Source organism: Microcoleus sp. T3_D1, from assembly GCF_036700405.1.
In the GTDB taxonomy this organism is placed as follows: domain Bacteria; phylum Cyanobacteriota; class Cyanobacteriia; order Cyanobacteriales; family Microcoleaceae; genus Microcoleus.
The window spans coordinates 1-52,404 of sequence record NZ_JAUBOV010000030.1; the positions used below are offsets into that span (position 1 = coordinate 1).

Annotated in this window: 38 protein-coding genes and 1 pseudogene; 22 read left to right on the plus strand and 17 right to left on the minus strand. The window is 46.0% G+C overall.

Features of this window, described 5'->3' with window-relative positions; genetic code table 11:
- The 3 genes and pseudogenes from QT992_RS15290 to QT992_RS15300 all read left to right on the plus strand — a co-directional run.
- On the plus strand, positions 1 to 983 hold a 983-nt coding region (locus tag QT992_RS15290; protein ID WP_333342828.1), incomplete at its 5' end, for a GAF domain-containing sensor histidine kinase.
- Between the two features lie 170 nt (positions 984 to 1,153).
- Complete coding sequence (locus tag QT992_RS15295) at positions 1,154 to 2,695, plus strand: ATP-binding protein (RefSeq protein WP_333342827.1); 1,542 nt, start codon at positions 1,154 to 1,156, stop codon at positions 2,693 to 2,695.
- Positions 2,696 to 3,188: 493 nt separating this feature from the next.
- Positions 3,189 to 3,431, plus strand: a pseudogene (locus QT992_RS15300) (hypothetical protein); the annotation flags it as partial.
- A 10-nt stretch (positions 3,432 to 3,441) separates the two neighbouring features.
- Here the strand turns inward: QT992_RS15300 and QT992_RS15305 are convergent.
- Complete coding sequence (locus tag QT992_RS15305; protein ID WP_333342826.1) at positions 3,442 to 4,134, minus strand: hypothetical protein; 693 nt, start codon at positions 4,132 to 4,134, stop codon at positions 3,442 to 3,444.
- A 28-nt stretch (positions 4,135 to 4,162) separates the two neighbouring features.
- The gene (locus tag QT992_RS15310; RefSeq protein ID WP_333342825.1) at positions 4,163 to 5,551 is read right to left on the minus strand and encodes a GAF domain-containing sensor histidine kinase; all 1,389 of its coding nucleotides are present in this window, start codon (positions 5,549 to 5,551) and stop codon (positions 4,163 to 4,165) included.
- 124 nt (positions 5,552 to 5,675) lie between these two features.
- Between QT992_RS15310 and QT992_RS15315 the strand changes: the two genes are divergently transcribed.
- A complete protein-coding gene (locus tag QT992_RS15315) occupies positions 5,676 to 5,843 on the plus strand; it encodes a hypothetical protein (RefSeq protein ID WP_333319970.1) in 168 nt (55 codons plus the stop codon).
- Between the two features lie 106 nt (positions 5,844 to 5,949).
- On the plus strand, positions 5,950 to 6,273 hold the full coding sequence (locus QT992_RS15320) for a DUF3155 domain-containing protein (RefSeq protein ID WP_006635576.1): 324 nt from the start codon (positions 5,950 to 5,952) through the stop codon (positions 6,271 to 6,273).
- 363 nt (positions 6,274 to 6,636) lie between these two features.
- Here the strand turns inward: QT992_RS15320 and QT992_RS15325 are convergent, their stop codons facing one another.
- Complete coding sequence (locus tag QT992_RS15325) at positions 6,637 to 7,170, minus strand: cofactor assembly of complex C subunit B (protein WP_333319968.1); 534 nt, start codon at positions 7,168 to 7,170, stop codon at positions 6,637 to 6,639.
- A 320-nt stretch (positions 7,171 to 7,490) separates the two neighbouring features.
- Positions 7,491 to 7,883, minus strand: coding sequence for a PadR family transcriptional regulator (locus QT992_RS15330; RefSeq protein WP_333139606.1), 393 nt, complete (start codon positions 7,881 to 7,883; stop codon positions 7,491 to 7,493).
- 230 nt (positions 7,884 to 8,113) lie between these two features.
- On the opposite strand from QT992_RS15330, the gene QT992_RS15335 reads away from it, so the two are divergent.
- The gene (locus QT992_RS15335; protein WP_333319966.1) at positions 8,114 to 8,248 is read left to right on the plus strand and encodes a hypothetical protein; all 135 of its coding nucleotides are present in this window, start codon (positions 8,114 to 8,116) and stop codon (positions 8,246 to 8,248) included.
- Here the strand turns inward: QT992_RS15335 and QT992_RS15340 are convergent.
- Complete coding sequence (locus QT992_RS15340) at positions 8,228 to 8,431, minus strand: DUF751 family protein (RefSeq protein WP_190657763.1); 204 nt, start codon at positions 8,429 to 8,431, stop codon at positions 8,228 to 8,230. The genes QT992_RS15335 and QT992_RS15340 overlap by 21 nt on opposite strands.
- A gap of 17 nt (positions 8,432 to 8,448) precedes the next feature.
- Here QT992_RS15340 and QT992_RS15345 point away from each other — a divergent pair, with 17 nt between their 5' ends.
- Both QT992_RS15345 and QT992_RS15350 read left to right on the plus strand, forming a co-directional pair.
- Positions 8,449 to 8,619 (plus strand): hypothetical protein, encoded by a 171-nt coding sequence (locus QT992_RS15345; RefSeq protein WP_333342823.1) that lies wholly within the window; start codon positions 8,449 to 8,451, stop codon positions 8,617 to 8,619.
- Between the two features lie 98 nt (positions 8,620 to 8,717).
- Positions 8,718 to 9,593, plus strand: coding sequence for a DNA adenine methylase (locus tag QT992_RS15350; RefSeq protein ID WP_333342822.1), 876 nt, complete (start codon positions 8,718 to 8,720; stop codon positions 9,591 to 9,593).
- Positions 9,594 to 9,946: 353 nt separating this feature from the next.
- Here the strand turns inward: QT992_RS15350 and QT992_RS15355 are convergent, their stop codons facing one another.
- Together QT992_RS15355 and QT992_RS15360 are read right to left on the minus strand one after the other, a co-directional pair.
- A complete protein-coding gene (locus QT992_RS15355; RefSeq protein ID WP_333139600.1) occupies positions 9,947 to 10,429 on the minus strand; it encodes a PD-(D/E)XK nuclease superfamily protein in 483 nt (160 codons plus the stop codon).
- A gap of 27 nt (positions 10,430 to 10,456) precedes the next feature.
- Positions 10,457 to 11,392 (minus strand): metallophosphoesterase, encoded by a 936-nt coding sequence (locus QT992_RS15360; RefSeq protein WP_333342835.1) that lies wholly within the window; start codon positions 11,390 to 11,392, stop codon positions 10,457 to 10,459.
- 103 nt (positions 11,393 to 11,495) lie between these two features.
- Here QT992_RS15360 and QT992_RS15365 point away from each other — a divergent pair, with 103 nt between their 5' ends.
- From QT992_RS15365 to QT992_RS15375, 3 genes are all read left to right on the plus strand, one after another.
- Positions 11,496 to 12,527: a hypothetical protein gene (locus QT992_RS15365; RefSeq protein WP_333342834.1), complete on the plus strand. Its 1,032-nt coding sequence runs from the start codon at positions 11,496 to 11,498 to the stop codon at positions 12,525 to 12,527.
- A 182-nt stretch (positions 12,528 to 12,709) separates the two neighbouring features.
- Positions 12,710 to 12,853: a hypothetical protein gene (locus QT992_RS15370; RefSeq protein WP_333342833.1), complete on the plus strand. Its 144-nt coding sequence runs from the start codon at positions 12,710 to 12,712 to the stop codon at positions 12,851 to 12,853.
- A 755-nt stretch (positions 12,854 to 13,608) separates the two neighbouring features.
- Positions 13,609 to 19,206 carry a DNA/RNA non-specific endonuclease gene (locus tag QT992_RS15375; RefSeq protein WP_333342832.1) on the plus strand — a complete coding sequence of 1,866 codons (5,598 nt, stop codon included), beginning with the start codon at positions 13,609 to 13,611 and terminating at the stop codon, positions 19,204 to 19,206.
- A gap of 149 nt (positions 19,207 to 19,355) precedes the next feature.
- Here the strand turns inward: QT992_RS15375 and QT992_RS15380 are convergent, their stop codons facing one another.
- Entirely contained in the window at positions 19,356 to 20,288 is a 933-nt protein-coding gene (locus QT992_RS15380) for a pentapeptide repeat-containing protein (RefSeq protein WP_333377280.1), read from the minus strand.
- 371 nt (positions 20,289 to 20,659) lie between these two features.
- On the opposite strand from QT992_RS15380, the gene QT992_RS15385 reads away from it, so the two are divergent.
- A complete protein-coding gene (locus QT992_RS15385; protein WP_333206658.1) occupies positions 20,660 to 21,160 on the plus strand; it encodes a pentapeptide repeat-containing protein in 501 nt (166 codons plus the stop codon).
- A 459-nt stretch (positions 21,161 to 21,619) separates the two neighbouring features.
- On the opposite strand, the gene mrdA is transcribed toward QT992_RS15385, so the two are convergent.
- Positions 21,620 to 23,434 carry a penicillin-binding protein 2 gene (gene mrdA, locus QT992_RS15390; RefSeq protein ID WP_333337267.1) on the minus strand — a complete coding sequence of 605 codons (1,815 nt, stop codon included), beginning with the start codon at positions 23,432 to 23,434 and terminating at the stop codon, positions 21,620 to 21,622.
- Positions 23,435 to 23,658: 224 nt separating this feature from the next.
- On the opposite strand from mrdA, the gene QT992_RS15395 reads away from it, so the two are divergent.
- On the plus strand, positions 23,659 to 24,018 hold the full coding sequence (locus QT992_RS15395) for a phage holin family protein (RefSeq protein ID WP_333295443.1): 360 nt from the start codon (positions 23,659 to 23,661) through the stop codon (positions 24,016 to 24,018).
- Between the two features lie 480 nt (positions 24,019 to 24,498).
- On the opposite strand, the gene QT992_RS15400 is transcribed toward QT992_RS15395, so the two are convergent.
- Together QT992_RS15400 and QT992_RS15405 are read right to left on the minus strand one after the other, a co-directional pair.
- On the minus strand, positions 24,499 to 25,176 hold the full coding sequence (locus QT992_RS15400) for an N-acetylmannosamine-6-phosphate 2-epimerase (protein ID WP_333319952.1): 678 nt from the start codon (positions 25,174 to 25,176) through the stop codon (positions 24,499 to 24,501).
- A gap of 285 nt (positions 25,177 to 25,461) precedes the next feature.
- Positions 25,462 to 28,011, minus strand: a complete 2,550-nt coding sequence (locus tag QT992_RS15405) for an ATP-binding protein (RefSeq protein ID WP_333337269.1) — start codon at positions 28,009 to 28,011, stop codon at positions 25,462 to 25,464.
- Positions 28,012 to 28,642: 631 nt separating this feature from the next.
- Here QT992_RS15405 and QT992_RS15410 point away from each other — a divergent pair.
- The 4 genes from QT992_RS15410 to QT992_RS15425 all read left to right on the plus strand — a co-directional run bounded on the left by QT992_RS15410 (position 28,643) and on the right by QT992_RS15425 (position 36,464).
- Positions 28,643 to 29,929, plus strand: coding sequence for a chemotaxis protein (locus QT992_RS15410; RefSeq protein WP_333337271.1), 1,287 nt, complete (start codon positions 28,643 to 28,645; stop codon positions 29,927 to 29,929).
- Positions 29,930 to 30,131: 202 nt separating this feature from the next.
- Entirely contained in the window at positions 30,132 to 32,054 is a 1,923-nt protein-coding gene (locus QT992_RS15415) for a response regulator (protein WP_333337273.1), read from the plus strand.
- 269 nt (positions 32,055 to 32,323) lie between these two features.
- On the plus strand, positions 32,324 to 35,794 hold the full coding sequence (locus QT992_RS15420) for a PAS domain S-box protein (protein WP_333337275.1): 3,471 nt from the start codon (positions 32,324 to 32,326) through the stop codon (positions 35,792 to 35,794).
- Between the two features lie 283 nt (positions 35,795 to 36,077).
- Positions 36,078 to 36,464, plus strand: coding sequence for a response regulator (locus QT992_RS15425; protein ID WP_333337277.1), 387 nt, complete (start codon positions 36,078 to 36,080; stop codon positions 36,462 to 36,464).
- Positions 36,465 to 37,301: 837 nt separating this feature from the next.
- On the opposite strand, the gene QT992_RS15430 is transcribed toward QT992_RS15425, so the two are convergent.
- A complete protein-coding gene (locus QT992_RS15430) occupies positions 37,302 to 37,445 on the minus strand; it encodes a hypothetical protein (RefSeq protein ID WP_333337279.1) in 144 nt (47 codons plus the stop codon).
- A gap of 233 nt (positions 37,446 to 37,678) precedes the next feature.
- On the opposite strand from QT992_RS15430, the gene QT992_RS15435 reads away from it, so the two are divergent.
- Together QT992_RS15435 and QT992_RS15440 are read left to right on the plus strand one after the other, a co-directional pair.
- On the plus strand, positions 37,679 to 37,987 hold the full coding sequence (locus QT992_RS15435; protein ID WP_333322664.1) for a DUF1830 domain-containing protein: 309 nt from the start codon (positions 37,679 to 37,681) through the stop codon (positions 37,985 to 37,987).
- Between the two features lie 5 nt (positions 37,988 to 37,992).
- Positions 37,993 to 38,412 carry a late competence development ComFB family protein gene (locus tag QT992_RS15440; RefSeq protein WP_333322662.1) on the plus strand — a complete coding sequence of 140 codons (420 nt, stop codon included), beginning with the start codon at positions 37,993 to 37,995 and terminating at the stop codon, positions 38,410 to 38,412.
- A 399-nt stretch (positions 38,413 to 38,811) separates the two neighbouring features.
- On the opposite strand, the gene QT992_RS15445 is transcribed toward QT992_RS15440, so the two are convergent.
- On the minus strand, positions 38,812 to 39,165 hold the full coding sequence (locus QT992_RS15445) for a DUF6464 family protein (RefSeq protein WP_333204468.1): 354 nt from the start codon (positions 39,163 to 39,165) through the stop codon (positions 38,812 to 38,814).
- A 426-nt stretch (positions 39,166 to 39,591) separates the two neighbouring features.
- Positions 39,592 to 40,326, minus strand: coding sequence for a sucrose-phosphate phosphatase (locus QT992_RS15450; protein WP_333337282.1), 735 nt, complete (start codon positions 40,324 to 40,326; stop codon positions 39,592 to 39,594).
- A 171-nt stretch (positions 40,327 to 40,497) separates the two neighbouring features.
- On the opposite strand from QT992_RS15450, the gene QT992_RS15455 reads away from it, so the two are divergent.
- On the plus strand, positions 40,498 to 42,819 hold the full coding sequence (locus QT992_RS15455) for an iron uptake porin (protein ID WP_333337283.1): 2,322 nt from the start codon (positions 40,498 to 40,500) through the stop codon (positions 42,817 to 42,819).
- A 407-nt stretch (positions 42,820 to 43,226) separates the two neighbouring features.
- Here the strand turns inward: QT992_RS15455 and QT992_RS15460 are convergent, their stop codons facing one another.
- A complete protein-coding gene (locus tag QT992_RS15460; protein ID WP_333337285.1) occupies positions 43,227 to 46,568 on the minus strand; it encodes a PAS domain S-box protein in 3,342 nt (1,113 codons plus the stop codon).
- A gap of 408 nt (positions 46,569 to 46,976) precedes the next feature.
- The gene (locus QT992_RS15465) at positions 46,977 to 47,672 is read right to left on the minus strand and encodes an HAD family hydrolase (protein WP_333377282.1); all 696 of its coding nucleotides are present in this window, start codon (positions 47,670 to 47,672) and stop codon (positions 46,977 to 46,979) included.
- 13 nt (positions 47,673 to 47,685) lie between these two features.
- Here QT992_RS15465 and QT992_RS15470 point away from each other — a divergent pair, with 13 nt between their 5' ends.
- Positions 47,686 to 48,480, plus strand: a complete 795-nt coding sequence (locus QT992_RS15470; RefSeq protein WP_333315869.1) for a Uma2 family endonuclease — start codon at positions 47,686 to 47,688, stop codon at positions 48,478 to 48,480.
- 211 nt (positions 48,481 to 48,691) lie between these two features.
- Positions 48,692 to 50,500: an aspartate kinase gene (locus QT992_RS15475; protein WP_333337289.1), complete on the plus strand. Its 1,809-nt coding sequence runs from the start codon at positions 48,692 to 48,694 to the stop codon at positions 50,498 to 50,500.
- A 579-nt stretch (positions 50,501 to 51,079) separates the two neighbouring features.
- Here the strand turns inward: QT992_RS15475 and QT992_RS15480 are convergent.
- A partial coding sequence (locus QT992_RS15480; RefSeq protein WP_333377284.1) for a calcium-binding protein occupies positions 51,080 to 52,404 on the minus strand: 1,325 nt, incomplete at its 5' end.

Here is a 52,404-nt window from a genome sequence, read left to right on the forward strand (position 1 = left end):
AGCTGACAGGCATTCTTTATTTGGAAAATAACCTGACTGAAGGGGCTTTTACTACCGATCGCCTAGAATTGTTAAAACTGTTATCTGCCCAAATTGCTATTTCCATTGAGAATGCTCAACTTTACAAAAATTTACAGGAGTTTAATCAAAACTTAGAGCAATTAGTGAGCGATCGGACTCAACAATTATCGAACACCCTAGAGGCTTTAAAAGCCACCCAAACTCAGCTAGTCGAATCTGAAAAAATGGCATCTCTGGGAGGATTAGTTGCTGGTGTTGCCCATGAAATTAATACACCCATCGGAGTGGGTGTCACTGTTGCTTCAGCTTTGGCAGAAAATACCACAGAATTTGCATCTCTTTATAAAAGTGGCAAAATGAAGCGATCGGATTTAGAAGAATTTGTCGATATTGCTAGTCAAAGCAGTAAGGCCCTGCTAATTAACCTAGAGCGCGCGGCAGCCTTGATTCAAAGCTTTAAGCAAGTAGCAGTCGATCGCTCTAGCGAAGAACGACGTACTTTCCAGATCAGACCTTATCTTGATGAAATTTTATTACAATTAAAACCAAAGTTGAAAAATAGCCAACATTCGCTTAAAATTAAGGGAGATAGCAAAATTGCTATAGATTCTTATCCAGGAGCCTTGTCCCAAGTTGTGACCAACTTGCTAATCAATTCTCTGATTCATGCCTACGAACCAGGGATTTCTGGGGAACTAATCTTTGATTGGGAGCAAGAAGGTAATCGGCTAAGGTTTGAATACGCCGATGAAGGTAAAGGTATTCCCCCAGAAAACTTAAGTAAAATTTTTGAGCCATTCTTTACCACTAAGCGTGGTCAAGGTGGCAGTGGGTTAGGGTTACATATTGTCTACAATTTAGTCACCCAAAAACTAAAAGGTGAAATTGAATGTCTAAGTGAGGTGGGAAGAGGAACCAAGTTTATTATTAAATTACCGATGCAAATTGATTCCCCAATGTAGAGTTACAATTCCGATTTCCTGGCCAAGATAACTAAGTAAGTCCACCTCATTAAAAGTAAAATAAGGATGACTGAAAAGGTTGCTGTCTAACTCTTCTCCCTTCTGCCTTTTGCTTAACAGGTTTTCTAACTTCAAACCGACACATTAGTAAAAAATAAAGGTGTACAGCAATGAAAAGTGATTTTGACGATTTCTTAACTCCACCATCTCCAGAAACAGTATACTTTGCCGAAGTAATCGACTCGGATGACGAGATATTGTTTGCCGATGAAACCACCGAAGAAAAACTGAGTGAAAGCTGGAAAATTTTAGTTGTAGATGATGAGGCTCAAGTTCACACCGCTACCGAAATTTCACTAAGGAAGTTTGTCTTTGAAAATAAATCTTTAACCTTCATTAATGCTTACTCCGCTCGTGAAGCTAAACAGCTAATCCAAGAAAATCCTGATGTTGCCATCATCTTACTTGATGTAATTATGGAAACAGATGATGCTGGCTTAAACTTTGTTAAATATGTCCGAGAAGTTTTAGGCAATCATTTAGTGCGAATTATTTTACGCACGGGTCAACCCGGACAAGTACCTGAAAAAAGCATTATTATCAATTACGATATTAATGACTATAAAACTAAAACTGAATTAACGACATCAAAGCTATACACTACGATTCTAACAGCTTTGAGAAGTTTTTCTCTGAGTCAGAGTTTGCAGGCTGAAATAGAGCGACGCGAACAAGTAGAGAAAGCACTCCGTCTCAGTGAAGAAAAAGAGCACCAAAAATCTGTTGCCTTAGATCATTTTGTCCAAGAACTCCAAGAAACACAACTCCAGCTAGTTCAAAGTGAAAAAATGTCTAGTCTCGGTCAATTAGTTGCAGGTGTCGCTCATGAAATCAACAATCCGGTTAACTTTATTTACGGCAATCTGTCCCACGCCAACGACTATATTAAAGAACTCATTAATATGGTGAATCTTTACCAAAGGTATTACCCGCAACCCGAAGCAGAAATTATCCATGAAATAGAAGATGGAGAGTTGCCATTTATCATAGATGATTTACCAAAATTGCTTTCTTCCATGCAGTTAGGGATCGAACGCATTCGCAATATTGTTCACTCTTTACGCAATTTTTCTCGGTTGGATGAAACTGAAATTAAATCAGTAGATATCCACGAAGGCATTAATAGCACTTTGATGATCTTACAACACCGACTAAAGGCTAAGTCCGATCGCCCTGCTATTAATGTGATCAAAGACTATGGTGCATTGCCGCTGGTGAACTGTTATGCCGGTCAGCTCAATCAGGTGTTTATGAACCTTTTAGCGAATGCTATAGATGCTTTAGAAGAGCGGCTAAGTAGAGAAAGAGAAGATGGTGCAGTTTTTCACCCCCAAATTTTGATTCGGACTGAAATGGTACCAGGCAATTCGCATGACAACATTAGCTCGGATTCCCGCATCCTGATAACAATTGCTGATAATGGTTTGGGCATGACAGAAACAGTTCGTGCTAAACTTTTCACTCCCTTTTTTACTACTAAACCCATAGGAAAAGGTACAGGCATGGGATTGTCAATCAGCCGAAAAATTCTAATAGAAAAGCACTGTGGTCAATTGGAGTGTATTTCTCAGCCACAGCAGGGCACGCAGTTTATTATTGAGCTGCCGACTATCTGTAGATGCACTAAGAGCGCCGCCGTAGCGACTGCCTAGAAAACTCATCCGGCTGAATTGATCGTATACCGTTTTTCAGTTCCATGAGAATAGGGTAATTCCTAATTGGTAATTGCTCATTAATCGGAATTATGACAGAATTTTTCCCCGCAGCAAGTCCCCCCCCTTCTGGGGTCGGGATAGGCGCTGCCGCTTTAGCCACATTCTTCTAACTTAGAGCAGATTACAGGTTTATGAAGTAACCCCGTGATGGCTCCATCCCCGTAGGGGAATGCCATTGCCGCGCCTAAAGCTGCACTTCATAAAGCTGGGATACGCTGTAATTGTATTGGTTTTCAATATATTTTTTAACAATCTGTTCGCAGACGTTACCAACTGTGTCGTAAAAATACAGCATATTCCATATACAGCGTATTCCAGGTTTATGAAGTGCACCCTAGAAACCGGGTTTCTTTAGAGTTCTCGCATCATTACTGATTCTGTTGCTCGAAACCCGGTTTATCCCGATCTACATCTACATGGAATATGCTGTATCACAAGAGTTGAGGGCGAAAATACAAGGTTAAGACATTATTTAGCTCGTGTGAAACCAAAAAATATTTGTTATTCTCACTCAGGCAACTTGTTGCTAAGACATTCCCTTCGATTTTTAATTCACTATCTAAAATCTGCCGCTCTTTCAATTCGATATCAAAATCAAAGAAATTATTTGGCTTTTATGCGATCGCCGGCGTTGCTTAGTGATACCCTAATTGAGCAACGGCTTTTTTTGTAATATCATCTGCTCAAGGTTCTTCCCTCAGATGCAAATGTCGCCCTATTTCTTGATGACATACGTGCCAAAAATACAGTGTTAAATTCAGAAGGGCTAATAATTTAGTGCCATCTTCTAACATCGCGTGTACTCCTAGACTTTGAGACTCCAAACGATCCTCAAAGCGCGAGATAGCAAACAAGAGGAATGCTGCGACTAATGGCAGGTAAGGAGTGGTTTTGATGTATCGCCAAAACTTAACTCCGTAAAGGAAAACAGCACTACCATAACATAAATTAATTAATTTGCTAGATATTCCCAATCGAGAAAGAATCAAAGTCATCCGAAACCTGTCATCCAGGAAAAAGACTCCGAGTAGTAAAGCACTAAAAAATAAGAAGATCGCCGATCGACTCCGCGGCTCTTTTTGGCGCAACACTCCGAAAGTAAATGCACAAATTGCGACGGGGATGCACCAGAGGACTTCGGAAACTCCGGTGAGAATGCCTTCGTAAGGGAACCAGAAATTAAAAGGATCGCTAAACAGGCGTTCAACTCCGTCTCCCTGGTTGTAGAGTTTGGCGTATACGCTCAGCGCGCCCAAAATCAGAACAGTCAGAATGTTAAAAGCAGCTAAAAACGGTACACCCAAAAAGTTCTTTTTGAAAACTTTTAAAGAATTTGAAAACTTGGAATTTTTATCAAATAAAGGTAGAGGCTTCATAAAAAATGTCTCTAAGCAATAGAGTTCGTTACTTATTCACGGGTAGCCAAACCACAAAGGTAGTGCCGCGATCGGTTGGATAGAAATGAGTTTCCGCCGATGGCAGCCATTCAGGATTGACGGGGGAAAATACTTCTATTTCTCCTTGCATTTGGCGGACTAAATCGCGGGCGATCGCCAAACCCAATCCTGTGCCGGGAATTTCTGTCTGCGCTTTTTCTCCCCGGTAGTGCCGCTCAAATAAATGGTCTAAATCCTGGGGGGGAATGCCGGAACCTGTGTCGCTGACGGCAACTGCTATGGCTGGCAATTGGCTGTATCCTGCCCGATCGCCATCCGCTGCTTTGTACCTGACTTTAATATAAATTTGGCGGCCGGCAGGGGTATATTTCAAAGCATTGTCAATTAAATTGCTCAAAACTTCGCGCAAAGCTCGATCGTTCGCTGAGACTGGTGGCAAATCCGCCTCGATGTCGGCTACCAATTTCAGATTCCTTTCAGATGCGATCGCCTCGGCGGAAATTAACAGCGGTTTTAAGACTTCTGCCACAAAACAACAGGATTCCTGCAAATTGGCCGCAGGTGACAGCGACAGAGGAGAATGCCGGATTGATTCGACATTGGACATTGCTTTTTCTGAAGTGCCCGATCGCAGTTTTAGATGTGCTTCGCCGGTGTCAACAGTTCGATCGAACTGGCCCAGCAACTCTTGCAGCCGATCGCTCTCTCGCACAATACTAAAAGCCACATTGCGGTTTTTGTCTTCCGGTACCAGCCGCCGCGCTAACAGCTTGCCAAAAGTTCGCAACGCTGTCAGCGGACTTTTGAACTGATGCAGCAAATTGTGCATCGTGTCGTAAACCTGAGCCTGGATTTGCCGACTCGTACCCAATTCCTGCTGCATCCACTGCGATCGCTGGTCTAAAATGCAGGCTAAGGCTAAGGTGCGAGCAATTTGTTGTATCTGAGCCTCCTCTCGCTCGTTCCAAGGCCTGTCTTGCCGACCGCTGACTAGGAGTCCCATTACAGCTCCCTCGTGTATCAGAGGCGTCACAATTTGCATCCGCTGCTGCCACAAATTCTCCGGGCCTTGGCACTGATGGGAACTGCGCTCCTTACCCGGAAGTCGATCGGGTGCGATCGCCCCTACCGTTGATTCTTCCCCAGGCCCAACAGGCGGCGCCAGCAGTCGCGGTACCGGTTTCACTGTCGAGCTTTCGGAAGATTGCAACCTCAACCCCTGATTTTCTTCCGATTCGGCTGAGGTTTCTGGGTAAACCGCGATCGGCACCAACTTTGCTTCGCTGCCTTCTACGAGCTCTTGTGTCAGGTATACCGCGCTGAATTTCGCTCCCAAACTAACGGCGATGGCTACCTGCGAGCGGCAAAGTTTGACAAATTCTGAACTGGCTGGCATTAACATGAGCGCCACATCATTAAGATATCTAACGGAATTCTAAGTAAATTACAAATGATCGGCCACCGATTACTGATGAGAGACTTCTAGATTTCAGGTTTCTTCCCTTTGATAGAAGACAGCTATGTTGAAGGCATGGGGCTTTCATGAACCCAAATTGCCCCGCATCGCCGTCGGCGCAGCTTCCACCGATCCCCAAGCTTGGCTTTTGGCGGAACTTGCGGCCGACCATACCACAACCGCTACACTTTTGTCGATCGGCACGAATGTTAAGATTATGTCGATATATTAAAAACAGTTGATTTTTAGAGCTAGAACGGATATACTGGCCTCGGATTTGGTAGCTATCATTACAACCTGTCTGCTCATACTGTCTGCTCACAGAGGAGGTAAAGAAATTGGCCAGGAGACGCAAACGCAAGAGTCGCCGCCGACAAGAAGGACGCAGAATTTTAGAGTGTGTGCCTCAATATAGCATCGAGAGCGGCGAAGATAAACCCGTAACAGCGGCTCGCAAGTTCATCCATGCAGAAGGCATTGCTCCCCCAGCTTTGCTGTTAGTCAAGCGTAACGAGCATACCACTGACAGATACTTCTGGGCTGAAAAAGGTTTATTTGGAGCCCAATACGTAGAAGAGAACCATTTCTTGTTTCCCAGCTTAAAGGTGATGTTGGAAGCTACCACAGAAAAAATTCCTGTGGTGTCAGCCAGCCGCGCATAGCTCAAAAGGTTTAGCTCAAAACAGTGACAGCAATGTTTTTCTAACTCTTTTAACAAAAGCGCGAGATTTCTCATTGTCTGGAGAGTGCCAACTGAAATTTATGCGAAAAGTCCTTAGAAATTAGGGTATAAGGAGCCATCGCAACAGGCTCGATCGCACCCCAAGGGCGATCGCCACAATTGGCACTTTCACGATAATGGTTTTTTTTTGACTGTTTTGTCGATCAATTTGTCGATCGAACAAGTGGATCAAAAAAACAGCCACGGGTTTATCAACGAGAGAGCCGCTCTTGAGTTATCGGTTTGTCAGCTAGAAGTCTAACTACGGCATCTAGCATATCAAAAAACGTTCCGCGTCAAACTTTTAATCGATCGGTTTCAAATCTAAAGCTTTTTGCATGGCTGCTAGTTCATCGCGGTGAGCTCTGACAGTAACAAAGCTCTTGGTTGGGCTTCCCGACTCAGCAACTGATTCGAGTTTGAGCGAGACTTGCTCAGAGCGTCCAGCTTTTTTCCAGTAAAATACCCCCGCCAGCGGGGACAGCAGTACCAAAGCTAGGAAAATTTGACCCTGCTGAGGAACTAGCATTCCCAAAACCAGTCCCAAGCACAGAGCGCCGCCTGCACTCAGCAGAGTTAGAAAAATAGCTAGAAACCAACTCGGCCGCACAAAACCCTCAAACGTGACTTTATAGTTGGGGGCATCGACGGCTGCAACTCGGTAAGCTCTCTGGGCAAAATACTGTTGTAGCTCGGTTAACAGTGACTCTTGGGCGCTCTCGGAAGCCAGCTTGACTTGTTCGATTCGATCTTTGACTGAAGCCTTGATGAAGAAAAACAAGCCAACAGCCAGCAGTAGCGTTAGCACAAAGGTAGAAGGAAGAACAGCAGTATCCATCGGTAGAAGTTTGTGTAATTTAAATGATCTACTATTACTTTACAGAACTTTACATACGAAAGCGATCGAGGACTTACGCAGACACTTTGTTATCAAAATTCGCAGAAAGCTTCTTCTGCAAGGCGTTTTGCTCTCCATCACCCAATTCCCCTATCTCCCCATCATCCCTAATTCTCAAGTGACCGTGCGTAAGTCCTGACGTTGTGTAGCTGCTTTAATCGGTGTGCGGCGGGCGATCGAGCAAAGCGAAGGCAATCAGGCAAATCGCTTTGCAAGTAGCGCCAGCATCTCCAGGGTTTAGGCATCCGATTCCAACTCGGCTAACCCGTCTGACCAGTTTCTAAGGCGCGGGAACGACGCTCGGACGCGCCGTTTCCCTGACCAATGTACTCATGCCAGAGACGAGCGAGGTCTTGAGCTTGGTGCCGCCACTCAGGGAGGATTTGATACATCCGGCGGGGGCGGCCGCGTCCTTCTACTTTTTTCCAGTAACCGGTGATTACGGCTTCATCTTCGAGGAATTTCAGAGCGCTGTAGAGAACGGTATCAGAAAGTCGGTAGATGGGGAATTCCCTCTCTAGTTGGCCAATTAGTTCTGTACCGTAGGAATCTCCGCGCAATAACACGGAAAGAATGTAACACACAGCTAATTCCTTGTTTAGATAAACAGGAGGGGGGTCTTGAAAAAATTGATAGATATGTTCAAACTTCATCTGTCTTGTCCGCTGGAAACTCTCGTGATACCGTCAGGTTAACGGGAGAGGAAAGCGGGGCGGGGTGTGCCGCTTCCTAATGATTAAGTGGGACACCGGGGAAACAGAGGTGCAGTATTTCCCCAGTGAATGTTGATAGCCCCAAACGCTTGTCCTGCACTTCGGTAATGTTTGCCTGCGGCTTGGTTGAGCAGCGCGGGCGTAACTAGCGCAATTTTTTTCCTCTTCCAATGTATCGCAGCGACTATTGTCAAGTGTGCGATCGCCTGCAAGAGTTGGCAGTTACTTTGGGAGTTAGTGTTTTAACTGAATTTGCCGTTGATGTTTGCGTTCAAGCGCAGGCTTTAAACCGAACTCAGGCCTAACATAGCCCGCAGTGTAAAAGTTAGAAAGACAAAAGTCGCTACAATCGAACTAATCAGGGCGATCGCAGTTGCCGGTCGATCGAGCAGGGGTTTGAGTCGCTCGAACAGGAAAAAGAAAATTCCCAGGCATATCGTAATGAAAAAGCGGGGGTAGCGAGAGACGTTATTAATAAAATCTTGCATGAGCTTGGTGGGGTAAAGTGTTACAGCACAATCTTTGGCTGGTAACACTTGTGAGCGAGTTAGACAATTTTGGCACAGCCGGAGCTAAATCTGCCGATCGGGCGATCGGGCATTTTTGCCTAGGCTTAGCTGACATATATAATTCTAACGAAAACTTTTCGCCGATGGCTCCAGCACTCTCTGTTTAATGCCACTTAATGCCACGCGACCTCCGGTAAGAACTTCAGAAGTATTTCTATTGAGTTCTAGTTGTGATAAATATTAGAGGGCCGTTATTTCTAGATAAATGTCTGCTGCCGCACCTTCTTTCGTCTTGCCACGTCCCTTTCTGAAATGGGCAGGAGGCAAAACTCGGTTGATTGGACAATATCAACCTTATTTTCCTGAAAAGTTCACCACTTACTACGAGCCTTTTTTGGGCGGCGGAGCTGTATTTTTTTACTTAGCACAGCAGCACCCTGGTTTGCAAGCTGTTTTAACAGATATTAATCCTGAGTTGATTAATGCTTATCGCTGTGTCAGGGATAAAGTTGAGGAGCTAATTGAGCTTTTGTTCGATCACCAGTCAGAACACAGCAAGAACAATAAAGATTATTATTACTCGGTGCGATCGCGCTCCTACACAACAGATATAGAAAAAGCAGCACGCCTGATTTACCTAAATAAAACTTGTTACAACGGCCTCTACAGAGAAAACTCAAAAGGTGAATTTAATGTTCCCATAGGTCGATACAAAAATCCTAACATTTGTCAAGCAGATTTACTGCGATCGGTCTCATCTTTACTCGCGCCCGCTCAAATTGAAGTCAGAAAATTCGATGAAATTTTGGATTTTGCTACCAGCAGCGAAGACTTTGTTTATTTTGACCCGCCTTATTATCCAATCAGTGCCACCAGTAACTTCACCACTTACAGCCGGGATAATTTCAAAGAAGCGGAACAGCTTAAACTGAGAGATATTTTTGCCGAACTTGCAGAACGGGGCGTGAAAGTTATGCTGTCTAATTCCAACTGCGATTTTATAGAAAAAATCTACCGCGACACTCAAGTTTTCCCAAATAAATCTCTGCCAAAGCTCATTGAAATCTCAGCATCTAGAGGAATTAATTCTAATAGTTTTAAGCGCGGTAAAATCAAAGAATTATTAATACGTTTATTTTAAATCTTATTTAAGCCAAGTCTCTAATTAAGGAATGAGAATTAAATAACTGACAATGCGTGATGGTTCTTGTGGGATGGGCGTCCCGCCCGTCCAGAAAGGGCGGGCTCTCTGGCCAACCCCTACGGCAGCATCTCAGTTTTGCATTTACAGTGCGAGCGTCCCCGCTCGCGTATTGTACAATACGCGAGCGGGGACGCTCGCACTAGAATAAAAAAATGCTTTTTACAAAACTGAGATGCTCCCAACCCCTACTCCCCACAAACTTGTGTAAATTATTTAATTCGCGATCCTAAGCATATTTTGTAGGAGCAATACCTAGTTTCGCCCGACGCGGCAAAGTTCCGTAAGTCCTGTTACAGGTATTTGTTAGCCCAGGTAATGAAACCTTCGAGCTTGTGAACTGCCAACAGATTTTGATTGTCAGGAATTTGTTTTTTAAACCAGTCGATCGAACCTTGCCTCATACCGTCACCGCCCACTATAACAATAGTTGGCACCCGATAACAATTTTTAATATTTAAATTGAGGTAAGGATACTTCTCGTCTACTGAACCTTTGTCTTCTTGCCACTTGCACTCAACAATTAGACCCAGAGGAAACAAACCGCAACCAACAATATAAAAATCGACATTTATTTCAGTTTCATAAATGCTAGACCCGATATAAACCTGTTTAGCATATCGCTTGGGATTTTCAGTAGAGATTAAGAGCCAATCTCGCTTGCGCTTTTTCGGCAACTGGGGACATATTTCGAGATATCCGTGGCCTCTCAACGTACCTTCTACAGTTGTTTCTAAAACAAAACCAGTTTTATTGGCTCTAAAACCCCTATTCATTTGGTTTGCTCCTGAATATAATTTGAATTAAGCCGATCGCACTTGAATCACCCCTCTGTCAAAAACCCGTTTGTCAGTACCGATAGAACTGACAAACATCCGGTCTTCATAGACATCAAACGTCGCAAAACTCAGGCGGCTAGCAGAATACTCCGTCCACTCAGAACGCCCCACCGGACGAGTGCCCCCGCCGGCACCGCAAATTAAATAAGTCGTACCGTTAATCGATCGAGTGCGTTCGTAACTATGCTCGTGTCCGTTGATATAAAGCTGCACGCCGTACTTTTGAAACAAAGGCGTTAAAGTCTTAATAAAAGGTTGATTCAATCCGTAGACGCCAGAGGAATAAATCTGGTGGTGGCCGAACACAACTTTCCAAGGTGCGGTGCTCTGACTCAACTCTTTTTCCAGCCACACAAGCTGATTGTTCCAGTCAGCATTGTGATTGGTATCTAAAGCAAAAAACTGTACTGGATCTCGCCGAAAAGTATAGTAGCGACCTTGCATATTAAAACCCGCATATTTAACTTGCGGATCGCCGTTAGCAGTGCGGATGTCGTGATTTCCCAGACAAGCATAAAATTTTACACCTTGCTGCAATAACGGCTGATAAGGCCGCTCGAAAACAGCATTAATTTTTTCAATTTCGCCGTTATTGTAGATATTGTCGCCGGCAAGAACAGCAACATTAAAAGGGTTTTTCCGGTGATATTGCGCCATCGCCTCAGCGACAGCATACTGACCTTCAGCGCCGGTACCGGTGTCGGCTACCGAAATAAAGCGTAAAATAGGCGGTGAGGCCGGCAAAGGGACGATCGCCCTTTCTGTCTCAACGTTAGAAGGCACAGCAGCGTTGGCCTCTGTACCCCAGGAAGTCCGAAGCTGAAACATTTTCCAGACTCCGGCAAAACCAAAGCTGCTGAGACTGCCTAAAAGTAGAAAGTGACGGCGTTTGATGCTCATTTTGATTCGGTTACAACTAAGTTAAATGATAAATTAAGGTTGAGATGGCTCAATTAAAATTTATCTCGTTTAGATATATTTGCAACGCCCCAAGGCAGAGAAAATGTCAGAAGAACAACTAAACCAACCAACTCCAGAACCCTCTCAATCTCCGACACCGGAGGTTGATTCGGCTGCAAAGTCTGCCCCCACTGGCAGCAAAACTCAAAATGCCAGCAGCGCGGTTCCCAAAAGTCAGACAATCAAAGCTTTGATGGCATCGATTGGGAACTTGGGAAAAAAAGGCAAAAAAGTACCAGCCGAACCCCCCTTGCAGCAAGTAAAGCCGATCGCGCCTACCGCTGCTGACTCAGCAACAGTAAGTCCTCCCGCTGTTGCTGCGGAAGTTAACAGCGTGGCACCAAAAGTTGCTGTAAAAGTTGATAAAAAGCCTGTATCCCAACGCAGGGAAGGGAGCTTTTTACAGAACGTCGGTATACTTTGGCAAAGTATTGTGCGGCTAGTGCGATCGCTACTGCCACCATCTACGAACCAGAAGCTGTCCGATCCAATTTTAAACGCTGCCATAGCAGCAATTCTAATCGTTGCAGTCGGTTTAACTCTCAACAGTTTCTCACCAAAACCGCCGGAGAAAGTAGCAAAAGTGCCTCTCCCAGCAGCGCAGCAGTCGCCGCAAACTTTTGGTGATTTTATGGCATCGGGAACTCCGAAATCGCCAGAGGCGATCGTACCGTCTGGGCAAATCTCTGCTAAATTCAAAAGCAAGTTGCCCGATTTAGTGACGCCGGAAAAACCGCAACCAGTAGAAATTATCCCACCGCCACCGCTGACGCCCGAACAGTCTCTGATTGCTGCGATTCAAAATCAAGTTACTGACATTAAGAATCGACTGGGAGGCGGCTTAGTTGAGTCTGTTCAAGCTAATTTTGCCAGCAGCATTTTGACAGTAAAAGTCGCTGAAGATTGGTACAAACTCAGCGTAGTTGAGCAAAATCAACTAGCAACGAAGATGTGGAAGGAGGCTAACTCACTCGATTTCAGCAAGTTAGAAATTGCGAATATGGAAGGGAAGTTAATAGCTAGAAGTCCGGTTGTTGGTTCGGAAATGATTATTTTAGAGAGAGGGATTAATTAGAATTTAAATAGTCTGTATCTGTACGCCATCTTACCAGCCTTAAAGTCCAGGACGCATAACATAATTATGTAGCGTGCTCCCTGCGTACCTTACGGCTGTTGATTTTTTTGAGGAATATCGAACTTTTCCCAACTCCTACAGAATGCTGGCATTAAATTAATAACTTTGAGGAAAATTGAAAAATGACAATTTTAACTCAAGCCGAACAATTAGAAATTCAATATCCCAGCAGCGACGGAGAGCCGATGGCTGAAAGCGACATCACGCGCGATCACATGAATTACAGCGTAGAATCTGTTGGGAGCATCTCATATTTGTATTTGTAAAAATACTTCTTCTGGCTCCTTCCTTCTTCTGGCTCCTTCCTTGTTCCTCTTTCCTTGTTCCTCTTTCCTTCTGCCTCCTGCCTCCTGCCTCCTGCCTCAAAACTCCAATTTCTAGCGGAGGGCTGCAAAGGTGAGATGCTCCCAAGCTGTCAAGCTTTACTTTCAAGAACGTTCTGATGTTTACGTGTCAGCTAATTCTTTCATATATTATGAAGAAGGGAACAACCGGGAGCATTTCATTTTTGCAAAAAGCATTTTTTTACAGTGCGAACTATTGAATATCTCGCACTATAAAAGCCAAACAGAGATGCTCCCGTTGTTCCGTAATTTCCCGTCAGTAAATTTAAGTAGGCTTGAAATGCGAGCCTACAACAATCTAAGTATTTTGGCTGACTAACGTACATTACTTTGATAAATAATCTGTAAAATTTTAACAATTCAATCACAATTTATCAGTCAAACAAACTAACTAGCGCAGCAACCTTCACATATGCTCTGCTATTAAGTTGTTGCGGACACTGCCAGTTTTCCAGTACCCGACGGAAAATATCAGTAATTTCCGTGATTGACTTGCTGCCGAAAATACGGGAACATTATTCTTAATAAAAGCTTGGCAGCTCAATAAAAATCACGCACTAAAAACTTGATTAAGTCCGAATCCACACATTCTTCTTGAATGAAGGGTGAAGCGCATCAATTAGTTAGTTTGAAACTATCACAAGCAAACAGCTCACTCGCATCTACGGAAATTAAACATGAAACTTGTTAAAGATTCACCTTTTAACTCTCAAGATCCGTTTCAGAATTTCCTCGCCCCAGAATTCGAGATTGATACCAAAAACTTACTCAATAGTCAAGCTTACGCCAGCAACATCTCAGAACAAACACTCCCTCCACTTCGGGCCGCTGACAACAATAGCGCTGAAGACATCGCCAGCTTTTCCAACTCCCTCAGTTTGAGTCAGAGCTTCCCCAACACAGATTTTACCCCCCCCGCAAAAAATAGCGCACTGGATGCTCTGACTGGGGAACTTATAGGTGAAAGGGATCTCGACTACTCAGACAAAGATGCTTTAATCGGCGAAAGACGCGCATCCCAAGTCGCACCAACAGCTTCTAATCCCAAAGCACCTCCCATTATCCAAAGTGCCGAACTTAAGTTTACAGACAGCAACAATCAATCTTTTCCCAACAATCAACCCGTTCTCTTCATCACGGGTACTAATGTATTAGTAGATAACTTGAGCGACCCGTTAGGCAGCAGATTCAGCGACTTAACCGTTAAATTTTTCGTAGGCAGACAAGCTTACGAAGGAACAGTTTTGACAGACAAAAGTCGCAAATTGGAAAACAATCAATTTGAAATCGCCGTTCAAGTTCCCAACACCTTACCGTTAGGTGAATCCCGCATCGTCATCAGCCGCAAGCAAAACGAAAAAGTTAGCCCAAATCCCTCAGAACCAGCCAAAGAAGTTAAATACGATAGCAGTCCTTACCGAATAGAAAACAATACAGAATACATCTTTGGCGCGCAGTGGACAACAGATAAAATCGCAATTATTAACGGTGCAAATCCCGAATCAGTCGTCACAGCTACTAATAGCAGCGACTTGTCGATTGCCAGCGTTTCTGTAGGCACGGATGATATACTCGATCGACCGCGAGAACTAACACTCACCAGTGACGGTAGCCGTGCTTATGTAGCGATGGATCGTTCTGGGCGCATTGCTTTAGTCGATCCGATGACCAGGCAACAGGTAGACACTCAGCCGAATACCGCTGGTATTAACCCGATAAATTTGCCCAGCGGTGCAGAACCTCGATCCATAGTCATAGACCCCCGCGACCAATACGCTTACATCGCAGACGGAAAAATCGGCAGCAACTCCATCTACGTTCTCGATATCAACCCGTTTTCCTCAACCTATCACCAAGTTACCCAAACCATCCCAGTCGGTACAGCCCCAAGCGGTTTGCGACAAATAGCTATTAGCAGCGACGGCAAAAAGCTGTTTGTTACTGCACCAAACGGCTCGAACAGCAAAATTTACGCTGTTAATATCGACCCCAAAGACCGACCCAGCGACCCCAGTCAGAACCCCAAAAAGTGGAATCAATTAATCGGAAGTATCACAGCCGATGAAGGAGTAGAAGGAATAGCAAGCACCGTCAATCCCTTAGCCATGACCTTTACGAACAGCGGCAAAGATAGCAACGGATTTGGGGTATTGGACATTACTAATAATGACCCGGTGAGTTTTGCTGCTACCACCCGATATGCAAGTTTAGGGCTGGGTTTTGCGAGCGATTACTTTGATGTGAATGAGGGAGTCGCGGTAACGGTACTGCCGGATGCCAGTTATGCCTTTGTGGTCGGCCGCAATTCCGACACGAAATTCTTCGGTCAAGAACTACCCAGCGTAGATGGAGACCCGCGGGCCGGCAGCAACATCGGCATTATCAAAGACCCGCTAACAAATCCGCAATTAATGGCGGGAACTAGACCAATTCCAGATGGATTCGCTACAGACTTAGCGCTGTCAAGTGATAGCAAGTTTCTTTACGCTTCCTATCCAAATTTAAGCGGTGCTGGCGGCAAAGTTTATGTTTTTGATGTGGAGGAATTTGTCAAAACATTGACCAACCCCGGTCAATTCCAAGTAGATGCCAAAGGTCGCGGTGTTGGGCTGCCGTTGTTTGACAGCGCTACGGCACGAAATGCTACGGTTGCTGACTTGTCGGCGATTCCAATTGACAATATTAATCCAGCGGTTAGTATTGCTGCTGATTTTCAGATTTTGACCGATGCGAACAACCAATATACTTACGGCGTGCCGCCGGGAAGTAAGAAAGCTCCCGTTTCTGTGACTAACCCTCGCGGTTTGGCGGCGACACCGCTGGATTGGCTGGATTTGAAAGGGCCTGGAGAGAATACAAATGACTTGACTCCTACTTTTGATTGGGATTTCAGCATTCCTGATTCTGATGTACGCGAAGTTAATTTGTTTGTCAGCACCTTCCCAGAAGGTGAGGGTCTGTTGCCTTGGGACCAAGTTGTCAATTTATCTGAAGCGCTGCCCAATTCCGGCTTAACTCAAGAGGAAAAAAGACAATTTTTGAGTTCTCCGTGGCAAGAGTTTGATGACTTTAATCCGAACCGCATTCTCACAGCAACTTGGAAGCCTTCTGGTGGCTGGGTTTGGAATGGAGGTGACAGGTTTGGAGATAACAACAATTTTACCCTCGATCCAGACCGGACTCTCACAGCAGGTCAAACCTATTATTGGGCTGTCGAAGCAATAAACACTGAGGGAGAGCGAAATATTGATTTTGGGCAATTTAATACACAGCTAGAAAGCGCTCTTTCTCCCTTCAGAAGCGTCACTGTTCTCACTCACGGTTTTACACCTCCGATAGTTGCCGAAGCAGTAATTCCCCCTAACTTTTTTGACATCGCAAACAACATCACGGATGCAGGGGGTGGGGGTTTGATTCTTCGTTACGATAAGGGCACAGGTTTCTGGGTTCCTGTCGATAAATATGGCGTAGTCATGCCAGACTTCCCCGCAGGTCAAAATCCAGAAACCACAACGAATTACCTCCAACAATTAGCTACTTACATATCTGACAATTACAGCGACAAATCTTTAGTGCTTCTGCCTGATTGGGCTCAAAACAACGAATCAAGCGTGCCTGATTCTGGTTTTACAGAAGGTGCAGCAGATGCTTTCTACGCCTCGCTAGTGCAGTTAGACCAAGCTTTGGGCGGAACCATTGGAGAACTCGATTCTCAAGGGAAGCCGCGCTTTTACGACAGCGAAGGGAAACTGATTCGAGACCAGGGTGACTTGTTCGACTCTCCCATGCACTTTATTGGCTTCAGTCGCGGAACAGTTGTTAATAGTGAAATTGTGCAGCGCTTGCTGACAGCATTCCCCAATGCAGGCGGAACAAATCAATTCGGCCGCGATTTTCAAGTCACGACAATCGACCCCCACGACTTCGATCAGGAGAGTCTTTCGCTGGTGGGGATTGGAGGGTTTAGAAACTTCTACGAGCCAAAGGTGCAAACTTGGGAAGGCATTACATTTGCCGATAATTACTACCAAACTACAGCCGAGCCGAGTTTGGGGTCGTTTACTCCCAACGGTCGAAATATTCCTAACCTTCTGCCACCAGAAGATACTAGCAATCAACCCGGACTTCAGTTCCCGAAAGATGAAGATGGCAATCTCCTCGGTGTCCCCGATGTAGTCGAATTTCTAGGAACTCATTCTGGGGAAACGAGCTATGCTGAAAGTCGGGCTGGCTTCACCCGACAAACCGATGCTATTCCAATAATTGGGGGCGGTTTGGGCGCTACTCACGGACGAGTTCTCAATTGGTACTCCGGCAGTGCGAATCTGGGTTTAACGGAGTCGCAACCCAGCTATGCGGTGGATTGGCTCAAAGATCCAGTTTACCGCCGCCGCAGCGATGGAGCTTACGAGGTGTTGTTCGATGCCGACTTCTACGATACTAATCCCAACCGTGTCAATCCTTGGTACACCCCAAATCATACAGACGCAAACTTTGTCCAAGGTAGCGCTGAGGCTCCTTGGGAAGGGATTGGGACTGGATGGTTTTATTCTATAAATGGTGGCGGTGAACGTTTGCGGCCAGAAACGCAGCCGCGAGTGCCGCTAAGTTTTGACAACACTTACAGTGCTAGAATGCGCGGCGATGCTGCTGTTCCCACTCTTTTTAATGGCAATTTTGATGCTGTTACCGATCCGTTTGGGGGGAATTTGAGCCAGGTTCGCAGAACTATTTCTAACGCGCTACCTGGGTGGTCATTCCACAATGGTCAACAAAATCCAAATATTGATTTGGTTCAAAATTTGGAGGATGTAAAGTCAAAGAAAGGGAAAAGCGAAATAGACTATGCCTTTAAACTAGGAGCCAACGGAGTCAAAGAAATTGTTCACAATCGATTTGTTGTACCTGACTGGGGAAATTTACGGTTTGATGTTCATGCTCCTGTCAAAAAAGGAAACCTGAAGGTCACGTTGGAAACGACAACAGGTACAGAGATCGCAAAAACCACAATAGACCTTAAAAGCAATTTGCAAGACCTCCCTTTCACCCCCACCGAAAATGTCAATACCCCAGCAAATCTCGCTCTGGCGACTAATATCTACTTAGGTAATGCTAATAAGATTGGATTTGGTCGAAAAGGTTTTGAAACTTTCCAGCTTAATTTGCAAACTCCTGATGAAGTGACACAGCTTTACCGAGGGCAACCAGCTACTTTGAAGTTTGAATTAGAAGGAGGAGACCATGTTTTCATAGATGATGTCTTCTTTAAGAGCGACCACCTGAGATTGGGAAATCCAACTGAAGCAAGATGGGATATTAAAGCCCCGGAGCAAAATTCATATCAAACCAATTTGTTGCTTGAAAAACCTCAGTATTCCTCATCTTATAATGCCGTTACTGGGCTTCCTAACTGGGTAAGTTGGAAAGTTGACAGGTCTTGGAGAAATCGAGTTGAGGGAAGAACAAATACTCCATTCCTAACCGATCCAGGCTTGCCTGGTAGTCCTCAAGTTCCGAGCTGGCCTAGAATTGATGGGATAATGTATACAGGAACGGGTTTGGATAGAGGTCATCTTATCCCTAACCAAGATAGAAACAGAAATGAGAAAGATGCTCAGGCTACCTACCTAAGCACAAACTTAATCCCGCAAGCGCTCGACAACAACCGGCTGTTTCGCAAGAACAGAGGTAGGTTCGACCCAGACATTTCACCTGCATGGTCTAGAATTGAATCAAAATTAGTTGAGCAGCTAATCTTTGATTACAACAAAAAACTTGATATTACTGCTGGTGTTTTTGATACTAAACAACAGAATTGGTCAATCCAGCCAAAAACTAGAGCACGTGAATTACTTACGGAAGCGCCAAATCAGGGAAATACAAATCCTACAAATTTAGAAGCTAACGGAATTCGCATTCCTGGGTGGACTTGGAAAACAATCTTAGTTTCCAATCAATCAAGTCTTGGGGTACAAGATGTTCTTGGCAGTTACACGTACATTACGCCCAACATACCAGAACCTTACACGGATTGGAGCGGGAAACCAGCAGTCCCCAATCCACTTAATCAACTCTTAGGGGAAAACCGCGAGCCTATAACAAGTGCCGAACAATGGCGAAGACCAAATACCTGGAAGATTTCTATTAATCAGCTTGAAAATCTTCTGAATACTCAGGGTTCTGACACGGTTTTTAACTTTTTGTCAAATCTTCCTGAAGATGTTCGCAATCGAATTAAACAACAGAGCGATTTCTCGTTTCCACCACCTCCCTAAGTCCGACTTGATCGGGATTTACGCAGAACTATGATGAAATAGGTTAGGGAGATACCTAAATGTTCAACACATTACAACAGTTTCCTCAATGCTCTGCGTAAGTCCTGTTTTTTGAAATAGATGTAAAGCCTGCGACTACTTCTTCAAATTTAAAATTCACCCTCCCTAATCTCACCACGCCAGTGGTAAGTAGCACTCGTTGGACCCTGGATAAATTCTCCATCTGTCCAAGTAGTCTCGTAAAAGAATATATCTCCTTGTATACCACCGCATACTCGTGCTTCCAGTAAGTTGCTTCCTATGAATTGAGAATAACTAATGTCAACTCCTGCTAAATTAGCATCTCTCAAATCGCAATAAAAAAACCAGACACCCAACCAATCTTCATCCCGACTAAATCGAGCATTTCTGAAATCAGAAAATATAGCCATTCCCAAGCCAACATTTTCCAAACAAGCACAACTAAAGTTGACATAGCTTAAGCGAGAACGACTCAGGTCAATATCACGCAAGTCAGCACCGCTCAAATCTACACGATGCAATATTTTATCCTGAAAATTTCGCTCGCCCTCGCCATAGCGCCGGAGCAATTCTTCAGCAGACAACGTTCTGTTTAAATCATTTTGAATCCTGCCGTCAGGCATAGTCACTTGATGAAAAATAGTCTGCTCTGTTGTTTTAATATCGGTCAAATTGGCATCAGTCAAATTAGTGTCAATCAGCACAGCACCCGTCAAGTCGGCACCCGTCAAGTCGGCACCTGTTAAGTCGGCACCAGTCAAGTCAACATTAACCAATTTAGCATTCCTGAGATTGGCATTGCTCAAGTTAGCTTTAATCAGTAAGGCTGAATTCAGCCATACTCTTTCTAAGTTAGCATGGCTCAAGTTAGAATTAATTAAATTAGCCCCCCCCAAACTAGCGTCTTCCAGATTAGCACCGCTCAGGTTGATATCAACCAGGAAAAACTCGGAAAGATGAAAATTTTTTAGATCGAAACCAGAAAAATTTCTCTCTCCAGCTATATACCGTCTCCGTAATTCTTGCAGGTCGTAGATTCTCGTTGACTCTTTTTCGTCCACCACTCTTTTTCTGCCTAGGAAATATTAGTTAATTTTAGCAGAACTATTATGAAATAGGTTGGGACATATCTAAATATTCAACACATTACAGTTCCTTTAACTATTCCTCATATCAAACCCGGAAAGATTAACCACAGTACCGAGGGAACAACCACGGGGGGTTTGCCCCTACTGAACTATGTGCATTTAACCGGATTTGATATCACCCTCCACCTGCTACCTTGATTTTATGGGCGGTTGAGGGGAACTTCTGTATAGATAAGTGCCACAGAAGCAAGAATCCGGTGTCTTTCCAGAGCCTATCAAGTGTCAACATCGGACTAATAGTTTACCTTATTCTTGAGTAATGGAGATTTAGGAGAAGACGACCTATGAAAGGATCGCTATTTACTGAAATGAGTGCCTCCGAATTGCTCGAACGTTATGCTGCTGGCGAGCGAAACTTTGCTGGGATTCGTGTTAGTGCGTTCATATATTTGGAAGGAGCAATCTTGAGCGATGCCAATTTTTCCGGGGCTGTTCTGCAGGGTTCGATGATTGGAACTGACTTCTCTCGAAGTTACCTGATTGGAGCCGAATTGGCTGAAGTGTCTCTGGAGAACGCCATCCTGCAACATACCCGCTTGGATGGAGCTACCCTCGCTCAATCGATCCTCGATCGAGCTGACTTGACTCATGCTTGTTTAGTACGTGCCGAGTTGGATGAAACCCTGGTGGAGAAGACCAACTTCTATCGCTCTAATTTGTTCGGTGCTTCCGGTGTAGACATCGAATACTGGCTGGAACAAGAATGTATTTTCTGCCACACTATTATGCCCGATGGCAGTGAGAGGAATGATGGGTGCCAACGTCTAGGTATTTGTGTCTATTAATTCACTTGGAGCCGCTGTTACAGCGGCTCCAAGTGAACTTTCTTTATATTATTAAATCAACCAACGTAGGCGGGAAAACTTGCTAGGCCTACCAGGCTCTTGACTTTTAATAAAATTGAACTAATCTTCATCTTCATTAATACTGCATTTACTAAAGAGCAATATTAGCCGATCGCCCTTTTACCGCCTTTTACCCCTTTGAAGACTTACAAGGAAGAAAACCTGGGACGACTGGCAGCGGAGTCAGCTTTACGATCGCTCGTAACTCAACTCTTAAATTCTGGAATGAGTCTGGAACAGGTGGCACAAATGATAAATTTATCGACTTTGGAAGTGAGACGATTGGTAGGGGAAAACTTTTGATCGATCGCACTTTTCCCAAATATCCAGGATAGTGCGATCGAAGTATGGGACAAACTGAGAACAGTCAACAGCCAACAGTCAACTATTAACGAATGACTAGAGAGGCTTATTAGTAGGTTTAAAACCCTGCTTTTGAAAATAGGTTCGGAATACCTCTTGAGCAATTGGTGCCGCCGATACAGAACCAAATCCGCCGCCTTCAACTATAACTGCGATCGCAACTTCCGGTTTGTCAGCAGGAGCAAAACCCACAAACATAGAATTGTCAGGATGACCGGGCATTTCCACCGTCCCAGTCTTACCAGCACTTAAAGGAATAGTACCATCATTCATGCGTTTGCCAGTACCTTTTTTCACCACGTCAATCAATCCCTCGCGAACAACATTCAAAGTTGCAGGCTTAATACCTGTGGGAACTTTTTTGGTAATAGGAGTGTTGGTTTGAGAAGCCAATAAATGCGGCTGAACTCGATAACCGCCATTAGCAACAGTGGACACCATCACAGCCAATTCTAAGGGAGTACAAAGTACCAAACCTTGACCGATCGACATTGTTACCGTATCCCCAACGTACCAATCTTCCCCATACATTTTCTGTTTCTCTGCTGGTATCGGAACTTGACCGTGATTGGCGGATTCCAACCCCAAAAGGTCTAAATTAATAGTACCGCCAATGCCCATTTTTTTAGCTGCTTTCGCCATTTCTTCAGGGCCGGCAGCCATGCCTACTTGATAGAAAAACGTATTGCTGCTGTAGGCTAAAGCATCGCGGAAACCGATAACGCCGTAACCGCCGCTGTGTTCGTTAAAAGAAATTCCGCCGATCGTAATTGAAGAAGAAGTAGCCACAGTAGAGTCAGGAGAAAACTTGCCCGACTCCATCGCCGCTATAGCAGTGACAATTTTAAAAGTGCTACCGACTGGATAACCTTGAACGGCTCGATTTAAAAACGGTTTTTCTGGCCCTTGCAGCCGCTCCCATTCTGTTTGAGTCACCTTGCGGGTGAAAATATTGGGGTCAAATGTCGGCCAACTAGCCATTGTTAAAAGAGCTCCGGTTTTTACGTCGATCGCCACAACTGCACCCAGGCGATCGCCCAAAGCTTTTTCCGCAGTTTTCTGCATATCTAAATCTAAAGTTAGCTGCACCGGTTTGCCGGGAATAGGGTCTTTGACACCTAAATCTTGGATTTCTTCGCCCTTAGCATTTACCTCGATTAAACGGTTTCCCCAAACGCCCTCTAAAGTTGAATTGGCTAATTTTTCAACTCCCATTTGACCCACGAGCATCCCCATCGGATATGCAGGATTAGCTTTTAATTGCTCTAAACTAGCTTCGCCGACGTACCCCAAAAGGTGAGCTGCTAATTGCTGGTGGGGATTGTCTCGGCTCGATTCTACGCGAATTTCCACTCCCCGCAAAGTATTAGCTTGTTCTCCCAACGCGACGAAAGTACCTACATCGATATCCTTACTAATTCGCACTGGCAGGGCCGATCTGTAGCCAGCGGCATCGATTTTTTTGACAATTTCGGCCGCGGGCAGTTTGACGATCGGGCCCAGGGTAGCGGCGATCTCTTGCCACTCCTTGGCCGATCGCTCTTTTGGCCACACATAGACCGATCGAGATACGCGGCTGGCCGCAAAAATCTTGCCGTTGCGGTCTAAAATTTGACCGCGAGTCGCTGGGACTGAAACAGGGCGAATGCGGTTATTTTCCGCCCGCTGTCGGTTGTAGGCTCCCTGTACCAGTTGCAGTTCGGCTAGACGAAATATTGGTAGCGCCATCAAGGTAGTGACGATCAGCATAAAAATCATAACTTGGAGCGATCGGCTGCGTTGCCGTGAAGCATTGTCCAAGCCATTTTTGTCGAATCGGACTTTAGAGTTAAAAGAAAAATCGCCAGCCATATTAATTAATCTGCTCTTTTTATTCAACTAACAGGTTGATACGGGCCCCATCCGGATGATTGGGCAGATGATTACAGGGATTATAACTTCTAACTCTTTAGTAACAGACATAAATTCTGTCGATTGGCAGACGAATCAGCCGGATTGTTTAATTAAGGTATATAAGATGTATGTTAAATATCAGGTTTTTCTGACAATTCAACTGTTAAGGAGGTAGGGGCGCTGTGGAACCGATCGATTTTTTGATTGCTTGGCTGGTGACGGGCAGCAGCTTGCTGCTAATTTCTCAACTCCCGATCGGCGTAGAAATTGACAGCACACCGAAAGCAGTAATTTCCGCTGCGGTTTTGGGAATGTTGAATGTTTTAATTTTGCCAATTCTGAAAGCAGTTTTTTTCGTGCCGAACTTGCTGACGCTGGGATTGCTTTCTGGCGCGTTTGCTTTTGTAATGAACGTGATTGTTTTTGCCTCGGCTGCGAAGCTAGTTGAAGGATTTAGTTTGCGGATGGGCATTTGGAGCGCGGTACTGGGGGCGATCGCCTTGGCTGTAGTTAGCAGCTTTATCAACGGCGCACTCATTTAGCAACTTCCCCTGATCAAGGGCGATTGAAATCGCCCGATATTTCCCACGCTTACCTTGCGCGTTTCGTGTGCCTACAAGCGATTTCTCTCGCCGAATATTTCTTCCCCCTTCTTCCTTCAATCCGTTACATCCGTTACATCCGTTAAACAATCCGTTAAACAATCCGTTGCCGAACTTCCTTCAATCGGTTACATCCGTTACATCCGTTAAACAATCCGTTGCCGAACTTCCTTCAATCCGTTACATCTCACATCTTGCACCCTTCTCAAGAACGGGCTCTCCGGCCCGTTCCACAAAGAGTATATTTTCTTGTGGAACAGGCCGGAGAGCCTGTTCCTAAAAAGCTAATTGAGAATGGTGCAAGATATAAGTTGCATCCGTTACATCCGTTACATCCGTTAAACAATCCGTTGCCGAACTTCCTTCAATCCGTTACATCCGTTACATCCGTTACATCCGTTAAACAATCCGTTGCCGAACTTACTTCCCCATCAGCGACTTATAGGCTGTCACCTTAATATCAATCCCAGTAATATCTGTCCCCACAACAACAGCCGCCGCTCCTAAATCCAAGGCTTTTTTAGCCATTTCCGGCCCCGATATCCCGCCTTCGCAGATAACGGGAACCTTAAGCTTTTCTACCATTTCCGCAAGCAAATCAAATCCCGGCGGCGAGAAATTTTGCGTCTGGGCAGTATAGCCAAAAAGAGTAGTTGCTACAGTATCTGCACCCGCTTCAGTTGCGGCGATCGCAGCTTCTATTGTATCTACATCCGCCATCACTAATTTGCCCAATTCGCTGTGAATTTTGGCGATTAAGGTCTTTAAGTCTTCGCCGCCAGCAGGACGGTTTCTCAGAGTAGCATCAACGGCGATAATATCGGCTCCAGAAGCGGCGATCGCCCGCGCGTCTTCAAACCGAGGAGTAATGTAAATCTCGCATCCCGGCAATTGCTGCTTCCAAATCCCAATTATGGGAGCGGATATCTGTTTTCGCACCGCCGCAATGTGAGCCGGAGTGTCAATCCGCACGCCCGATGCACCTCGATTGATGGCGGTTCGAGCCATTGCCGCAATTACGATCGGATCGTGCAGCGGCGAATCAGCAGGTGCTTGACAAGAAACAATTAATCCTGTAGGAATGTGACAATTAATCATGGGGAATTGCGGATGGGGAATTGGTAATTGGGAATTACAAATTATACCAGTTCAAAAAAAGAATGTAACTGTAGACCATATCCCAACCCATATCCAATGAGTCAATCCATTTGAGATTTGAGATTTGAGATTTGAGATTTACCCCACGGATAAATGCTCTTTCTTGAGGATTTTCTATTTTCGATTTTGGATTGATTGCACGGATAAATCACGTGGCGGGTACCACCTTTGAAATTCGTGGTCATTCCCCAATCTCAAATCTAAAATCTCAAATCTAAAATTGTATTACCCATTACCAATCCCAGCCATTAAAGAAATAATTTTGTCCAGCAATTGCTCAGGATGAATCGGTTTAGCCAAACAATCGTTAGCTCCCGCCGTCACGAAAGATATCTGATCTGCGGGAATTTCATTAGCGCTTAAAGCTAGAATCTTGATATTTTCAGTAGCGGGTTTTTCGCGCAGTTGGTGAATTATTTCGCAGCCATTCATACCGGGCAAACGCATAGCGACGATCGCAGCATTGGGCTGCAAAAGTTCAATTTGTTCCACCGCCGCCGAACCTTCAATCATCCACACCACTTGCATTCCTGCGACTGTCAGGATATCGCAAATCAGCATGGCAGTTTCTTCATCTTCTTCGACGAGCACGAGGCTGCCCCGCAAGGAGGAAGAATGCAGCGGTAAAGATGAATTCGATTTTTCATATTTAAATTTTGTGGATTCATCTTTGCTTTGAGTTTGGATGGGTATAAAAACGGTAAAAGTAGAGCCGACATCAACTGTAGAGTTAACTTCTATCGCGCCGCCGTGAAGCTCTACTAACTGTTTAGTTAAAGCCAATCCCAGACCGGTGCCGCCGTATTCGCGGCGGTAGGGGGAATCCAACTGCTGGAATTTTTGAAACAAAAGCGATCGCTGATTTTCGGGAATTCCAATGCCGGTATCTTTGATTTGAAAAACAGCGGTACTGCCAGCAGGTGCAGTACCGGGCTGCCGCACTGCAGGCGTTCGATTTTTATCTTCTGTCACCCAAACTCGCAGGATGACTTGCCCGCCTTCGGGAGTAAATTTAATCGCATTTCCTAAAAGATTGAAGAGAATTTGTCTCAAGCGGCGCGGGTCAGCGATGAAGCGATCGCACTCTTGTTTTATCCGCTGTTCTTGCAGCAGTTCCACGCCTTTAGCCGCAGCTTTTTCTTTGAGGGCGTGCAGGCTCTGAGAAGCTAATTTAGACAGTGAAAATTCACTAATTTTTAATACTGCTTTTCCCGCTTCTACTTGCGATAAATCTAAAATATCGTTGATTAATTCTAATAAGTGGTCGCCGCTGTCTCGGATAGTTTGCAGGTACTGCCGCTGCTTTTGCACTGGCACTTCTTTACTGCCAACTTTGCCGTAAGACCACCGCAGCAGCGTGTCGGAAATGCCGATGACGCAAGTGAGAGGAGTCCGCAATTCGTGGCTCATAGCTGCCAAAAATTCGCTCTTGGCGAGGCTGGCAGACTGGGCGGCAACCAGTGCATCGCGCAGTTCTCGCGTGCGCTCTATTACGCGCTGTTCTGAGGTGCGCTTTTGCTGCTGGACTTGTGCATAAAGTTCGGCTTGGTAAATGGCGATCGCCAAATGTTCTGCTATTTGTCGCAAAAATGTTTTTTTGCTTTCTTCCCACTCGCGAAAAGTACACTGGTGGGCAATTAGCAGCCCCCACAAGTCGTCTTGAACTACGATCGGCACTAGCAACTTTGCCCGCACCTTCGCCCGCCGCATCAACTCTAAAAAACAAGGCTGTGAAGAGTAAGTTGTTTCCACATCCGCGACGCACAAAGCCAAACCTTTGCGATATTTCTCTCCGTCAATGACTCCCTGGGTAAAACACTGCGCGTCTTCACTAAAATTTAGTACAGACGAGATAGCATCGTTGGCTAAAGCTTCGTAGGTAACGCGACCTAAATACAAGTAAGACCCGGAATTTTCTGGGATTTCGCCAGACCCAGAAACCGCCGCAGGTATTTCTTTAGCTAACTCGCCATTGTGCGGCGCTGGCACTTTTTCAAATTGATAAATTAACAGGCGATCGACCTCCAAAAACTCTCGCACTTGCTCGACTGCTTTTGACAAAATTACAGGCAATTCCAAACTCTGGCGGATTTGAGTTGTCACCTGATTCAAAAGTCGCTCTTGTTCAAGCTGTTGCTGCAAAGCATCTTCTACTGGCTGACAAAATGAAATGCAGGGAGTGGCAATTTGTAATTGATTGACGGCTTCGGCAATCTGGCTCTGTAGCGTTTCTGGATCTATAACTTTGGGGGCCGATTTTCCCTCTATTTCTGTTGAGCTGTGTAGGGGCAGGCGATTATTTGGGCTGGCATTGGCCGCGAGAATATCCAGCAAATTTAGGGTGAATTCGCTTTGAATAACGGCAGAGTTGGGCTGTATATTTTTAATTGCTTGTTTGAGGGCGCGACTGTCAATTTGCCACGAAGGTGCGGCCGTTATTTCTGCGAGTTTGTCTGCGAGGGGAGACAGGAAATTGGCGATCGCCCCGGGGTCGAAAGTCAACTGCACATTCAATTGCGAATGGAGATTGTTTTCGCTGTGCTTGTGTCCGTTTGTTGCGAACTCATCTAATAGATTGCCCCGCAGCAGGGCGCTAAAATGCTCTGATACTACTGCTGCAAACCTTTCCGACGAATTTTCCCGATTTTGAGAATCAGCGATCGCATCGTCAGTCAGCCAAATCGCCCCTGGAATTTCAGCCATTTGCTGTAACAACTGGTAAGCAGCCTCAAAGCTTGCTAGTGGCAAAGTCCGATTTAAGGTTTTTGGTTTCAATCTAGATATTTTCCCGGTTGTTTTAAAGAACAAAATATGAATGTCCCTGTTGTGAGGACGGAACCTGGGGCACAGCAGGCGCGATCGATCCAACAGACTTGAGATGACAGTACTCAGAAAGTAGGTAATAGAAGGCCCCGGAGCCAGAGAGCTAATTTGTCCCTATAGTTGTCCTCTTTCTTCTGGGCGAGTGGCCCGCGCTCCAGCGCTTTACGAGCGCGAAAGCGGTAGGAGGAAACGGGGGGAAGGGATACGGCTGTATAATCGATCGCTTCTGGTCGTGTTTGTGAACCGGGTTGTTGATGGAAACTAAGCAATTCCACTCCCATTGCTGGGGTGAAGTTAGCACGCGCCTTTGTTTTCTGAGCTGATTCGGCTAATGGTACGTCCTTAACCCAAATAAAAATGTTTAACCCTTAACGACAGAACAGGGGACTAGCTACGCATCCGCTTGGTGTCATTACTCAAAAAACCTAGACATCAAAGGTGTCAGGCTGCTCAACTGAAAATGAAGTTTTAGGCCCGAAGCCCAGTCACTTCCGTGCTGGGTCGTTGACTACTTTCAACAATCTTATTCCAGTATAATATTAATATATAATTTGTTAACTTGTACTTAACACTATCCGGGTAAATGAGCAATCCAACTCAACTCACCCCCGATTTCACGATCGGACATCTGCCGTGTCACGACTTCCAAGTGAGCGCTGCAACTCCAGGACAGGTAGTGGCTGAAAGATTTGAGCAAGAACCCGACCTGCCAGGAGTCATTATTACTCATGAATCACAGGTATTGGGCATGATTTCTCGCGTCAAATTTCGAGAGCAAATGAGTTTTCCCGATCGCCTAGAACTTTACGGGTCACACCCGATTCGAGCCTTGTTAGATTTTATTAGAATTCCGCCTTTGCTACTTTCGGAAAACTGGAAAGTTGAGGATGCCGTCCAAGCGTCTTTCCACAGGCACAAAGACTTGATTTATGAACCGATTATTGTGGTAAGGGAAGACCAAAGCCACCACCTTGTGGACGTTCATACTCTGGTGATTGCCCAGTCAAAACTTTTAGCGCAAGCTAACAAAGTTATTCAAAAATACCGAGTAGAAAGACCCAAGTATTTGGCGCTACTTCAACAAGAACAGGCTAAGGTTCACGAATGTAATGAGCTTTTAAAAATCCAACAACGTCAAATAGAAAAATTGCATACGAATCCCAGTGCCCAGCAAGTGGCACTGGTCAAACAAGCTGAAGAAATTGCTCAAATGAATCAGCGATTTGTGAGGATTGCGAAACTGATTTCTTCCGAAGGTCGCCAAGCATTTCAAGCTACTTTTCAAGGTGCTAATTCTATTTGCAACAATACAGAGAAAATTTTGGGGGTGGGCAAAGCAATAGCTAATGATTTAGAAACGGTTAACCGCACTTCCCGAACCATCCGGGAGGCGATCGAACAAGTCAGGCATTTAGCAGTACAGGTGGCTGTAGTTACCAATCAAATGGGAAGTCAGCCCAGCGGTCTGAGCAAAGTGAGTCTAGAAATTGGCAGACTGGCAAGTAAAACTTTTGAATTGGGGACTCAAATGGAGCAAATTGCCAGCCGGTTTAAACTTCGAGTTCACGAACTCACGGAGGCAGCAAGAGCGGGTGCTAATGTCGCTAAATCCGTGACGATCAAGATCGATCGCGCAGAAATGGCCCTGCTAGAGTTGGAAGAATTAATAGCGGAAAAAAATTTCCATTCATTGACCCCTATCCAAGAACCTTTGGGAGACATAAAAAGTGTTACCGCTGATTCTTTAGTTAAAGAGATAGAACACGCCGAAGTAGCGGTTTCCGAGTTGGAAGACTTAGTTAAACATCAAGATTCCTCGCAATATCTGATTCAAAAGATTCAGCAGGCGCTGAAGTCCAAAAAGCCCTAAAATCCCAGCCCGAATCTAATGAAATATTTCGAGAGGACAACAAATAAACTAAAAATAATAATTGACTATTATACTCTTTCCAGAATACTATTTGTTATACTGAAGGTGGGGACTTTTTAAATTCAGTTGTAAAAAGGCTGTTTAATGAGCCCCAAAAACCGATAAAAAGTTCCAATAATAGTTGGAAGGACAGGTGACGTTTATGAAAATCCTGCTGGTAGAAGATGACACATTTACAGTCAGTTTGCTGACTCAAGCGCTGAACTCTCACAATTACAATGTAAATGCAGCAGCAGACGGTGAAACAGCGTTGCATTTGGTGCAGGCATACGATTACGACCTGATTGTTTTGGATGTGCTGATTCCTAAACTCGACGGCATTAGTTTGTGTCGAAAATTGCGATCGTCCGGCTGCCAAATGCCGATTTTACTGCTGACAGCGCTAGATAGCAGCAACGATCGAGTCCAAGGTTTAGAGGCGGGTGCAGACGATTATGTGGTCAAACCCTTTAATCTCGAAGAATTAATCGCTCGAATTCGGGCTTTGCTGCGCCGGGGTAAGGCAACTTTGTCGAGTACAAATTTAACATGGGAAAAACTGCAAGTCAACCCGGACACTACGGAAGTAACTTATGCCGAAAAAGTGCTGCACTTGACTCCGAAAGAGTACAATTTGCTAGAACTTTTCATGAGAAATCCTCGGCGCATTTTCAGTCGCAGCGCCATCCTCGATCGCATTTGGTCGAGCGGCGAATTTCCTCAAGAAGAAGCCGTTACCGCTCACATCAAGGGGCTGCGGCAGAAGCTGAAAGCAGCCGGGATGACAGTAGATTTAGTGGAAACCGTGTACGGATTGGGCTATCGGCTCAAAAGTCTGCCGGAGGAGATTGAGAGCCAACAAGTTGGGCAGGAAACGGCAGAAACTGCTAAGACTCAAGAGACTTTATCTCCTGAATCCAGCGGGTCGAGCCAGGAATTAAACAAAGACGACCGCCGTCTCAAAGTCTTGAATGCGATTGCCCAAATGCGGGAAAATTTAAAAGCTAATTTTATAGAAAAGGTGGCGATATTCGATCGCGCGCTCGCTCAACTCAAAAACGGAAGCTTGGAGGGCGAACTGCGCGAGGAAGCCCAGGCTCAAGCTCACAAATTAGTCGGTTCTTTGGGCACGTTAGGGCTGCCGAAAGGTTCGGAAGTCGCGCGCCAGATAGAACATTTGTTCAATGCCCAAAACATCTTGAAACCGGGGACTGCTCAGCAGATTGAGGGATTTCTGCATCAGATCAAACAGATATTCGATCGCCCGTCGCCCGAACCAGAAGGCGATTTGGTTCCTGCGGTTTCCCAAAAGCGCCGAATGCTGATTGTTGAGGATGATAATTTTGGGAGCGATCAACTCAAAACAGTAGCATCCGGTTCCGGCTTCCAGATAGAAGTTGCCAACTCTCCACAAGCGGCAAGAAATGCGATTTCTCAACAGCCTCCCGACGCGATTTTGCTGGATTTGACATTTTCCAGAGTTCAGGAAAACGGACTTTCTCTCCTAGCCGAACTCCGCAGTGAAAAACCCGAAATTCCGGTGATGGTTTTTAGCGGGCACAATCAATTGAGCGATCGAATAGAAGTTGCTCGTTTGGGAGCTTCGGGCTTTTTACACAAATCTATGCCCCCAGCAGATATACTCAAAGCAGTCGCCCAACTAATCGACCAGACGGGCCCTGCTGAAGCTAAAGTTATGGTGGTAGACGATGACGTGCATCTATTGGCTGCACTGCAAGTGATTCTAAAACCTTGGGGATTTCAAGTAACAACATTGGACGATCCCGAAAAGTTCTGGGAGGTACTCGAAACGACTTGTCCCGATTTGCTAATTTTAGATGTGGAGATGCCCGGTTACAGCGGTATCGAGCTGTGTTTGGCAGTTCGCAACGATTTGCGCTGGAGCAAGCTCCCCGTGCTATTTTTGACAGCTCATTCCGAATCGGAAATAGTGCGCCAAATGTTTGTCGCAGGTGCTGACGACTACGTGAACAAGCCGATCGTGAAACCGGAATTGATTGCTCGCCTCCTGAATCGTTTGGAGCGGACTCAACTGAGAAACAGACTGGCTCAGGCACAGCGCTAATCCCATTTTAGATTTAAAAAATTAAAGAATTAAAGAATTGAAGAAGTGGGAATGACTGATGAGATATGGGTTTCGATCGCGTACCTACACTTGTATTCTTTTTTTTAATGGGATAACTAGGAGCAAATATGCAGTGCGTGTCCGAAACAAATCAGGAAGCCTTAGCCAAGACTGGGGATTGTTAGATTGTGGGATTGCGACGCGGTGCTGTTGATTGATGCTAGCCCGCCGATCGAGAACACAGGCTAATTTACAGAAGTATTAATCAGATGAAAGCAATGGTATTGCCCTCAGACACAGGCACTCTCAATAACAGCGACTGCGAACTAATTTACGCCCCCGGTTCCATTCAACCTCATGGCATCCTTTTGGTGCTGGAATCTCCGGCGTTGAAAATTTTGCAAGTTAGCAACAATACTTTTGAGGCGATGGGCCTTTACCCCGAACAACTTTTGGATCAATTTTTAGAGGAATTTGTCGAGACTGAGGAAATTGAGGCTATTGAAAAAGCTTTATTTGAAAACGACCAACAACGTAACGCGATCAGATTATCATTCAAAAGTCAAGACCGCAAGTCTTTTTTTGAGGGGACGCTGCATCAATCAAATTCAGCATTAATTGTTGAACTAGAGTCGGTTGTTTCCCCAAAAACGAGCGATTGTTTCAATTGTTATAATTTAGTCCAAGAGCCGATCGACAAAATCCACAAAACACCAAACCTGCAAGTGCTGTGTCAGACAGCAGTTGAAGAAGTGCGGAGGATCATCGGTTTCGATCGAGCGATCGTCTATCAATTTGATGCCACCGGGGCGGGGGAAGTTGTCGCCGAAGACAAAGTAGAAAGTTTGGCTCCTTTATTGGGACTGCACTATCCGGCTACCGATATTCCCCCCCAAGCAAGAAACCTCTTCAACATGAATTTAATTCGGTTTATTCCCGATATTAACTGTCAGCCTGTAGAACTAATTCCTCACTGCAATCCGCTGACGGGTCGCCCTTTAGATATGGGCGGTTCTTTGTTGAGAACCGTTTCTCCTTGCCACGTTCAATATCTCACAAATATGAACGTTGCCGCTAGCATGACCCTGACATTAATCAAAGATAAAAAACTCTGGGGATTGATTGCCTGTCACCATCCAACACGAAAGTATGTCAACTACGAAACAAGAACTGCTTGCGAACTGCTAGCCAAGTTTGTAAATCTAGAACTCAGCTACAAAAAAGATAGCGAAGACCGGGAATATGCAATTTATTTAAAAGCACTTTGCCAAAAATTTATCAGGGAAATTTATCAAAAAAACTGCTTTGTAGAAGGTTTACTAACATACCGAGATGAATTGCTGGCCTTAGTGGGTGCTACCGGTGGAGTTGTGTGTGCAAATGAAAATTTAACAACCATCGGGCAAACCCCGGAATTGGTAGAAATAGAAAACTTAATTGCTTGGATAAAAAGTCAAATAAATAATGAGGTTTTTTATACAGATTCTCTCTCAAAACTGTATCCGCCCGCAGAGAATTTTCAAGAATTTGCTAGCGGTTTGCTGGTACTTGCCATGTCCGAGATGCAAAATTATTACATTTTGTGGTTCCGTCCCGAAGCACTTCAAACTGTCAACTGGGCAGGTCCACCAGAGGGGCAAATTGAACTTAAACCGGATGGCAGCCGATTGATGTCTCCTCGCATTTCCTTTGAGTTGTGGCAAGAAACTGTGAGGTCAAAATCTTTGCCTTGGCAGCCGTGCGAAATCGAAATAGCCCGAGAACTTCGAGTTGCTATTACTAGCATTGAGTTGCGGAAAACCAATCAGCAACTCAGCTTAGCTTTGTCGGCTACCAAAATTGGATTTTGGGACTGGGACGTGCAGAAAAATCGCCTAGTTTGGTCGAGGGAACACGAAGAGTTGTTTGGGTTGATCCCGGGCACTTTTGCCGGAACTTATCAAAGTTTTGCAGCTTGCGTTCACCCAGAAGATTTAAAAAGTATGGAGAATGCTATCAATCAGGCGATCGCCCACCGAGGAGATTACTGTCACGAAAAGCGCGTGGTTTGGCCCGACGGCAGCATTCACTGGATGGAGGGGAAAGGTAAGTTTTTTTACAACGAAGCCGGCGATGCAGTGCGGATGGTGGGGACAGTTACAGAAATTACCGATCGCAAAGCTAGAGAATTACAGTTGCGCCTGTTGGAATCAGTAGTCACCACCACTAACGACGCCGTGTTAATTACCGAAGCTGAACCGATTGAGGAACCGGGCCCGCGAATTCTTTATGTCAACCCAGCTTTCACGCGGATGACCGGCTATACCCTAGAAGAAGTTGTGGGCAAAACGCCGCGTATCTTCCAAGGAGAAAAAACAGACCGCGCCAGTCTCCATCGAGTTCGGACAGCTTTGAAAACCTGGCAGCCGGTGCGGGTTGATTCGATCAATTACCGCAAAGACGGGACGGAATTTTGGGTAGAAATGAGCATTGTGCCGATAGCTGACGAAAATGGTGGGTTTACCCATTGGGTATCAGTACACCGCGATATTAGCGATCGCAAACTTGCTGAAGCCGCCCTCCAACAGCTCAACGAACGGTTAGAAATGCGAGTTTTGCAGCGCACCAGAGAACTAGAAACTTCTCAAGCAGAACTCCGGGAAAGCGAAGCTTTATTTCGCTCTTTGAGCGAGAGTTCCCCCGTGGGCATTTTCAAAATCGATACTGAGGGGAAATGTACCTATACAAATCCTCGCTGTCAAGCAATTGGTGGCTTCACACCGGCAGCAGCTTTAGGAAACGGCTGGATGCGGTTTGTTCACCGCGAAGACCTCAAACTAATTCTGTCTAAGTGGCCCCAATCGCAATCGCTAGATGGGGAATTCTCCTGCGAATTCCGCCACATCCAGCGAGACGGAACCATCCGGTTTGGTCGGCTTAAAACAGCTCCGATTTTTTCTGACAGAGCTCAACTAATTGGTCACGTCGGCACAGTCACAGATATCACAGAAAGTCGGGCAATTGAAAAAATGAAAAATGAGTTTATTTCGATTGTCAGCCACGAACTGAGAACTCCGCTTGCCTCCATTCGCGGTTCTTTAGGTTTGCTGGCGGCTGGGGTACTGAAAAATAAACCGGAAACTGCCAAACAGATGTTAGAAATCGCTTCGAGCGATACCGAACGGTTAGTGCGTTTGGTCAACGATATTCTCGACTTAGAACGGCTCGAATCGAGCCAAGTTATCCTCGTCAAGCAGTGGTGCGAGGCCCAGGTTTTGATGCGGAAGTCTGCAGAATCTGTACTTTCTTTGGCTGCTGAAAATAACATTGATTTGTCGATTTTGCCCCAAACAGCAAAAATTTGGGCTGACCCGGACAGAATTGTTCAACTGCTGGTAAATTTGTTGAGCAATGCGATTAAATTCTCCGCTCCAGGGAGTACAGTAACTGTCAGGGTTGAAGATTTGGGCGATTCCCTACGGGATAGCTACGCTTCACGGGTTTTATTTGAAGTCAAAGATCGAGGGCGGGGGATTCCTGCAGATAAACTAGAAACTATCTTTGGACGGTTTCAACAGGTGGATGCTTCTGACTCCCGCCAAAAAGGAGGTACGGGTTTGGGTTTGGCTATCTGTCGCAGCATAGTACAGCAGCACGGCGGCAGAATTTGGGTCGAAAGTGTTGTCTCAGAAGGAAGCAGTTTCTATTTCACAGTGCCCGCACCGTTGGAAGGCGAAGGGGGAAAAAGTTTGGAGTTTTGAGATTGCTTTCATAAGACATCGCGAAAGCTAACGTTCCTCGCAACGCACGCGGGGAGAATGAGTTTGCAAGGGCTATATATCGATTTTTCTGTTCTCGGTTTAAGTAGGTGAGCGGCAAAATATATCAACCGCACCCGACGATTAGGACGTTCTTAAGTGCTGAAACTCTTAATTTTATTGCTTCTTCCTTTTGCTATATCTTTCAACAAACCCGGTTGAGGAGGCAGCGTGCGTAAGTCCTTTTTTGGTTTACCATGATTAATTTAAAATTTGAGTTTTAATTATGTCAGCAAAGCGCATTCTGGTAATCGATGATGAAAAAAACCTCTGCAGCGTGATTCAGGCCTGTCTGGAACATTTAGGTGGCTGGATTGTACTAAGCGCGCCCGACGGCAGTCAAGGATTGCTTTTAGCAGAAACTCACCTCCCTGACGCTATTCTGTTAGATGTGATGATGCCGGATATGGACGGACTTACTCTGTTTGGTTTGCTGCAAAACAATGCGGCTACTCGCGGGATTCCAGTGATTTTCCTGACGGCTAAGGTGCAGGCGATGGATTTGAGCGAATTTGCTGATTTGGGGGTAGGGGGGGTGATTGCCAAGCCTTTCGATCCTTTGAGTTTGGCACAGCAAGTGGCGGAAATTCTGGGTTGGGAACCGTTGCTTTAAACTCGGGTAAAATGCGATCGCACATAGGATATCAAACTCGGCAGTTGAAACCGCTACTATAGTAATCCTAAATCATTCATGTAAATTTGTAGGGGTAGTGCTACCCCTACTCCCCGTGCCTACCCCCTATCTATCGGGGCAACCACGGGGAGTAGGGGTCGGATTGCCCCTACAATAATTAGGCGAATGATTTAGGGTTGCTATAGACAAACAAAGTCGGCCCAGGCCGACGGAAGAATCAAGGGGGCATTAAAGCCGGATGACGATCGAAAATCCTTTTTCTCATTCCTTTGATTCTTGCAAAAATCACGCACTTATGTTATTAAACCGGGTTTATGCGTCCAGGAAAGTTCTAGTTTTTCCGGCTATTTTCATAATTTCCTCATTTTTTTGATTTAGCTTTGAGATGGATCGGTGATTGGTTAATTTAAACTCTGATTCCCTAGAAGTTCTAGAGATGATCTCAGGGAGTCGGGGTTTTTTGTTACCCGCAAAGCCGATCGGCTAATACCATATTTACAGGCAGAATAACTCCTGCAGAAGTTACACAGATTGGCCTCAAGAACGGTTTTTTTTAATCCGATCTCACAGATGCAGCGAAGTTTTTTGGTAAAAAACCCGGTTTCAGCCTGCTAATCCAAGATTTACGCAGAGTTCCCTCAGAAACCGGGTTTTTTAACCCAGGATCGCAGATGCAGCCAAGTTTTTGGCTAAAAAACACGGTTTTTGCCTAAGTGTTGTAATCCCTGCTTCGGCCAAAGTATTTTTATCAAAAAAAATGATGGTCTTCATAATTTCCTCATATTTTTTAGATAAAGTTTACTCCTAGCTCTGGATCTAAAGGTCGATCGCACTCTCAGCACCATTCCGCTGCCAAAGAGCCAACCTGTTGTCAGGAGAGTTCTGGAAAGTGAGGGTACTTTTGATTAACGGGTGCCACAGCACAATCAACATAAATAAGTCAGGAGTGACCGACTGCATACCAAACAAACCGGGTTTTTTAACCGGGAAAAACCGGGTTTCTGCGCCAGACCTCTAAGTGTTGGCAGGATAACTCAATGCTAAAAAAATTAATAACTGAAGATGTGATTCGCGCTCTCGAATAACACCCCAAAAATAAGTCGGTCGTTTTGTCAAGAGCCAAACTCGTAATTGCCACTAACAGGCCAAGCCAAGTCTCAGTAAGTTTTTGAAAGAGTGTGGAGATTTTTTAAATGTCCGATCAGCTATCTTATAAAGGTAACAACCAGATTCTGTGCTATTACGCAAATGTTACCAACCTAGTTCAGGTGGTTCGGATTGGGAACATTCCTAATTGGTACTTTGAAAGAGTGATGTTTCCGGGACAGCGACTGATGTTTGAAGCTGCGGCAGAAGCAGTCTTAGAAATTCACACTGGTACGGCGCCAAGTGCTATTTTATCGGACAAGATTCCCTGCTACGTGCTGCGGGTGATAGAAGAGGTAAGTTCCGAGTTCGAGCTGGTGATGACCGAAGAACGATTGGCGGTATTAGCCGGTTAAAATTCATGAGAAATCAGACGAGAGCGAGAACGGCCACAAAAATATTAGTTAACGAGTGTTTGGGGACGGGGAAAATGCAGAAAAATCTTGTCAATATTACCTTAGCTGTAGTCACAGAGGAAGTAGAAATTATCTTGGAGTCTTATCCGAAGCACCCCTACCAACAAGCTTTTTCGCCTTCGGGATTGCGACAAGATTTAATTGCTTATGTGCTCAGCCGAGTTCCTAATAGATATACTGCGATCGACTCCCGCGAGTCTGTGTCAAACCAAAAAGTTCAGGTTCGCTGTTCTTCAGAACAGTTGCTGCACATAGAAAATTTGATTCATACTGGCATTCGCGACGTGCTGCACAGCTATCAGAAGATAGATTACCGCGTTCCTGAAGAAGTTAAATTGGATTCCAGAGTTGCTAGTTGGTTGTGATAGTTTCTTGCAAATGAGGGAGACGCCGAGATTCTCGGCTCTCTCGGTTGGGCGAGGTGGAATTGTGTACTGACAATCAAGCATCCAGGATACCCGCCACGTGATTCATCCGTCCAGAAATAAAAAACCTGTATCCGATAAAGGAGCCGAACGTATTTATCTCGCGCAAGTCAATGCTTAAAGGGAGCATCTCACCTTTGCAGCCCTCCGCTAGAAATTGGAGTTTTGAGCCAGGAGGCAGGAGGCAGGAGGCAGAAGGAAAGAGGAAGAAGGAAAGAGGAAGAAGGAAGGAGCCAGAAGAAGGAAGGAGCCAGAAGAAGTATTTTTACAAATAGGAGATGCTCCCTGCTAAAATCTAAAATCTAAAATCTAAAATCTAAAATCGATTGACTTGATGGTTCAAGACTTTTGGTAATCGCAGCAGCCGTTGCACGGGCCATTGGGATTGACAGCACAGCGCAGAATTTCCGATCGAGCATTAAAGCGACAGCTAGCATCTCCGATAACCCAGATGCCGCTTACAAAAGTTCTTTCCGTCGGCGGTGTGGCCGACTGCACGTACAGGGCAATTTTTTGCAGTCGGTAGCGGCCGGATTTGAGTTGATAGCGGTGGTGGCGTTCCAAAACAGCGTAGGTTTGTCCCTCTAAATCTACATAGTTCCCCGGTTGTGGCGTCCAATCCAGCCGCAGGCTACCTAAATATTGGCGGGGGTGAGAGAGAATCACCTCTACGGGTAAAGTATTTTGTTCCATGTGGCGGTGCGTTGGCGAACTGAACTAAAGGGGCAAATAGTTGACTCAACCTACATCTTGTTCATCTAGAAAGATAAGTTTTTATAGAGAGAGTAATTTAGGTTTAGGCGCTCAACTTAACTATAGAACCTTTGGCGATCGGGCGATAGCCGACTCCCTCCACTACGTTGGGCCCAACAGGCTAGGAAATAAACTTCAACTCGCTTGAGGTAACTAAAGTTAAGTTCGATTAGGTTTGATAAAGCAGTACACGCTGATGGTATCGCAACTCGCAGGTTCGATCGATACGCGGTTGAGATTCCTCAACAGATTTTAACGGTTTGCAGGACTTGGGGTGCTTCGGGTGCGTTTGTACGGAGGACTTCAGTCCTCTGATTTGTATGAGGCCTTCACTTCTCACTACAAACCAAACCGATTTTTTGGCAATCAAAATTCCCAAAAATATGCCATTCCTTCCATGATTCCCCAAGCGCAAACAGAACCAGCTAAATAATGATTTTCAGTGCCACATTCGCGATGCCATTCTAACAGTTCTGATAGAGCATTAGCGACGATTACTCCCCGGACATCCTGTTCAAACATACTGATATCATTGCCCGAATCACCGCAAACTAATGTTGCCTCAGAGGGAATTTGTAGGCGCTTTTGTAAATAAGTAAGGGCATTGCCTTTATTGCTAGTTTGTGGTAAAAGATCCACATTACTATTGCTGCTAAAAATGATTTGAACTGGCAGTCCCGATTGAGTTAACTTTTGCTGCAAAGCCTGGACAATCGAGCTGTTTTCTGCTGCTGGTTCCAGACTATAACTGATTTTCCAAGGATTTTGTTCTTTTGGGGATTGGGGTTTAAGCTGGGAAAACTGCTGCGCTAAAGAGGCGATCGCCATTTTATCCCAGCCTTGAGAAAGATATTCCGCCCAATCTAAATCGAGGATGCTGTCTTTGTAAATTTCGCTGCCTACACCTGCGATCAAATAGTCGGGTGCTAGCAGTTGCTTTTGGGCAATTAATTCGCAAGTTGAAGCATAAGAACGCCCGGTAGCGTAAACCAAACAAATTTGCGATCGCAATTTTGATTGCAAGCGCTGGTTTAAAACTTGAGTTGCTTCGTCATCTCCGACTAGCGTGTTGTCTAAATCTGTAACTAATAAAAACTTCATTTGGGGAATTAGTCAGGAGTCAGTAGTCATCAGTGATTAGTGATGGGGAATCGAGCGCTTCCTAAAATAGTTTTAACTATTTATAAGAATTTGTTAAAAAAAATACATTTATAAGCAAGCTTATCGGTTAAGCTTGGCCAGATTTAATTTTCAACAAGTGGTGTGAGTTTTATGGTGAATAATGCAACCTCGGTTAAAGCTTTTTGGCTGTCTTTCTTGATTTCTGGTGCGGCAGTGCCTTTGGGGCCGATCTCCGCAACAGCTCAAATTCAGGATACCTCAACTCCAGAAGTTGCGCTAGAAGCGAGTGCCGTCCCTACGGCTACCCCAGACGCAGCGCTGGCAGCAGGTAAGATTGAGATACCGCAGTTAGCGGCGATTACCGCAGAGACTAACTCTACAGTCGATCGCGCTTTACCCGACACAGATGCAGCATGGGTGAATCGCGCTTTACCCGATACAGATGCAGCAACAGTCGATCGTGCTTTACCGCAAACAGATATAGCCACAGTCGATCGCGCTTTACCTCAAACAGATATAGCCACAGTCGATCGCGCTTTACCCGACACAGATGCAGCAACAGTCGATCGCGCTTTACCCCAAACAGATGCAGCAACAGTCGATCGCGCTTTACCGCAAACAGATGCAGCAACAGTCGATCGTGCTTTACCCCAAACAGATATAGCCACAGTCGATCGTGCTTTACCGCAAACAGATATAGCCACAGTCGATCGTGCAACAACCACCCCAGAAATAACGGAGGCAATTCGCGAATTGCCTCCACAGAAGTTAGAAATTGCAAACTCTCCTCAGTCTCAACAAGTTGCTGAAGCCAGCAAAGTTGCCGACATCAGCAGCGAGACAGGCACCGCTGATGACCTCAGCATACAAGAAGACGCAGCACAAGTCACTTCTGTTTCCCAACTCTCCGACGTGCGGCCGACAGATTGGGCTTTTCAAGCCTTGCAATCCCTAGTAGAAAGATACGGCTGCATTGCGGGATATCCAGACGGCACATTCCGAGGCAATCGAGCAATGACTCGGTATGAATTCGCCGCCGGATTAAACGCTTGCTTAGACCAAATTACCAAACAACTTGGCGGTTCTACTGGTAATCTAGTCAAGCGAGAAGATTTACTTGCTTTGCAAAGATTGCAAGAAGAATTTGCAGCAGAATTAGCTACATTGCGCGGTCGAGTAGATGCTTTAGAAGCCCGCACTGCCGAATTAGAAGCCAACCAATTTTCAACTACTACTAAACTCAACGGATTTGCTTGGTTTAACCTGAGTGGAGCTTTTGCGGGCAAGGGAGTCAGAGTTGAAGCAACAAATGGAAATGCGGCTCCGCTCGATCGAGTACCCGGACGCGATCCTGTCACCAACAGACCAATTGTGCAGACAGTGGACGACCCAGAAATTACTTTCAGCCACTTAATTTGGTTAACCCTCACTACTTCTTTTACAGGCAAAGACCAATTGGTTACACAGCTAGCTGTAGGTAACGGAAATTCACCAGCCAATCAGTATACTTCTCCGGGTCTTTTTAATACCTTTGGCACTCCTTTTCTCGACCAGACTGCTGGGGTGAATCCCAATGAAGTTATCCTGCGAGAACTTTATTATCAGTTCCCGGTTAGCAACGGCTTGCAAGTAGTAATCGGCCCGAGAATTAATTTCTACCGCTACTTTGACAACAATAATTTTAGCTTTTTCGTGGACGGTGCGAGCAGTTTTAATTCTAACAATAGCACTTTGTTAACTGCTACCAAACGCGGCGCAGGTGCTTTGGCTTTGTGGGATATCAGCCGCCGATTGAAACTGCGTTTAGGCTATTTGGGCGAGAGTATGGAATTTTTGCCCACTCCGGTGTTTAATTCCGCTTCCAATCCGTCTCAAGGCTTGTTTGGTGGGACAAATACGAGTACCGCTGAACTAACATTCAGTCCGAGCGATCGGGCAAATTTGCGGTTTTTGTACAGCCGTTCCAACATCCAGCAAATTGGCGGGCTAATCGGAGCACCGAATGGCAGGCCCCTTAACGGTTTGGCAGATGACGGTTTCGGTGGCCGTCTGGGCAATGCTACTGCCAATACTTATAGCTTTAATTTCGATTGGTCGCTCAGCCGCCGTTTCGGTCTTTTCGGCCGCTACGGCTACGCCGAAACCAATATATTTCCCAAGACTGACCGACCCGACGGCACGATCAAAACTCAATCTTATATGTTAGGATTTGCACTTCCTGATTTATTCAAAAAAGGAGCTGTGTTTACCGCCTCATTTTTAGTGCCTTTTGACGTTACTGGCGGTCGGAGGTTTCTGGTTTCGGGCGGGGGAAATGGTGGCAACCAGTACGAAATTGAAGCCACTTATTATTTGCCTGTCACCGAAAATTTCTCGCTCGTACCGGCATTTTATGCGATCTGGAATGCAAATAATTTCGATAACAACCCGACAATTTTTGTGGGCAATTTGCGGACTCAGTTTAGTTTTTAATTCCACGACGCATGGGAACCCAGAAACCGGGTTTTTTGACAAAAAGAGGCGTTTTAGCCCGCACCCAAGGTAAAAAACCCGGTTTCTAAGTATGGGCGGGGCCGGTTTATATAATTTGTCGATAATTATCAAATATATAGGCGAAGCCGGCCCTACACAATTTAACGTCATACAAGTCCGAATCAAACGGACATTACATGAATTGACACAGACTCAATAATTAATCGGTGTATTCATGTTCATCCGTGTATAGCAATCCTAAATGAATCGTAAATGAATGGTAAAAAGATGTAGGGGTAGTGCTAAGAGTGCCTACCCCGGCTTCATGGGGCAACCGGGCGTGGGTTTGGCCCCTACAAGAATTACACAAATGATTTAGGATTGCTATAGTGCCTTCCTGATTCCTTCTACTTAATTGGAATTTCGATGATAAATTCAGTACCTTTACCGGGTTCGGAGAGGCACTGCAATTTGCCGTTGTGTTTTTCAACGACAATTTGGTGCGAAATTGATAAACCCAAACCTGTGCCTTTACCTACGGGTTTTGTGGTAAAAAATGGGTCAAACAAACGCACAATCTGATCTTCGGGAATGCCCTGACCGTTGTCTTTAATCCGAATTAAAATGCTCTTGTCATCAATCGTTTCAGTTTGAATGGTAATAGTAGGAAAGATAGTATGGCCGGTGTCTTTTGCTTGGATGCAGCTTTCTTCCAAGGCGTCGATCGCATTGGCCAATACATTCATAAATACCTGATTTAACTGTCCGGGATGACAGTTTATTTGGGGCAGTTCTCCGTATTCTTTAATCACTTTAATACCCTGCCAGTTGGGTTTGGCTTTCAGTCGGCTGTTTAACATTAACAAGGTACTTTCTAAACCTTCGTGAATGTCGGCAGTTTTGATTTTCGCTTCGTCCGCCCGCGAGAAATTTCGGAGAGTTTGAATAATTTCTACAATGCGCTCGCATCCGGTCTGCATCGAATTGAGCAATTTGGGCAGGTCTTCTGCTAGAAATTCTAAGTCTATATCATCGGCTTGTTGCTGAAGTTTTGCTGGGGGATTTGGGTACTCTTCTTGATAGACTTGCACGATTTCTAATAAGTCGAGAACGTAGCCTCGGACGTGGCAGAGGTTGCCGGCGACAAAGCCAACTGGGTTGTTGATTTCGTGGGCAATTCCTGCTAGCACCTGTCCGAGGGAAGACATTTTTTCGGTTTGTACTAACTGCATTTGAGTTTGCTGCAAGTCGCGCAAAGCTGTTTGCAATTCTTGGGATTTTTGCCGATCGCGCGAGGCGGCGGCGGCCCGTTCTTCCTCAACTCCGATCGCCCCGGCAATAATTCCGATCAGCTTGCAGTCGGCTTCTGTGGGCGCGATCGACTCGGTGTTGACAACGCACACCGCACCCACGTAATTGTCGCCCCGCCGCACTGCTTGTCCCAGATAGCTTCGCAGTTGATAGCGGATGACAGCGGGATCGGTTTGGGCGTAGATCGTGTTCTGCAAGTCAGGAATGGCAACAGCCCGATCGCTTCCTTTGCTGCATACGTCGGTGCAGATGTGGCCCTCGGCGCGATCGACCAGCGGGTAGTCCGGCGGCGCTTGCCAAGTCGCGATCGCTTGCAGCAGACCGCCACCGACGCGGCTGTAGATGGCGCAGCTTCCGCCCAAAAGCTCACCGGCTAAGGATGTCAGGCGCTGGATGTTGTCAGCAGCGTCGGTGGTGAATCCCAAAAAGCACTCGTTGATTTTGCTGAGGCGGTACTCTGCTTGCCTGCGCGCCGTCATGTCGCGGGAGTTGATCACAATTCCTTTCACAGCGGGGTCTGCTAGCAAGTTGATGCCGACACCTTCGAGAAAACACCAAGAACCGTCAGCGCGCCGGAACCGACCTTCTAGGGCGATCGGATCGCCTGGATTTGCGATCAGTTTTTCGCCGTCGGACATCACCGAGGGCAGGTCGTCAGGGTGGATTAAATCGAGAGCAATTTGACCGGCGACTTCATCGGGTTCGTAGCCTAAAACTCTTTCTACAGAAGGGCTTTCGTAAACAATGCGACCGCTGGCGTCGAGAATAGTAATGATGTCGGAACTGTTGAGAATTAGCGATCGCCACTTAGCCTCATTTTGGAACAAAGCTGACTCGGCTTGTTTGCGATCGGTAATATCCTCTACCATTTGCAAAATAAACTGTGGCGTTCCCTGACTGCTGTCGATGACAGAGACGCTGAGGCGTCCCCACCTGATGCTGCCGTCTTGGCGGAGGTAGCGCTTCTCGATTTGGTATGCTTCGCGGGAGCCCGCGACCAACTGTTGGCGCAACTCGCGCGAAACTTGTGCGTCTTCCGGGTGCGCGCAGTCGTCGAGGCCGAGACCCCGCAGTTGAGCTTCCGATCGCCCCAGCATAGCTTGAAATGCCGGATTAGTGGCGATCGCCACACCTTCGAGGGTAGCGACTACCATGCCGATCGCAGCGCGTTCAAAAATTGCCCGAAACCGCTGTTCGCTGTCTCGCAAAGCTGCATCCGCTGCCACTTCCTGCGTGATGTCGCGCCCCGCGACTGCCAAACCTTTGCGCGAACCGTCGGGGTTGAACAGTGGCACTTTTCGCACTTCAAACAAATTGCTGCCGCCTGTGGGCAAGGGGACAATTTGGCGGCTGGAGGTGAGAGTGCCTGCTTCCCAGGTGGTTTCGTCGGTTTCCTGCCAAGTTAGCAGGATTTCTCTGACTCTCCCAGTGGCGGCGGCAGCGAGTTCGGCAGTAGTTTTGCCCTGGTAGTCTGCGGTTTCCCAGCCCAAAAGTTGCAGGGCGCAGTCGTTGGCAATCAGCCAGCGCCCCTCGCTGTCTGTGAGGTTGATTGCGTCGGGGACGGCGTTGATCGCGGTTTTCAGCCAGTATTCTTGATTTCGCAGGGCTGCTTCGGCGCGCTTGCGATCGGCGATTTCGGCGACGGTTCCTTCGTAGTAAAGGAGTTCGCCATCTTCGTCGCGGACTTCGCGCACGTTTTCCGAGATCCAGGTAGTGCTGCCGTCTTGGCGCCGGACGCAGGACTCAAACTCTTTCAGGGAGCCGTTTTTGCTGATTTCTGCCATGAAGGAAGCGCGGCGGGTGCGATCGGCGTAAAGGTTTTTTGCCGAACATTTTGCGATCAGTTCTGACGGGGAATCGTAGCCGTACATTCGGGCGAGTGCCTGGTTGGCGCTGAGGTAGCGCCCGTCTGGGGCGGTTTGAAATATGCCTTCGGTGGCGTTTTCAAAGATGCTGCGGTATTTTGCCTCGGCTTCTTTGAGGGCTTCTTCTGCTTGTTTACGATCGGTGATATCAGATTGGACGCCGATGAAGTGGGTAACGATCCCGCTGCTGTCGCGCACCGGCGAGATGGTGAGTTCGTTCCAGAAGGCGGTGCCGTCTTTGCGGTAGTTTTTCAGAACTACTTTGCAGTCATGCTGTTCTTTCAGGGCCACGCGGATTCGATCGACTGCAGCGCCATCAGTATCCGGGCCTTGCAGGAAGCGGCAGTTCTGCCCGATTATTTCGCTGCGATTGTAGCCTGTAATCCGCTCGAAAGCCCCGTTGCAGTAAACTATAGGCTTGTCGGGCCGGGTAGCGTCCGCGATCGCGATGCCGTTGCTGGTAGCTGCCAGGGCGCGATCGTACAGCCTCCAGACTTCTTCTATTAAATTCGGTGTGCCGCCAGTACGAGTCGGCGATAGCGTTTCTGAAGGAATGCTTATATCTATCTGCATGAGTTTCTATAAATTGAGTTTATTGTAGATACCGACTGCCAGCACAGCGTAGAGTTTAACAAAATTGTCTGTTTTCCGAAGGCAGAAGTTAGAAGGCTATCATGCAAAATTTGGGCGGTAAATCCTACCTAAAGAAAATCTGGCTTCCCTCGTTTTATTTTCCTTCTGCCTTCTGCCTTGTGCCTTCTACCTTCAAAGGAATCCTAGTTGTTAATTTATAATAGTTGTTCCAGCGATAACTCTATCTCTGGTATGGTTTACTTGGCCGAGTTTGGGCGGCTTACAATTTCGTTCATTTATTTTTTTAATTAAATAAAAACTACATTATCCGGCTCTCGTAAAAAAAAATAATTAAATACTTTATAGTTAAATGAGTCAAACTCTTCTCTAAAACAAACCGAGGTAAAATTAATTTTGAACGAACACAGCAAGTTCTGAAATATCGTCGATCGCGAAAGTCGGTTCTAGGGCAAGACACTGAGCGCGATCGCCATATCCGTAAGCCGCCCAACAAACATCTATCCCAGCATTTTTAGCAAACAGCAAATCAATCGCTGTATCGCCAACCATTAAAATTTGACTGTTATCCAACTCCGGGAACAGCGGTTTAATAATCGAGTGAAAAACTGCCGGGTTTGGTTTCATAATTATTTCTCCGTTGTCACCTAAAATTAAATCAAACAAACTGTGAATTTTCAGTTTTTGCAGTAACAAATCCACAAAACTAACGTGTTTATTGCTGAAAATTCCCAGGCTCAATCCCGACTGACGCGCCAACTGCAACACTTGCTTTGTCCCGGTAAATAACTCTACCTGCTTTTCACCTTCCGTCCGATAATAAGAGCGGTAAGTTTCAACCCATTCAGGAATTGCGCTTTCCGCGATCGCCGGATGGAGGATTTTAAAACTATTTGGTAAATTGATGCCGATCGTCGCTATAATAGTATCAGCAGCAGGCGGGGTAATATTGAATCTTTCAAAAGTTTTGGTAAAGCAAAATACAATAGCTTTGTGAGTAATTGCCAAAGTGCCGTCGAAGTCGAAAATAATTAACTTGTACTGACTCATCATCCGTTCCCAATGTGAATTATAATTTTTTAGCATTCAAGAGGTCAACATGAGTGTCACCGAAAAACCCGAACTTTTAGTAACAGATTTTACAGATTTCCCAGACCACACTCAATTACCAGATTCCGACGGTACTTTTGTGAAAAACTTTCAAGAACTCCCTCAAAGCATCCTGTTAACAACATCTGTTAGACCCATTTTAGACCAACTTCATCCCGACGGACAATATTGTATCGGTCAAGATTCCGGCATTTATTGGCGCGTCCCGCAACCCCCAGAACCCCTAGCCAGAGGAGCTGAAGCACCGGATTGGTTTTACGTGCCCGACGTGCCGCCAACTCTCGACGGAAATATGCGGCGTTCCTATGTAATGTGGAAAGAATTAATGCCACCGTTAATCATACTAGAATTTGTCTCTGGAGATGGCAGCGAAGAAAGAGATAAAACTCCAAAAAAAGGCAAATTCTGGATTTACGAGCGGATTATTCGACCTGCTTTTTACGGAATTTATGAAGTCACAAAAGCCAAAATAGAATGCTATCATTTGGTAGAAGATAGATTTGAGTTAATGTCAGAAAATCAGCGCGGACATTACCAAATCGAGCCAATGGGATTGGAATTAGGCATTTGGCAAGGGGTTTATCAGGGCGTAGAACTGCCTTGGATGCGCTGGTGGGATGCTGAGGGGAATTTGCTGCTGGCCGCTGATGAACGGGTTGAACAAGCGGAATTGGCAGTCGAACAAGCGCAGTCAGAAGCAGAACAAGAACGGCAAAAGCGAATAGAAGCCGAGCAGCGAATTCAAGCTTTAGAAGCGCGTTTGCGAGAGCTAGAAGGAGGCTAAAATCAGACTCAAGAGGGCGGGTTTATTAAATTATTGGTGTGAGAGACTTAAAGGGCTGGTAAAACCCGCCCCTACCACATATTTTCATCGTTTACGCAGATATTTTTTTCTTTTCTCCGGTTTGCAGTATGGAAAATTAAAAAATTATCGTTTCTCATCCAGAAGCTGCTTGTATTATTTGATAAGTATTTTGTAGCTTTGTGTAGAATCTATGGCACTAATTGTTCAGAAATATGGCGGAACCTCGGTTGGTACAGTCGATCGCATTTTGGAAGTAGCCCGACGAGTTGTAAAAACAGCACAGCTCGGCAACTCTCTCGTTGTCGTACTTTCGGCGATGGGCAAAACCACCGACGGTTTAGTTAAACTCGCCAAGGAAATTTCCGCAAATCCCAACAAGCGGGAAATGGATATGTTGCTCTCCACTGGGGAACAAGTCTCGATCGCACTTTTGAGCATGGCATTGCAGGAAATGGGACAGCCCGCAATTTCCCTCACAGGCGCCCAAGTCGGCATTGTCACCGAAGCCGCCCACACCCGCGCCCGGATTTTGCGAATCGATCCGAATCGGCTTGAAAGCCAGTTAAAAAGCGGTAAAGTTGTTGTTGTTGCGGGTTTCCAAGGCATCGCCGATGCCGGAGAATTGGAAATTACCACCTTGGGCCGTGGCGGTTCCGACACGACAGCAGTAGCCTTGGCTGCAGCGCTGCGGGCCGACAGGTGCGAAATTTATACCGACGTGCCCGGAATTTTGACTACAGATCCGCGCTTGGTTGCCGACGCGCAATTGATGGACGAAATCACTTGCGACGAAATGCTGGAATTGGCGAGTTTGGGCGCAAAAGTCCTCCACCCGCGCGCGGTAGAAATTGCCAAGAATTACGGCGTGCCCCTGGTAGTGCTTTCTAGCTGGAGTGACGCCCCCGGTACCCGTGTAGTGTCCCCACCCCCGCAACCCCGGCCTTTGGAGGGCTTGGAGCTCGCAAAAGCGGTGGATGCGGTGGAATTTGACTTGGATCAGGCGGGGGTGTCGCTACTGCGTTTGCCCGATCGCCCCGGTGTAGCAGCGCGGTTGTTTGGCGCGATCGCCCAACAAAACCTCGATGTAGACTTAATTATTCAGTCAATTCATGAAGGAAATACTAACGATATTGCCTTCACCGTGACGCGAAAATCTCTGCAACAAGCCACCGCCGTTGCAGATGCAATTATCCCCTCCCTCGGCAAGAATTCTCGCCCTGAATTGGGAGAACCGGAAGTGAAAGCAGAAGAACGGCCAATAGCTAAAGTTAGCATTGCGGGTGCGGGAATGATCGGTCGTCCGAGGGTAGCGGCGCAGATGTTTAAGACTTTAGCGGATGCGGGAATTAACATTCAAATGATTTCTACATCCGAGGTGAAAGTTAGTTGTGCGATCGATGCCGAAGATTGCGATCGGGCCGTTGCCGAACTCTGCAAAGCATTTGATGTCGCCAACTCCCCTGTTGGGCTGCGTTCATCATCCCACAAACCGCCCGCAGTCCGCGCCGTTGCGTTGGATCTCAATCAAGCGCGTCTAGCAATTCGCCAATTGCCCGATCGCCCCGGAGTAGCAGCAAAACTGTTCGGACTTTTAGCCGAGGAAAATATCAGCGTAGACACGATCATTCAATCGCAGCGCTGTCACAATATTGACGGCATATTAACTCGCGACATTGCATTTACCGTAGCACAAATTGACGCCGAAGCTGCTAAAAACGCCCTCGAAAAAGCCGCCCCCGAATTTGGATGGGGCGAAGTAGCAGTCGATACACAAATCGCCAAAGTTAGCGTTGTCGGTTCCGGGATGGTAGCGCATCCGGGAGTAGCGGCAAAGATGTTTGAAGCGCTTTCCCGCCAGCAAATCAACATTCAAATGATTGCCACTTCCGAGATTAAAATTAGCTGCGTTGTGGATGAAGGACAAGGAGTAACTGCTTTGAAGGCAATTCACGCAGCCTTTGAACTGGCCGGCACTGAAAAAATCCAAGTTCCAGCGTAATTAAGGTTTCTAGTCAGGACTTTATACCGAATCCGAGTTTTTCACCCCCTTTATGCTTCGGCGGTTGAAACCAATCCTACACAAACTTTCGTCTGCCTCCGCAGACTAAGAAATGAACGGGGTATTTAAGCCGCATTTGGTATTAGTCCTTTCTTCGAGATTCGTAGTAAGGAATTCAGTCGTAAGGAATTCAGTCGTAAGGAATTCAGTCCTTCAAATTTTATTTAATTGATATAAAAAAAAATCGCCCTTTTTTTTAGGGTTAAACACTTGACTTCGAGGATTTAATCAAGTACAATTTAATAATGGGAGTGGTGGCAAAAATAAAATTTTTGCCACCACTCCCATTATCTAAAATATACCACAATAAATCAACCAAAGTCAATAGATAATCCTTCTTTTTTTAGGGCCGAGCAGTTATTGATATCAATTCCGCTTGTATGGGAATGATTAAACCGCAGAGGGCGCAAAGATCGCAGATTCTCCAGAAGAGAGAGATGAATAATTCCGATGTCAACGGATTTGATATGACACCACGGTAGCATAGAACAAGGCTTCAAGCGCCGAGTTATCTATAATCTACGAGGTAGTGAAGAAAACATCAGCAGTTAGATAGCTAGCACCGATATCAAAGACGATCGCCAAATAATCAGAATTAAATTTAATCGCAACAGAAGCCACTGGCATCCCACTATCAATCTGTAATAACACCGGCTCAAAGGACAGTTGAGCATAGGCAATGCCTGCACTCAAACCAATAGCATCACCCTTAGAAAAATCGATAATTACATCAGCCCGCTCAATGGATGCGATCGCCTGACTCTCCGCAAAAATAAAGGCATCATTTCCAGTACCGCCAATGAGAATATCTTGACCAAAATCGCCAATTAATACGTCATCCTCAGCACCGCCATTGAGAATATCATCTCCCTTGCCACCTTGCAAAACATCATTACCATCTCCTCCGACTAAGGTGTCATTATCATTGTTACCACTGAGAAAATCATTGCTAGAACCGCCGTCGAGAAAATCAGAACCTTTGCCGCCAAGCAAAATATCATTGCCGCCAACTCCGGCTAGCGTATCTGCCCCTTGATTGCCATTGATCGGATCGTCATCTTCTGTACCGGTGAGAAAGTCATTACCCGACAAAGCAGAAATTCCTGTCTTGGCGGCCACTTCTGGAAGGGCAGTATCAGATCCGTCTGTTAGCAGGTAAAACCCTTCTCCGCGTAGATTTTCAGGGATTCCTGTCGGTTCGCCACTATCGGTGGCATTGGGGAGAGGGGTTTGGATGGAAACTATGGGTGTTGGGGCGGGTACTGGTGTTGGGGCGGGCGTTGGGGTTGGGGCGATCGCAGGAATGGGTGTTGGGGCGGGCGTTGGGGTTGGGGCGGGTGCCGGAACGGGAGTTGGGGCGGGCGTTGGGGCGATCGCAGGAATGGGTGTTGGGGCGGGCGTTGGGGTTGGGGCGATCGCAGGAACGGGAGTCGGTACGGGTACTGGTGCGGGTGCAGGAATGGGTGTTGGGGCGGGCGTTGGGGCGGGTGCAGGAATGGGAGTCGGTACGGGTACTGGTGCGGGTGCAGGAGTCGGTGCGGGTGCGGGAGTCGGTACGGATGCGGGAATTATCGTCTCGATCTGACTCTGATCGAGGAAATTTAATGGCAGAGTAATTTCAGTGGGTGTGGTTGAGAGGGTAAGAGGTAGTGTAGGAATTGATATCGGCGTTGGATTTACTACAGATATTAGTGCCGGTGTTGGAGTTGTCACCGGTGTTGGAGTTGTCACCGGTGTTGGAGTTGTCACCGGTGTTGGAGTTGTTATCGGTGTTGGAGTTGTCACCGGTGTTGGAGTTGTTATCGGTGTTGGAGTTGTCACCGGTGTTGGAGTTGTCACCGGTG

Coding starts and splice junctions, on each gene's coding strand:
- QT992_RS15360 (WP_333342835.1), bottom strand. CDS start 11,392: ATGAGCATCAAACGCCGTCACTTTCTACTTTTAGGCAGTCTCAGCAGC.
- QT992_RS15330 (WP_333139606.1), bottom strand. CDS start 7,883: ATGAAGTTTGAACATATCTATCAATTTTTTCAAGACCCCCCTCCTGTT.
- QT992_RS15350 (WP_333342822.1), top strand. CDS start 8,718: ATGTCTGCTGCCGCACCTTCTTTCGTCTTGCCACGTCCCTTTCTGAAA.
- QT992_RS15470 (WP_333315869.1), top strand. CDS start 47,686: ATGAGTGTCACCGAAAAACCCGAACTTTTAGTAACAGATTTTACAGAT.
- QT992_RS15355 (WP_333139600.1), bottom strand. CDS start 10,429: ATGAATAGGGGTTTTAGAGCCAATAAAACTGGTTTTGTTTTAGAAACA.
- QT992_RS15370 (WP_333342833.1), top strand. CDS start 12,710: ATGACAATTTTAACTCAAGCCGAACAATTAGAAATTCAATATCCCAGC.
- QT992_RS15415 (WP_333337273.1), top strand. CDS start 30,132: ATGAAAATCCTGCTGGTAGAAGATGACACATTTACAGTCAGTTTGCTG.
- QT992_RS15325 (WP_333319968.1), bottom strand. CDS start 7,170: ATGGATACTGCTGTTCTTCCTTCTACCTTTGTGCTAACGCTACTGCTG.
- QT992_RS15315 (WP_333319970.1), top strand. CDS start 5,676: ATGTTGAAGGCATGGGGCTTTCATGAACCCAAATTGCCCCGCATCGCC.
- QT992_RS15375 (WP_333342832.1), top strand. CDS start 13,609: ATGAAACTTGTTAAAGATTCACCTTTTAACTCTCAAGATCCGTTTCAG.
- QT992_RS15425 (WP_333337277.1), top strand. CDS start 36,078: ATGTCAGCAAAGCGCATTCTGGTAATCGATGATGAAAAAAACCTCTGC.
- QT992_RS15435 (WP_333322664.1), top strand. CDS start 37,679: ATGTCCGATCAGCTATCTTATAAAGGTAACAACCAGATTCTGTGCTAT.
- QT992_RS15385 (WP_333206658.1), top strand. CDS start 20,660: ATGAAAGGATCGCTATTTACTGAAATGAGTGCCTCCGAATTGCTCGAA.
- QT992_RS15420 (WP_333337275.1), top strand. CDS start 32,324: ATGAAAGCAATGGTATTGCCCTCAGACACAGGCACTCTCAATAACAGC.
- QT992_RS15400 (WP_333319952.1), bottom strand. CDS start 25,176: ATGATTAATTGTCACATTCCTACAGGATTAATTGTTTCTTGTCAAGCA.
- QT992_RS15310 (WP_333342825.1), bottom strand. CDS start 5,551: ATGCCAGCCAGTTCAGAATTTGTCAAACTTTGCCGCTCGCAGGTAGCC.
- QT992_RS15450 (WP_333337282.1), bottom strand. CDS start 40,326: ATGAAGTTTTTATTAGTTACAGATTTAGACAACACGCTAGTCGGAGAT.
- QT992_RS15340 (WP_190657763.1), bottom strand. CDS start 8,431: ATGCAAGATTTTATTAATAACGTCTCTCGCTACCCCCGCTTTTTCATT.
- QT992_RS15335 (WP_333319966.1), top strand. CDS start 8,114: ATGTATCGCAGCGACTATTGTCAAGTGTGCGATCGCCTGCAAGAGTTG.
- QT992_RS15465 (WP_333377282.1), bottom strand. CDS start 47,672: ATGCTAAAAAATTATAATTCACATTGGGAACGGATGATGAGTCAGTAC.
- QT992_RS15295 (WP_333342827.1), top strand. CDS start 1,154: ATGAAAAGTGATTTTGACGATTTCTTAACTCCACCATCTCCAGAAACA.
- QT992_RS15475 (WP_333337289.1), top strand. CDS start 48,692: ATGGCACTAATTGTTCAGAAATATGGCGGAACCTCGGTTGGTACAGTC.
- QT992_RS15440 (WP_333322662.1), top strand. CDS start 37,993: ATGAGAAATCAGACGAGAGCGAGAACGGCCACAAAAATATTAGTTAAC.
- mrdA (WP_333337267.1), bottom strand. CDS start 23,434: ATGGCTGGCGATTTTTCTTTTAACTCTAAAGTCCGATTCGACAAAAAT.
- QT992_RS15410 (WP_333337271.1), top strand. CDS start 28,643: ATGAGCAATCCAACTCAACTCACCCCCGATTTCACGATCGGACATCTG.
- QT992_RS15460 (WP_333337285.1), bottom strand. CDS start 46,568: ATGCAGATAGATATAAGCATTCCTTCAGAAACGCTATCGCCGACTCGT.
- QT992_RS15455 (WP_333337283.1), top strand. CDS start 40,498: ATGGTGAATAATGCAACCTCGGTTAAAGCTTTTTGGCTGTCTTTCTTG.
- QT992_RS15365 (WP_333342834.1), top strand. CDS start 11,496: ATGTCAGAAGAACAACTAAACCAACCAACTCCAGAACCCTCTCAATCT.
- QT992_RS15305 (WP_333342826.1), bottom strand. CDS start 4,134: ATGAAGCCTCTACCTTTATTTGATAAAAATTCCAAGTTTTCAAATTCT.
- QT992_RS15430 (WP_333337279.1), bottom strand. CDS start 37,445: ATGCAGTCGGTCACTCCTGACTTATTTATGTTGATTGTGCTGTGGCAC.
- QT992_RS15445 (WP_333204468.1), bottom strand. CDS start 39,165: ATGGAACAAAATACTTTACCCGTAGAGGTGATTCTCTCTCACCCCCGC.